The sequence below is a fragment of the Arabiibacter massiliensis genome (assembly GCF_902386925.1).
GTDB classification, from domain to species: domain Bacteria; phylum Actinomycetota; class Coriobacteriia; order Coriobacteriales; family Eggerthellaceae; genus Arabiibacter; species Arabiibacter massiliensis.
In genome coordinates this window covers 861,600-916,757 of record NZ_LR698996.1, presented here as the reverse complement: position 1 = coordinate 916,757, position 55,158 = coordinate 861,600, and the positions used below count along the sequence as shown (strand labels likewise).

Sequence of the window (55,158 nt, the reverse complement as noted above, 5' to 3'; positions counted from 1 at the left end):
CGCGGTCGGCGCGGGGGCGGGCGTCGTCGTGCTCATCGTGCTGCAGCTGCGCCAGTACGCGCGCTTGTTGAGGAGGTCGGACCGTGGGTGAGCCGAGGCGCTTCGCGGGGAAGGTGGACGGCTGGTTCTATGCGGCCATCGCGGGGACGAACCTGCTGTTCGCAGGGATGGTTGTGACGACGCTCGCGAAATCCGAGCCCGTCGGCGCCGCGATCGGCCTCATCTGCCTCGCGATCTGCGACCTCGTGCTCGTGCCCATGGCCGCACGCACCTTCGTCGAGTTCGACGGCGGGGGCAACCTCACCATCGTGTTCGGCTTGCAGAGGGCGTCGTTCCCCGTCGCCAAGGTCAACCGGGCGCGCGAGACGCGCAGCGTCCTGGCCTCGCTGGCCGCATCGGCCGACCGCATCGAGCTGACCGCCGGCTACGACCAGGTGATGATCGCGGTGAAGGACAAGGAGGGCTTCCTCGGGGAGCTCGCCCGGCGCAATCCCGGCACGCAGATCGAACGCAGGGCCGCGCGTCGCTGACATGAAGAAGGCCTCCCCGAAGGAAGGCCTTTTGAATTCATGGTGGTCGCTACAGGATTTGAACCTGTGACCCCCGCCGTGTGAATCAGATAAAAGGCCAGATGAATAGGCATATTTAGAGTGATTTACACTTGCTTTGGCTATAAGTAACGACAGGTAAAAATGCCTAGGATGATGCGCGTTGTGTCCTGATTGTGTCCTGCTTTCAGGCAAGAGCGCGAGTGATTTGCGGGTGGCCTCCAACCGAAGGAGGCAGATCGAAATGAGCAGGAACGGAGACGTGAGGGCAGACGTGCCCATGGAGATAGCGGACAGTATCGAAGATGTACAGTGCTCCGTGGCATGTCTTGCCGAAGTGCTGGAATGCGTGAGCGTGGCCGTCGCATCAGCGGAGGAAGATTGCACGGAGTACATAGAGGGAACCATGTCCGTCCTTCTCCAAGCCGCCCGAGCGGCAAGTGAGGAAGCTACGGCGCTCCTAGAGCTGACCAAGGCCGAGGACGAACAATAGGCCGAGACGTGCGGCGGGTTCGCAGGATGGCTTCGCCGCACATTCCCGATTCGGCGGGCGCTCGCTCTTTCGCAAGAGGTGAGCACCCGCCCTTTCTTTTTGGCGATGTTGAGCGCCGCCCCCGCAAAGGGATGGGATACGGGCGGGCTTGCCCGTTCCCTCTCCCAGCTTGCAAACGCCGCATCGGGCAGCGCCCGTCTGTGGTCAGGTGCGAGTGTTAGGCATCCCAAGCAAATGCCGTGCTCGCAGCTGTCCATAGATGGGCGCGGAGGGACGGGGGTGAGATTCAGCGGCGTATGCACTTGGCGAACGGGGTGCGCGGGAAGCGGGTTGAACGCCGATTGCAGCCGATACGAACCGATTGCAGGCGCTGTCTAGGGGTCGCAGCCGTCTCAGTCCATCTGACGCGGCCCCTGCCCTGGAAACGGCTGCAATCCGTTCCTCTCGGCATCGTCGGGGCCGCCGCTGTCGGTGAGCCAGCCGCGAGTGGGCGCGTCACCGCCCCCTTCACTGCACGGGTTTTCAGGTAGGCGGGCGGGCAGGAGCGAGGCGGCGGTGCGCGCGAAGGGACTTGCTGCGGGCGCTTGGGTAGCCTCGGGATGTTTGAAATCTTAGAACGCAACCGCGAGCCGCCGAACTGCGCATGAAGCGCTCCTCACTGGGGTTCGGAGGTTCGCCGCTGCGCGTCATCTTCCATCCTCCCCACCGTCGGCAGCACGCATCAACGCCTTCGCTGCCCTCATGTCTTATAGGGAGGGGGTATAGGTATATTAGATAAAATGGATAAATGGTTATCTGGAAGTTCCCCTGCGAAATTTTGGGGCGGTTTCAAGAATTTCAAAGCTCCGCGCGGCTGTTGCGGGCGCGTGTAAATGGCACCAAACAGGTAACTTATCGCCACGCGTAACCGCTCTTCTTTTGCGCGTCCGCTCTTCTGCGCCATGCAGCTTCCTTGTCTTCATCATGCTTACGGACTACTCGCGCACACATAGCTAACGCCAGCCGATCAGCGGGTTGTGTTGGCCCCGCCAACTTCCATGTGTTACTATTCGACCAGCCAGACAACCGAACATTTGCGCAACGTCTATGCAGGGGGGCATCTGCCCACCTTGTACGCGTTGCGTATCAATGGTTGTCTGGCGACACGGGTGGATGTCCTCCTGAGTAGGTCGCCGAAGACCTTTTCTGATGCATTCTCCTGATATTCCACGTGCAGAGCATGGGAGGAACAATGGCGAAGAAGACTTTCTGGAAAAGGTACAAGTCTTATATAATCGGACTCGCGATAGTTGTCCTGATTGCGTCTATCTTCATTCCTGCAAAAATAGAAATACCTGGTCGCACCTTGGACGACTACGATGAATTAAAAGGCCAGATTGCTAACATAACGCTTGTTGAAAAACTTGATTACGATACAGTCATCTACGAAGTTCAAGCATCGCCAAAGAATTTTTTTATAAAAGTACATATGCCTGAAGGGATTGGTGCCGAAGTCGGGGCGCGGGGATGCATCATTGATTCGTCCGAGCTTATATTTGATGGAAGCCATGAGCACCCGTATGGGTTTCTCTTTCCCCGAAACGGCTCGCTTTTCCAAAAAGCCCTTACTTTTTTGGGTATCTACAATTTCAACCCTTCTATCGAGGGGCACATTGAAAACAGGCTCGGCGCATCGGTTGATTCCGAAGTAACGGTAGGAGATCACCTTTACCTTGGTAAAGCAAAATTTCACCCTCGCTTCGGTGATGCTTTCTCTAAAGGTATAGAGTGGCGAGTCCTTGCCATCGAAGATGACAGAGCACTTCTAATTGCTAATGACATTATTGAGCTGCGAGGGTACCACAACACAGATGCCGACGTTACATGGGAGACGTGTGATGTGCGAAGCTGGTTGAATGGAGAGTTCTATAACGGTTTGCCGAATAGCGTAAAGTCAGTCGCAATCCCCGTTCAAGTGACAAATGGCGACAACCCTGTGTATGACACCGACGGGGGGAATGACACGGAAGATACGGTGTTTTTGCTCTCGCTTGATGAAGCTAATGCCTATTTTTCATCCGACGATGACAGGCGAGCGCAAATACTGGTGGAAGGGGAAACTCGCTCATATATCAGAAAAGCATATGGCGTTGATCCGGTGACGGATGCAGAGGAGCATGGTGGATATACGTGGTGGCTGCGCACCCCCGGCGACCTTTTCAAAGCGACGTTCGTCGGAGCAAATGGCAGTTTGGGAACTGGAGAGGGAATCTTCGATGACGGCATAACAGGCACTAGTGTGAGCATGGACGGAAACAGCATTGGAGGGGTCCGTCCTGCTTTATGGGTTCAGGTTGAATCGGAGCAAGGTGATTCTTCCGCTAATGCGCCGATCGAATCCGACCAACCTCAGGTTCCTGCTGGCGTTGTCGACGGAATGGAGACAGGACGAGATGTCGATAAAGCTGAAGAAGAGTACAACATAAGGGAGTATGGGCTCAAACCAAAAGAACAAACCATTGATTGGAGCGATGCGAGAAACTATATAGGCCAGACCGTAACGGTTGAGGGAACTGTTGTTGAAGTCGCCCGTTACCAGTTCAATGGCGGGATTGATAATGGTGGCTCGGAAATTTTCTATCTCAATCTGGGCAACGCTTTTCCCGACATCAATAGGTTCACCGCAATAATCTGGTACGAAGACATACTTACCGGAAGCGTTTATGAAGAACTGACTTACTCTTCCGCAGTTGTAGGTTACACAATTCAGATAACGGGCACGGTAATCGATTACGAGGGGGTTCCGGAAATCGAGATAAGGAGCAATAGTCAGGTGAAAGTCACTAGCGCAGCCCTCGGAGATTGGCTAAGCGAAATGTAATAATTCTGCGCTCCACCGCCATTCTTTACGAAGGTCGCTATATCTAGACGCGTTGTCGCAATTCTCAAAAGAAAGGAGATCGCCTGATGTGTCCGAATCGGTCTTCACTATCTAGCAGGAGAAGTGCGATAGTTTCTGACCTGGTTCGCAGGGCGGCTCATAGGTTCTGGCATTGGTTCGCGGTCGAGGATGACGGTATTAATGGATCACGTTTGTTCAGGACTATTTTGTTCATTTTGTTCTTCGGTTGGCCTTTCATTCTCATGGCGATACACGACGCGCAGCTATGACATAGTCTTTCACCCGGGCTGGGAGGATGCCTTAAACACCCTGAAAAGAGTACGCTGTCGCAAAGGCTTGCGGGATATTATGCTGTTGTTAAGGTGCGACTTCCTGCTGGCTGTATTGATCGACTCCTAGTTCTTCCTAGGGCCGTTTTTTTACGGTTCTGTGCCACCCTGTGCCACCTACCTTTCTTAGCTACTCAAAATGAAAAACCAGTAACGAGGTATCTAGATGACACAGGGTGGCACGGTGTTACGGGTGAAGAGAGTTGGGCTGTTTGATCTTGAAGCCCAGCACGCAGTTCACGGGGTTGGTAATGCTGGTCGGTCTACGGCGCATCACCTGGAAGCCCGCCCGTTCTAGCTCGCCTTTGAAGGAGTTGGCGTTGGACTGCTCTACTCCGTTGGATCGCGCCCACTCGTTGAAAGCTTTGAGCAGTTCGGAAGTGGCGACGGCGTTCCCAGCATCCTTTTCAAGCCGCTCTTCCGCGAAGCGCTTCACAACGTCGTTCTCCTCGGCGTACTTGCCGGTCGCCGACGCGACGGACGGGGGGAGGGCAAGCCCTTCGGCCCGCAAGCTAAGCCACCCTTCGAGCAGCCAGTTCAGTATGGCCGACATGGCCTCCTCGCTCCTGAACTTCCGTTTCAGCTCTGGGTCACGCTCGGCTTCGGTGAAGTGGCGCGTGAAGGGCACGACCACCACGCGGCCCGACTTGAAGAGCGTCGCGTCCGTGGCCGTGGGCAGATGGTTGGTGTTGACGAAGAGCTTGAACTGGGGCTTGTAGTCGAAGGAGTTCTCGTTAAGGAACCTCGCGTTCACACTGTCCGACCCCGTCCAGTGCTTCACGGTCGCGCTGTTGAGGCGCATGCCCCTCGGAAGCTCGGGGACGCTTGCAAATCGCACGCCATCGAGCCTCGCCAAGTCCTCGGTCGCCTTCATGCCGCCCGCCGTGCTCCGGGCCGTGCTGAGCATTTCTGGGTTGGTGACCGCCCCGTAGTCGCCGAGGACGTTGAGCACGGCTTCCACCAAGGTGCTCTTGCCGTTGCGGCTCGTGGGACCGTAGAGGAGGAACATCGCCTCGTGATGCGTCGAACCTGAGAGGGCGTACCCGAAGCAGCGCTGCAAGAACAGCGCCTCCTCCTCGTCACCGTCCGTTATCTCGCTGACGAACTGTCCCCATCTGGGGTACGCGGCGTCGGGTCTGTAGGAGACGGGGGCCAGCTTTGTGATCAGATCAGCGGGCGAATGCAGCTTCAGTTCGCCCGCTTCGAGGTCGAGCGTGCCGTTCTCCACGTTCAAGAGGTACGGGTTCGCATCGAACTCGGCCAAGGCCAAGGGATGCACGCCAGCTGCGTCTTTCAAGATCGTGTCGCGGACGCTGCGCTTCTGCCACTTGCTCCATTCGGCATCGAGCCGGTTCAGCTCCGCTTCGGAGGCGTTCAGGAAACACCGGTGCAGCGCTAGCGCGTTAGCTAGTTCCTTGACAAGTTCACCGGCTTCTAGCGCACCGGCGTCGTGCTTCCAGCGCGCTCCGTCGTAGACATACCAGCTTTTCCGCTCCGGGCAGTACCTCGCCTTGTCCTTGAACACGTCGGCGAAGAGGTACCCGCGGCCTTGGTCTGTGCTTCCGTAGCGCCCCCCGTCTTCCGGTCGCAGCTCTGCGAGTCTGTCAAGCAGCTCTTGGTCGGCTTGCACCCTTCCCTTCGGGGCCTGGTACTTGGAGATGGAGAGGGCAACGCCGACGGCCTCGGCCTCGTCCAAAGGGGGAACCAGCGTGCTGGCGTTGTAAGTAAGGGCTTCTTTGATCAGCTCTTCCAAGCCATATCCAAAGTGGCGCAAATGGCCTAGATGCGAGGCCAGGGCATCGTTTCGCCCGCCCTCGTGAACCTTGCCGTCTTCAGCGTCTCCCCCCTCGTCTTTGCCTTTGGGAGCGCGGTATTCGACAAGGGCGCGCACCACGTCATCAACCTCTGCTATCTGTGCTTCGAGCTGGCTGCGGCCCTCCTCCCATGCGTATGGGGTTCCGGACGGGTGGACGCTCGGGGGCGCGACGATATAGCCACCCTCGGCCTTGACGTCGATTCCCGGAAGGATTCCGGTTCTGGACTTGCAGGCCTCGTCGCTTCGGAAGTAGTAGTGCAGCCCGTCGCCTCCCGTCCTGGCGGTAACGGTTTCGGGCAGGGTCGCGCCCCTCTCTTCCAGCCACGAGCGCAAGGACTTTTTGCCGTCTTCATTGTGGGTGTCTACGTCGACCACGCAAAGGCCACCCGACGCTGCCCCGCATGCTATGCCGATGTTCGCGTTTGGCTCCGATTCCCAGATGCGGTTGATCTCCGCCGGGTCTTTAGTGGCGTTCTTGAAGCCGTTCGGGGCGAGATTGCCCAACGGCTCTTTGCCGCCAGGTACTAGAGGGAAGACCGCGAAGCCAAGCTCTGCGTAGGTCAGTGCCGCATCCATCATTTTGTTCTCGTAGGCGTTCACAGCACGCCTCCGCTCTTCGTGGTCTTCGTGATCCTGCCGTGTCGGCTGCGAAGCGCCGCCCCTCGTCCGGCGTGCACGAGCGTCGTGCTATCATATACGGGTAGGCTTTCCTTCTCTGGTTTGTCTACGACGGCACCCGTTAGCTGGCATGCGGCGGGTGCTGGTTTATCTAGCGACGACATGCGGGACATGTGCGCCACCTCCTTCCTTGATGTAGTCGAGGAAGCCCTGCTTCGACATGAACAGCTTGCGTCCTATATGGAAGCCGGGTAACCTCCCCTCATTGATCTCCTTGCGCACGGTCTGGGCGCTGAGGCCCGTCAGCTCGCAGACGTGGTTGACCGTGAGAAGGTCGGGATAACTCGCGAGCAGTTCGACCTGCCCCGCCATGTGCGCCATGAAGGGCAACGGCTCGCCACTAATGCACTTCATTTGCTTTCACCTCCTCGAACAGCTCCGACGCATCGCCTTCCCACCCTAGCTCGCGCGCCAGTCTCTGGGCCTGGCTCGGAAACAGTATCAGCCCCCTACTCTCGGCATTGCAGATGTACGATGCGCTGACCCCTGCGAGCCTTCCAAGCTCGCGCTGGGACAGCTTCTTGTCGCGTCGCAGAAACTCCAAACGCTTCACGATACCTCCTTCTTCGTATCCTTGACTTCTTGCTGACCCGTACTATAATGTTGACTAACAGAAGCAGTCAAGTCCAATATTAGCAATATAGACTAACAAAAGGAGAATTGCAATGGTGAAGAAGCTAGACACAGCGCTGTTTGACTGGGAGCTGTACGGCTTGCTCGTGCGCAAGGCGCGCATAGACATGGGCTACAAGAAGGCCGAGGACTTCGCCGAGAGCGTTTGGAGACGCACGCGCGTGAGAATGAGCCGCGACATTCTGTACAAGATCGAGCAGGGCCGTCAAATACCAGACGCGAGCCAGTTCATGGCCCTTAACCTTGCGGTCAGCGATTCTCTGTTCTACCCGGACGTTACGGATATGTGCACTTCGCGGTCGTGGAAGCAGATAGCTGGCGGCGACGGCATCCCGGACGAGTGGAAGAAGGAGAACTCCGAGGAGGCATGGGCGGAAAGGACTGGCATGCGGGATGCGCGCGATCTTGAGCACATGCCAGCAGCCGAGGAAGCCCGCGCGCTCCTGAGCGAGAAAGCGAACGACCTCGCCAACGACCGTCCGGAGCTGTTCGACAGCGGGGAGGCTGACAGCGACTGGCATAACGCGCTAGAGACCTACCTGGCGGAGACTTACGGGCCTGATGCGCAGGATTAGCCCGAGCCTCGCAAGGACTGACCAACCCCGCCCGATGACCGGGCGTGTTGGATATAGCCAAGCAAGTGCGAATTGCAGAAAGGAGGAAGCATCATGGCAAAAGGAGACGGGAGCATAACGGAAGTGCGGCGTGGTGTGTGGCGCGTGCGCGTGGACTTCGGCACCGACCCGGTGACCAAGAAGCGCAAGGTGGTCTCCCGCAACGTCTACGGCACCAAGGTCGAGGCCCGCAAGGTGCGCGACCAGATCAGGCAGGAGCATGAGAGCGGGCTGCGTGCGGATGCAGACAAGCTGACGCTCGCGGAGTTCGCCGACCAATACCACGAAGCACGCTGCGCAGCCGGTGAGATAGGGAAAACGCATCTTGACAGGGAGCGCAACGAGCTGAACACCATCAGCGCGTACCTCGGTTCAACCGTGTTGCGCGACATAACGCCCCAAATGGTGGAATCGCTGTACGCGGCCATAAGGCGCGACAAGACAGCAGAGCGAGGGAGCTATAGCGGAACCACGCTCAACCAGATACACGGCACGCTGAAGCGCGTTCTGCAAAAGGCAGTCGATTACGACCTGATCATGCGCAACCCATGCGATCGCGTCAAAGCGCCGAAGAAGGACGAGCCGGAACGCCGCTCCCTTTCCATCGAAGAAGGTGCGCGGCTGCTGTCTTGCATAAACGAGGAGGAGGCGACGGCCTATAGCGATATGTCTGAGAAGGAAGCCCGCCAGACCGAGCGCGGCAACCTGTTCGGACGCGACTACTTGCGAGGGCTGAACATCATCAGCAACATCCTCGCCGTGCGTATCGGCCTTGCCACCGGAGCGCGTCGCGGCGAGGTGTTCGGGCTGTGCTGGGGGTGCATCGACCTCGACCAGTCGTGCATCCATATTCGCCAGTCGCTTACGTCTTACGGCGAACTGAAACCGCCCAAGAGCAAGGCTGGTGTGCGCAGCTTGTTCGTGGATGCCGTCACAGCGGAGCATCTTAGGCAGTGGAAGGATCGCCAAGCGGTCGAGCTGCTGAAAATCGGCATCAGGCAGGACGATGGCACGCCGGTGTGCTGCTCGGAGAAAGGCGGCTTGATCGACCTCCACAACTTCGAGCGGTGGTGGCGTCAGTTCCGCGTGCGTAACGGGTTCGAAGACTTGAAGTTCCACGAGCTGCGCCACACGCAGGCGACACAGCTTCTTGCCAACGGAGTGGATGTGAAGACGGTGCAGACCCGGCTCGGCCACTCCAACGCATCGCTCACACTCAACTGGTACGCCCATGCGATTCCCGAGAACGACGAGCGAGCGGCGCAATTGGTGGGAACTTTATTCGCAACTAGGCCAGAAAGCACCCCGATTTTGAAGGTGAAGACGGCTTGATTCTTGTCCGTTGTGTCCTGATTGTGTCCTAGCGACATTCTCAGGATGGTGGCAAATAAAAAGGCCACCGGCAAAAACACCGATGACCTGCTGGTTTCATGGTGGTCGCTACAGGATTTGAACCTGTGACCCCCGCCGTGTGAAGGCGATGCTCTCCCGCTGAGCCAAGCGACCGTTTCAAACTGCGCCGTAACGCGAGAAAATATTCTACCGGCAATCCCCAATGAGCGCAAGCCCTAATTTTCGCCATTTTCGAGCGCGCCACTGGCAGTCTGCTAGGGAGCGAGCGCGAAAACGCGCTTTTCCTGTCATCCTGAGCGAGCGCAGCGAGTCGAAGGATCCCGTACGGCGCCAGCAGTGAGTCTCACGGTTGGCACCGCGCGGGATCCTTCGACTCGCTTCGTTCGCTCAGATGGGGGAGTCGGTCGCGTTTCTGCGAATTGGCCGAATCCGCAAGGTTCCCTTGGCAGCTCCGGCCGTTTTAGGCTAGAATAGCAAAGCGTTTTCGCGGGCCTATAGCTCAATGGCGGAGCAGGGGACTCATAATCCCTTGGTTGCAGGTTCGAGTCCTGCTGGGCCCACCATCTAAACCGCAGGTCATCGGGCTAAAATGCTCGGTGGCCTTTTCTTTTTTCAATGCTGATTCGCGGCTCTTCCCGCAAATCGCCCGCAAACCGCGCAAAATCAGGCTGTTTTGACCTCGATGATGCGCGGCTTCTCCGGCTCCGTCGAGAACAATTCGCCTACCAGATGCGCCGCCTTCTCGTCGTTTTCCGGCAACGCATGGGCGTACCACTTCAAAGTCAGCGAAGGGTCGGAATGTCCGAGCCTCGTCTGCACCGTCTTCACGTCCACGCCGTTGGCAAGCAGCTGGGTGGCCTGGGTGTGGCGCAGTTCGTGGTATTTCAGATCACTGAAGCCGTTTCGCTCCCTGAAATCGTTCCACCAATGCTCGAAGTTCCATACATTGCAGAAGGTGCCCCGAGCGGAGCACACGACCGGCGTTGCGTCGCTTTGCCGCACGCCTATCTTCAGAAGCTCGACGGCTTGCCGAGTTTTCCACATGCGCAGATGCTCAACTGTTTTCGAGTCCAGCGCGATTCGGCGCACGCCCGCTTTGGTCTTGGCTTTGACTATGAATATGCACGACTGATCCAAATCAACGTATTTCCATATGAGCAACAACGGTTCGCTAAGCCGCACGCCTGTAGCTAGTCCGATTCTCGCTGTCATCGCATACCCGATTACAGACAAGCCGCGCAGGTAGGTTCTTCCGAAAAGGTTCCCGCGCTCGGTCTGGCGGGCTTCCTTTTCGTCGAGCATCCGATACGCCGCAGCTTCCGCCTCGTCGATGCACCGGAGAAGTCGCGCGCCCTCATCGACGGCGAGCGAACGGCGCTCGGGGTCGTCGGCCTTCGGCGCTTCCACACGGTCGCATGGGTTGCGTAGTATCAAATCGTAATTCACGGCCTTTTTGAACACGCTTTTTATGAGGACGTGGTATGACCTCATGGTCGTGTTGCCGAAGCTGTAGCCCTGTTCGATCCTGCGCGCCTTGATAGCCGCATACAACGATTCGATGGCCTGCGCGTCTATAGCGTTCATCGGCACGTCTCCGATGAACGAGCAGACGAATTCGAGGCGTTGCGCGTCTTTCTCGATTGTCCGCTCATTGGCCGTGCCCGCCGTCCTCCGCGCCTCCGTCCACGTTGCGGCGAATTCACGGAATGTCACCTTGCCAGAATCGATGCGCAAGCCGTTGTCGTGATCCGCTTTCATCTTGTCGCGAACCTTCCGCGCCTCGGCCTTGGTGCCGTGGACGGTGCGCGTCGCCTTGCGGTACTTGCCCGTGATCGGGTCTTTGCCGAAGGACAGCTGAACTTCCCACACCCCGCGCCCGCGCGCGATGATGCTTCCGTCTCCATTTGCCATGGTCTTACCTCCTTTCGCTGATCTACGTGTGAACGGCTATATCCAACGCGCCCGGGTCAGCGGACGGGGTTGGCTTCGACCTTTCGCTTGATGCATAGTTCCGTCCTGCATGCTTGGCTACAGGTTTTTGCCCCCTTGCGTTCAGCAATGAAGGGGGTTTTGCAGTTTTCACATACGGCAACCCGCCCATGCAGGATTGCCGAAACCACCTCATTCGATATGCCTTCCCACCAGGGGACGGAGGAAGGGGGGTCGTGATAGAAGAAGCCTTCTTCCGGGGTGAAACCGTACCCGCCTCCCTCTTCACCGACATGGTCGGGCAATTGCATGGTTTCGAGATCGATTGACTGCCCCATACTGCCCATCACGCGCGAAGCGAAGTGGCCGCAAGCGATCTTTGTAGCGTCTTCGCGGGTTATCGCACGTTCATCGAAAATGAAGGTTTCGCCATCTAGGTACAATTCTCCGATGCTGCTTCCCAGGATGACAGGCGCGCTTCCTCCTAATACAAGTTCCTCGTCAATCAGGCCATGCCTCGTGCAACCCGCAGTTTCAGGATTAATACATCCTTCGATTCTCCCGTTGTCCAATTCTTCAAACGTGATTAGACGGCCATAATACGGACTCCCAAGCGCCACTGCGGCGAGTCTAGCTAAGCCGCGTAAGCTATCCCTTAGGTGAATCACCTCGCGAATGCTAACAACGTAGTAAGGCCAAGTTAATTCGTTTATATGATCGCAGTAGTCCGGCATGCCGTCCTTTGAAAGAACATCTTGAAGAGGTCTTCCCAAACCTGCGCTATCAAACTCCGGTGCTCTAGAAAAGACCTTGTCTGAGTCGCATCCATCATCAGGAAAGAACCACGCAACGTCTCTATTGGATGCATGCTTTTCGAGATATCGCACCAAGTCAGTCCAGGTTCTCACTTTCATAAGATCGACAGCCGCGTCTCTTGGAGAAAAAGCTTGATCGCACCAACCCACGCTAAAATATGCAAAGTTCTCGTCCATTGCAGCAAGTGATATGACCTTTTTTAACACTTGTCCTCAAATCTTCGTATTAACAGTTAATTTCTAATAAGTGTTTTCTTCTTGCTACAATATACCCGTAACGGCTTCAACGGTCAACAGGTAATGAGGTGATGAAGAATGAAACGAGTTGTTTTGGAGCGCCAGAAGCTGGGCATTTCCCAAGCGAAGCTGGCCCGCGCCGCAGACGTGAATCAAAGCTGTATGTCGCGAATCGAGAACGGGAAGGAGCCACCTTACCCCCACCGCAGCAAGCGCATAGCTGACGCGCTGGGATGGGAAGGCGACCCTGCCAAGCTGTTCGAGGAGGTGGGCGAAAATGAGTGCGCCACTGATTAAGCAGGAACAGCCGCGAGGTTGCCGCATGGTGTATCTCTCCGAGAAGCCGCCCGCCGACGTGCCGGAAATGCTCGCGGGAGAGCCGGAGCTGCTTAGCGTGCAGGATATGCACCGCCTCACCGGCGTGTCCGAGCAGACCATACGCGCGGAGATAGCCACGGGACGCCTCCCCGGGTGCCGCATAGGCCGCCGTCTGTTCGTGCCCAAGTGCCGGTTCATCGAATATGCGATGGGAGGAAGCCATGGAGCATAGCGCGGAAGCGCCCGGAGCAGCCGCACGCCCTAGGAAAGCAACGGCTGACCGGACGCCAGGAAACGGGCTTTCGCCCAGCAGACAGTCTACCACGAGAGCCGCGCACGACGCCCCCTTTCCGCACCCGACCGAGGAGAGGTGCAGGGCACGTGAGATCGCGGCGAGGGAGCGCAGGAGGCGCGAGCTGGAGGCTTGCGGGCGATACTTCGCGGCGCTGGAGCATGACCGGGAGCCTACCCCCGGCGAGCGATCCGCGAGGGATACGGCGATCTGGAGCAGGCACCGCCAGGGCCTGCCGATAACCCCGCTCGAAGCCATGCGCCTCCCCCGCCTCGTTCCGCAGCCCAAGCCATGGGTGAGAGAGCTGTGGGACGGGATCGGCCATGGCGGGGCGTGAGGCGGGGTGCTACCTCTCGCAGCGCGAGTTCGACGCCGTGTGCCCGCGCGTGACTAGTTCGCAGATGGCCGTGTACGTCGCGCTCGCCACCACGCGCAACCGCAAGACCATGAGGACGCCGCCGGTGGGCGCAGGGCTGCTCATGGAGAAGACCGGCAAGAGCCGCCCGCGCGTCTTCGCGGACGTTCGCGGGCTATGCGAGGCCGGGTTCCTCACGAAAGAGAAGGGGCGCGGTGGCAACGTCTATGGCTTCCCCATGGCGGTACCGGTGGCGGCTCGAAAACCCGGTATCCCGGACAGTTAACCACGGCGAACCAGTCTTGTTTTCATGACTGTTTAGCCTTGGCTAACAGTCTCATATTCGAGACTTTTCCGAAAAGTATCTGATATGAGACAAAACAAAAGGATAGGGCCGGGTCAGAGGTTTGCGACACCGCTCATTCGAAGGCTGGAAAAGTCTCGAATACGAGACACAGAACAAGAACAGTATAAGAGCAGCGACCAGCGCGGCCCTCAATGGCCGCGCGTCGGGAGCAGACAGGAGGGGGAAACATGCTTGAGGGATCGGCAAGGAGTGCCGTTTCAGGTCGTAGCGCCGCCGGGCCGCGCACGGAGGCGCGCCCGGCTCCAAGGGAGGATGAGCGATGATGGAGGGGTTTGCATGGAACGACGAGCGCCTGGACGCGATGATTGCGGCCATGTCGGGCATGAAGCCCGTGGGGGGCACCGGGATACCCTCGCTCGATGCAATCCTGGGCGGCGGCCTTTACCCGGAGGTGTACGTGCTCGCGGCGGAGCCGGGGGCGGGCAAGACCACCCTGGCCTTGCAGATCGCCGATTACGTGGCCTGCTACGGGAGCCGCAAGGCGGTCTTCCTCTCCATGGAGATGGGCGCGCCCCAAATACTGGGGAAGTCGCTCTCCCGCCTCACCTCGCAGCGGGACATGGGAGGGCTTCCCCTCACCGCCCGCGAGGTCATGCGCATGGGCGACGGCGACCAGGACAAATTATCGGCTATCGAGCGAGCCATTGAAGCCTACCGCCTAGAGATCGCCCCGAACGTCGCGACTATCGACGACAAGGCGAGTGTGGAAGAGGTGGCCGCCCTCTACGAGGCCGGGTTAGACCCATGCGAGCCGAAGCCGGTTCTGGTGGTGGACTACCTCCAGATCATGCCCGACGGCGCGAACCCGAGCGCCACGGACTACCAGCACCACACGGCCAACATGCGCGGGCTGTGCGCTATCTCCAAGCGTCACCGCGTGCCGATACTGGTCATCAGCTCCAAGAATCGCCAGAAGCGCGGCAGCAGGGCGCTTGACGCGCTCGCGGGTTCGTCGGATATCGAGTACGGTGCTTCAGTCGTGATGTTCCTCTCGGTAGACGGCGACACGGAGGACGAGGCCGAGAGCAACGCGAAGCTCGATGCGCGGCCCGTGACGCTCTCGGTGAGGAAGAACCGGTTCGGGAGCGTCGGAGACGTGCCGCTGGTGTTCAAGGCATCCGAGAGCCTGTTCATGGAAAGGGCGCTCTCGTGACCGCTACGAAGCGGGTAGGGGCGGGTCGAAAAGTCCCAGGCGTTCAGGAGTAACGGGCGCAGAGGTTGGCAGCGCGCAGAAAACGCCCTAAATCCCAAAAACTTTCTGCTTCATCACGCGGAGCCAGGGAGGAATCACCTGATAGGATTGGCGGCGGCGCGTCATCGTCCGCCCGGAGAAATGCACAATAGAGGGGGCCAAGGGGGTCTTTCAGCCGGCCCCCGGCAGCTCCCCGCAAGCACCAGAGCCGATTTCTCCCCGCCGGTTTTTCTTCTGTGCGCGAAGAAGGCCGAAGCTCTCACCCCGGCCCGACCCAGGCGAATGATACCACACGGAAAAGGAGATTCATGGCACCTACCGCAAGGGGCTTTCTGGAGGACGCCCGCAGGCTCCAGGAGCGCATCAGGCACGCCTCCGAGCAGGTGGAGCAGGCCGACGCGCTTCTGGGGCTTCACGGCCTCGACTCGGCCCGCGAACGCGTGGGAGGGTTGCGCCACGCCGATAGCCTGGCCGAGCGCGTGGGCGATCTGCAACGCTACCGCGACGATCTGGCGGGGCTGCTCGCGGACTACGTGGAGCTGCAACGCTTCGCCAGCGGCGTGATAGCGCGCCTGCCGGACGCGCGGCATCAGCAGGTGCTGAACATGCGCTATCTGGAGGGGCGGGAGTATTGCGACATAGCCGCTGCGATGGGTTACGGCGAGCGGCGCGCGTACAGCCTGCACCGAGACTCCCTGGCGGCCCTGGACGCCGTGCTGGCCGAAGGGCGGGGCGAGTGAGGGGGCCATCCCCTCCCCCTGCCCTAGAGGCGACCCCGGCGGCATAGCGCCCATCCCCCCGCCGAGAAATTTTCCTGGAAAGCGATCCGGTGCATGGCGTCATAGCTCCTGAAGGCGTACTTGCCACCTGGGCTGATCGCCGGGGTGGAGCGGGAGCCTTCTTCCGCATCCATCCCCCGAAGACGAAGCGCCCCGCCGCCTTGCGTGGCAGCAGGGCGCGCTCCGAGCAAACCGCCTTATCACCCCAGCAAGCCCATGGCAGCCGTTATATCGTCGTGGCACTTGAAGGCCAGCCGCGACGTGGCCGCCATCACCTCCCCGGCACCGCACTCCGCGCCGCTCTCGCCGTTGGCCGTCGCATCGAGGGCGAGCGCACGGACAAGCGCGACGCTGGCGGCCTGGGCCGCGAGCGTCGCGGCGTCCCGGATGGCCTCGCGCGTGCCCGCCTCCTGCCCGGCCATGCCTGCGGCGTCGTAAAGCCCCCTGTGCGCCGCGTTCAAGCTGACGCCCTCTCCGCCGCGTTCACGCCAGCGCCCCCTCCGCTGCATCGCGCAGCCTCGCCAGGCGCTCATAGGCGTCCTCCGCAGCCAGCAGCAGCACGTCCAGCGTGCCCTCTATGAAGTCGCCGGGGTCGCACCTCTCCGCGTCCACGGCCACGGTGGCGCACTCGATGGCCTGCGCGAGGCCGCCCACCGCATCCGCCGTGTCCACGAGGCCGTCCACCACCCACAGGGGCATGCCCTCGCGCTCCTCGCTCTTCTTACCGCTCATAGCGCGCCCCCTATCCTCGCGCGGGCCGACTGCTCGGCCATCGCCATGGACAGCTCTGAGGCGCAACGGTTGAGCATCGCCCGCGTATTCTCCGGCAGCGGCCCGGGGTACAAGCCTACCTCGTCAAGCTCCACGACGTTTCGCACCGCCCGCCACGCATTGAAAAGGTCGTCTGTGAGCCTTCTCGCGTCCTTGCTAACGTATTCCATTCCGCGCCTCCTTCTCTTTTGGAGGCCACCCGCAAATCACCCGCAAATGCTCATCGTTCTAGATGTTTTCAGGTATTGCTACCTGTAGCCGTTTCACACGTAGATATAGCTAAATAGTGCTACTGAACTGCGGTTATGACCAACTCATAATCCCTTGGTTGCAGGTTCGAGTCCTGCTGGGCCCACCACGACAGACAGAGGTCATCGGGCAAACTGGCTCGATGACCTTTATTTTAGGTTCTTCCGAACCGTCTGCTTCTGACGTTGCGTCCAATAAGACACCGGTTCCAACGTGCTGCGAATATAGCTCGTATTTGCATCCTTGTTTCGTTATTCTCGCTCGTCATTTTAACAACCGCGAGCGAATGGGACAGGGAGTGAGCAGTATCCATTCTTTCCGTCTGACGATGCTTGACGTTCTCACGTTCCACTTGCACTGAATAAGATAAAAATCGCAGCGCGATATCTGCGATCAGTACAAGTTAAGGTCCCTTTTGACGGCTAAGTAAGCAGAGGTCAGCATGTCGCTAAGTGCCCCCTACAGGGACTAGTTGGCTGGTTGCTGAGGGAGGTCGCAAGGTCAAACAGTGAAGTGTTATGAATATGATATTCGTGCAGAGAAAAGCACGGCGCAGTTTCTAAAAGTACGCTTTTTCGGTCTGTCTCTGAGTCAAGATTATAACCGCTCGAAGCGTCCATTTCCGCAGGAAAGCGATTCTGTCGGCGAAAATTTTGGCCGAAGCGCCCTCGAATCCTCCCTTATTCAAAAAGCGTACCTTTTTAAGGCGTTGTCTAGAACTGCTTTTCGGTGATGCAGGGGTGACTTTGAGAGAGCAGGAGATCCTATGATCATTGTGCCGAAAGCGATTCTCGCTGCCGATGTCGATGCTGCTGCGGCGAAGCGGCGCGAAATCGCCGAACGCCTTCGCAAGGGCGAAGACGTTCGCGTGACCAACTCCGGGCAAGTTGTCGAGCCGACTGATCCAGAGGCCCTCGCGGGCAAGACGCTGAAAGCGCCAGAAGGCAAACTTGCGTAGGGAGGCATATTGTGGCCGGATTTTATTGGTTTGAACGGAACCCACAGCTATTTGAAGCTGAAAAAATCGCCATGAAGGAAAACTTTCCTGATTTCAGGCTTGATAAGCTCGACGATGGCAGGCTTTGTTGGGTTGGTGATTTGAATCCTCGGGGTAAATCTGGCGGAGTATGGACACTCATGGTCGTTTACGATCACAACCATCCGCACAACAACACCTACGGCGGCTCGTTGCGCGTCTACTCAGTCAAGCCTGACCTTAACGAACTGTATCGAGCGGCAGGTAGTTTGCCTCATGTGCTGCGTGATGCAAACGGCGATCTCTATATGTGCACGGCGCGCCCTGAAGACGTTGACTCCGGCGCTGCTGCGACCTCTGCCGCTAAGGCGCTGGGTTGGGCTGCGAAATGGATATTCATCGTTGAGGAATGGTTGGAAGGGTCTATCGGCGATGAAGTCTTCAACCATACTTACTAGGATTGGGAAATATGGTAGGTCCGGCAAGGGCGACAAAATCGAGGTCGTCTTTTCCGCGCGTGCCTACGCTTCGCTGCTCTCGGAGGTTCTAAGCGAGATTCAAACAGAGACGGGCGGCGTGTTCCTGGGGTACTACGACAATGGGATTTGGCAAGTGGTTGAAAGCGTCGATCCTGGTCCTCTTTCGAGATTCGAAGTCGCCTATTTCGAGTACGATCAGAAATACGTCAATCACCTCATAAACAAAGTGTCGAGGATATATGGAAGACAGCTTGACCTCATAGGGCTTTGGCATCGCCATCCGGGCTCATTCGATCAGTTCTCTTCTACGGATGACGGCACCAATGCTAGCTATGCGCAGCTCAACGATGTTGGAGCTGTTTCTGCGCTTGTCAACATCGATCCCAGCTTCAGGCTGACGGTATACCATGTGACCCTCGATCCTCTACGGTACCGAAAGGTTCGATATGCCGTTCTCGAACGGGAGAACGACGAGGATCAGGCGGCTTATGCAGATGTCGACGAGAGGATCGGGCAAATCGAAGCGGCATCCGGCCGCCTTGCCAGGTCTTTTTCGGGGGAGCTCGCGAGCGTTCTTTCGTCCGGTGATGCTCAGGGTTCATTGCGTTCCTATCTTGCGCGTCGCAGCATGGCGAACATGGCCAATCGCGAATTCGGATCGGTCGACGATTGGGATGAGGATGACTTCGGTTTGGTGCTCGCGGCAATCGAGCCGGATGTGAGATTCCTCGAATCGCGCGGTCTCGAACTGGTTGCGCATGTCAATTCTGATCGTAGGCTGGAATTGCAGTTGACTGATGGCGATGCATCCAGGCATGGCTTTATCGAGGCGATCGAGCCGAAGGGGGATGGGCAGATCCTTTTTGCCTTCGACGGGCAATCGTATCGATACCGGCCGAACCTGTTGCGCGAAGCTCTTGAGGAAGGTGAATGACCGTGCTCTCGTCCGACGCAAGGCGGAACCTGTGCAAAGTGCTCGTTCCGAGCGATATGATCGAAGGCAGATACACCGGAGAAGCGATCGGGATGTTTCATCCTTCGTCGGGTATTTTGAACGTATATTCGAAGGCGATGGCAATCGAGGGGAATTGCCGTGGACTGATTGCCCGGGATGAGGTCGAGCTCGACGAAAACGGCTACGATTTTTTTGGATTTTGGAGGCAGGGCGAGCTTGTCATGTTCCATGGAGACGACAAGCTGGAGATCCAAGCATACGACCTCGTGCAGAACGTTTTTTCTCGCAACAGCGGATTACTCGAATCGGCTGCCATGCGTGAAAGGGGAGCAGTCATTTTCGGATGCGGATCGGTCGGCAGCTTGGTTGCATTGGAGCTCGCCCGCTCCGGTGTGGGCAACTTTGCGCTCGTTGACAACGATGTCATTGAATACCATAACGTCTGCCGTCATCAATGCGGGGTACGAGAAGTCGGAGAATACAAAGTCGATGCGGTCAAGCGGCGTATTCTTGACATCAATCCTCTTGCCCATGTGCAGACGTTTGCAACCCTTGCAGAACACGTTTCCAAAGAAGCGCTCGACGAGTGGCTTGGCGAGAGAAAAAGCATTGCCGTGGGCTGTGCTGACAACAGGGAGGCTGATGTGTATGTCAACTCCTTGTGCGTCTATTACAGAACTCCGTTTTTAAGCATCGGGTTTTGGGAACGTGCCTTTGCCGGGGAGGTGTTCTACTGGCTTCCTGAAAGCAATATGCCCTGCTACAAATGCGCTTTGGGTGAAGGATCCCTGTCCAGGCGAAACTCGACGAGCCGACGACTCTATACAACGCAAGAGGAATTGTCCGATGTGCGATTCGAACCGGGCATCGCCGTCGACGTCGACTTCGTCTCCATCGTTGGCGTGAAGCTGCTCCTCGATATCTTCAACATCGGGAACGAAGGGTACACGGCGAGGCTTTTTCCGACGCTTCGGCAATACACGCTGGTATGCAATACCGACAATCCGGCTATTGGGGGCGACATGGCAGAGATATTCAGCTATCCGCTCCAGGTTACAACATCGCTCGAAGTCAGCTTTCGGCCTGGGTGCTCATGCCATGACAACGGGGGGCAGGGCGATGAGCTCGATTAAACGTTGTAGGGACGACGTCTACATAGCCTTCAGGGAATTGTTCGCTGAGTGGCAGTCGCTCGAAGCCTCAAGCGCCGGCGATCCCAAGATCTCTGAGGTTGGGGAAAGGTTCGTCGTGCCGGCATGCCGCAGGAGCGCAGATCTTATCAATGCGCTCGAGGCTCTTGATCGCTCCCTGGAAGCTCTGGTCCAGTACGGGGTTGAGGTGCGATGATGGGTTTTCGTCTTGCCGACATACCGATGATCCTCGGCGGGCTCAACGACGATATCACGCGATGCCTTGATGGAATCGACGGCATATCAAGAGCGTATGACGAGATGCGTCGCGAGGTGGAAGCATCTTTTGACGAGAGCGTCGAACATGCTGCTGGCGAAGCCGATAGGCGGCGGAGCAGACGCGCGGCTGATCTTGCTGCGACATTGGGAAAGTGCCGGGATTGGGCTTCCTATATTAGAGGATTGCATGAAAAGGCGATTTCCAAATCAAGCGCGTACTCACGTGCTTACGTCAGGCACATGGGAAGTGCGATGCCCGTCCCTCCCTTTGAGGCGGAAACGCTCGATCAATGCCAAGGTAGACTCTATGCGCTCAGCGAAGATGCTAAAAGAATCTATCGGCAGATAACGGGCACGGGAGGGCTCGTAGGCATAGCCAACACGTTGAGCGGCGAGGCGAAACGCTTGCATACGGAGTTTTGCGAAGTCTTGGATTCGAGCGCGAGAATACTTGAGGGTGCGGAGCGAATCGCAAGCGGCCTGGAGATGTCTGGAGCCGTTGCTGACGAAGAGGCCGAGGCCGAGTTCGTGGACGCTGCGAGAGAGGAAACGGAAGCTCTTCTGATTCGAATTGACGAGCGCGAGCAGGAGGACATCTTGCGCGTTGCCGCCGATTTCGCGGAGAAGGTGGCGGCGCGCATTTCGCCCCGCATGGTTTCCGACATCTCCGACCTTGAGCGCTTGGTGCTCCCGGATCCGGAGGCTTGCCCTGAAACGATGTGCGAGTACGTTTCGCTGGGCAGCTATGAATGCGAGATAAAGAGCTGGCCCTTCGTCGGGAAGGTGGCGCCGGTTGATACCGCGCTTCGGGACGTGTTTGGCGTATGGTACTCGAATGGATTTGTCATTGCGCCTGCCCTGCTTGACCGGGCTGAGCGCTCAAGTGTGTTCTTTTGCGGAGACGCATCGGAAACGAAGGCGGCGATGGCTTCTATCGCAGTTGCCGAACTTGAGATTAGCACGGCCCCGATGCAAACCTTCGTGTTGATGAATCCGACAGGTGAGCGGGATGCATTCGAACCCTTTTTGGCTGCGGCAAAGAGTCTGCCGGAAGTGTTCGGCGAAGGGGTGTTGACAGAGAGAAGGGCAATAGCTGATGCTTTCGGCAACGCTGTTTCCGTTATAAACGACCGTTCTCAGCGCTTGCTCATCGGATATAAGGACATATTCGAATTCAATGCCGATGTCGAGACTGCCTCCTTGCCGCTTATGACAATCTGCGCAGTTATGCCTGTCCGTTTCATCACCGATCAAATGCGAGAGGACATCGAAAGCATTGTCCGCAACGGATCGGCTTGCGGCGTGAATATACTTCTCGCCCTAGACATCGATGATGGAGCGATCGACGAAGCGGCGAGCCTCCTAGGTTCATGCTCCAAAGCGATAGTCGAGTGGTCGGAAGACGGCGTCGGGATGGTTCTGGACGGCGGAATCAAAATGGTGCGCAATCCGGTTGACGCTCGGTACGTGGCGACGTTGATTCCGAGGCTTGAAGAGCAGGTAAGGCGACAAAGAATCCAAAGTGTCGGTCTTGAGTCGGTTCTTCCTCGTGCGTCCTGGTTCGAGGGCGATTCGGCGAACGGTTTGTCTATCCCAATGGGAAAGAGTCCTGAGGGACGGCGTGTCGCACTCGAATTCGGCCCGGAGATCGGTATAGGCATATCGCATTTTGGCTTGCTGATCGGCTCGACGGGATCGGGGAAGTCCTCTCTTCTCCATTCGATCATCATCAGCGCTCTTCTGAAATACGGGCCTGACGAATTGCAACTGTACCTGCTTGATTTCAAGAGCGGCATAGAGTTCGACGTCTATAGCTCGTTTCGCATCCCCCATCTTCGCCTCCTTGCATTGGACGCATTGCAAGCGTTCGGGCACAGCATCCTGCTTGAGCTTCGGGATCGCATGGAGGAGAGGAGCGGCTTGTTCAACGATGCGGGAGTTCAGAACCTCGAAGACTACCGCGCCGCGACGGGGAAGGCGATGCCGCGCATTTTGGTGATCATGGATGAGTTCCAAACTTTGTTCAATGAGGATCATGATCGCGTCACGGCTCGTGAATGCGCCGTGTTGCTTTCAGACTTCGTCTCGCTCGCCCGCGCGTACGGAATACATTTTCTCCTGTCGACTCAAACCCTGTCCCGATTGCGCTCGGGTTCGTTTAGCGTCTCCCAGTCGACGCTTGACGAAATACATGTGCGAATCGGCCTCCAATGCTCTCAAAGCGAATCGGAGCGGCTGTTCGGAAGCATATTCGGGAGAGAGGCCTATGAAAAAATGGGCAATCAGAAGGGAAGCGGCGTATTCACGGAAAACGACCTGAAAAACGCGCCGGAATCCTTCCGAGCGGTGTTTTGCGCACAAGAGGAGCGAATTGCCCTGCTTTCCGAAATCGAATCGCGGTATTCGGCTATTGAGCCGTCGTCGACCACTCATGTGTTCAGGAGCGACACGGTGCCGGACATCTTGAGCTGTCCAGGTTTCGACGCCCCCGATTCCAACGAGCCCTTCACCTCGGTTCCTGTGTTCTTGGGAGAGGCCGTTAAAATCGGCCCTCCGATCACTCTGCAGGTGAACCGTCTCAGGCGATCGACTTTGCTTGTTGCAGGCTCCGACCGTCGAATGCTCGATAGGATCGTGGCCTCGTACATCCTGTCTGCCCTCCGGGCGGTGCCGATGGTTTCCGATCCTGACGAACTCGCGGCCATGGCTGCGAATCCAAGCGTGTATGTATGCGACGGGCTTTCGCTTGTCGGCGAGTCGGGCGATGACGCGGTGACGAGGGTCGGTGCGAAATGGAACGGATCGATAAAGCAGGCTCGCAGCAATGCCGAGGTTCTCAAGCTCCTCGATGAGCTCTATGGCCTTCTGATTCGAAGGCGCGACGATGCCAATAGAGGAATCGCAAGGAGATGCCACACCGTTCATCTCGTGATAAACGAGTTCCAATGGATCGATGCGTTCAAAGCCGTGTTCGAGCGTCGCGACGAATCCTATCTCGACAAGACGCTTGACGGCCAGAAAAGCGCATGCTCCTCCATCCTCGACGACATCATCGCAAGCGTGGAACCTGTTGACGGCACCTCGTCAAGCAGGCTCAAGAAACTCGAGGAGCTCCTTATGAGCGGATACTCGTATGGGATCAACGTCGTCGTGTCATCCTCGGACTTTGCCGCCACAAAAGAGCGCATCTACGATTTGGTTCCCAAGCTTCAGGACAAAGTCGTGTTCGCGTTAAGCGGCGAGGATGCCGATCGGATCGTCCACGGAACCTTTTCGCAAATCGAGGCGATCCGCTCGAACATGGCCCTTTTCTCGGACGGCGTCAACCCTCCAAGCGTGTTCAAGCCTTACAGGATTTCATTGGCGTAAGCGACTAGAAAGGAATGAATCATGGCGCACTCATCACCAGAGGCGATGGCGAGGATGATCCAGAACATAACAAGGGGAGTGCAAGCTGAGCAGGCGATCATCGCCGCCCTCAAAAGCGACTATGCCGCAATAGGCCAAGAATGGAACGATGCGAATTACGAAAAACTCGGCGCTGTCATCGATGAGGCGATAAGGGAGTTAAGCGGCAATCAGGCGAAACTGAGCGAATGCATCACCTCCCTACAACTGCTCAAAATGAAGCTCGAAGACTATCTGAGCACCCGATTCTAGTGAAAAGCCATGACGGGAATCGTTGAAAATGCGAATGCGATCTGGAGTTTCCGGAATAGTACGGGACTTTACGAGCAGGCGCTGAATCAAAGCAAGAGGGAAATCTCAAGCATTATCGAAGAGGCCGATTATCAAATAGGGTTCATCATTGCGGAAGCGATCGAGCGAGTGGATTCAAATGCGTCGAGCGAGGAGGAGCGTGCTCGGGCAAAGCGGTTTTTAAGCGGCGTTAAACAGGCGCTTCTTGAATACCGGGCTGCAAAGGAGGGGGTTTTGCTCCTGATCGGAGACGTTTCAGCGGACGATGGCTCCCAAAGCGCCCAAGCCTATCTTTGCCGGCTGGGGAGGGCCTTGGAAGAGTATTACGGTCTTCCTGCTTTTGAAGGCGCGGATGCGGAGCCTTCCGTTTCGGCGGACAAAGTGCTTACGAAGCGATACTGACGACAAGGCAAGGGTGCTACATGGTGATACGCATTGGCGAAGATGGAACCATCATCTCGTCTGACGGGGAGACTCTCCAAGGTCAAAATTCCATAATCGGCGACGATGGCAGCATACGCCTCGACGTTCCAGCCTCAGTGCCAGAATATCCGGTTGCAAGCGTGGCGCGAACCCCGCCTTCCTCGCCACTGGAAAACATCGGGACGATTCCGGGGGCGGGACAGCATTCTGCGGCTGATTCAACGCAGTCCGAGGAGGCAGGCACGGTCTCTTCTTCGCAGGTATCTCGCTCGACGCCAAGAATTTCCTCTAGGCCGACGAGGACCAGGGCGTCAATCGAATACGAGCTGCAGGTGAAGAAGGCCGAGCTGCGAAAATGCATTCGCCCGATCCCCATCGTCGTTTGCGTGCTTTTCGCAGGCATAGCTCTGGCTCTTGGAAACGTCGTGCCTGCCGTCGTCTCGCTTGGATCCTTGATCCCGATCGTCAAGGACATCTTGCGCCGCAGAGAGGTTTCAGATGCGATAAGCAAGCTTGATGAAGAGCTGGGGAAAGCCGATGGAAGGGGTGCCTGACGTGGAGGCGTTCGATGAAATGTCGATTTCGGAGTTGATGGTCCGGGCCGAGGCGCTTTGCGATGAAGACTCCCCAAGCTATTCGCCCGATATCGCTGCGGACTGCTGGGAGAGGGCCGCGGCGCTCGGCAGCATGGATGCGCTTGCTAATTTGGCCGATTGCTATTTCCTTGGCAAAGGGAGGCCAGAAGACGAGACTCGGGCGCTTGGGATGTACCAGCGAGTGTTGGACGCCACTGACAATGCCTCTTGCGCATACCAAATCGGACGCATGTACCGAATGGGTTGGGGTGCTTCGTGCGATTTCGACAAAGCGATTGAGTCTTTCAAGCGGGCTTGGAAACTCGGAAACGTACAAGCGGCAAACGACATGGGGGCAATGTATCTCTCGAAGGCCGGGTCCACGCAAGATCCGGCCGATGTCGAAGAAGGGTTCAAATGGTTCCAACGTGCATCCAGCAAGGGCGACGATTACGGCACGTATCGCATGGCCCTGCTTTACGCTTTTGGCGATTACGGGATGTCGAAAGACGCGAAACGGGCTTACGATCTCCTGATGAGGGCTAAGAGGGACTCTCGAGCCCTCGGCTATCTTGTGTCGAGCAATGGGCTCAACATCGCCGGAAACGAGCAGTATCGAGATTTGCTTAGCGAGGCGGAGGCGAGAGCCGAAGAGGATCAGGATGCGGAGCTGTACGAAGCGTTGGGGCGCGCGTACGAGGGAAAGACGAGGCTCGATAGCGATCCGGCGAAAGCGGCGTTCTATTACGGTAGGTCCCTCGCGCTTGGCAACGGGTTCGCGGGGTATTTGCTCGGGTTAAATTGTTGGAAGGGATGGTCGGGTTTCGAGGTGAATCTTGAATCGGCCGAATGCAATCTATTGAAAGGCGCCGATCTGGGCTGCTCTCAGGCTATGAGCAGCTTGGGCGATCTTTACAAAGAGAAGGCGAGGGAGTCTTGGCCGCACGACCCCGAATGGCTGAAGAGGTCGTTCGAATGGTACGACCGGGCATACCGCGCCAACGGCGACGCATGGACGGCTCTCCATGCCGGCGAGGTTGCGGTCGAAGTCGGCGATATCGCTTTGTACGAGCGAGCAGCCGAGTGCCTTTTCGCGGCAAGCCAAGAGGACATCTATTGGGCCTATGTGAAATTGGCAAAACTGTCTATGGATGAAAGCTTGCCAACGTTCAACCCCGAGAGAGCCCGTCGCGCGCTTGAAAAGGCTCGCATTGAGGAGATCGTCGAGTACAAAACCGGAGAGGTCGATTATCTCACGGGGCGGATGTTTGAAAAGGGAATCGGCTATCCTGCGGCTGCAAATCAAGCCGTCGAGTTTTATTTGAAGGCTGCGGAGAAGGGTTGCGAGGATGCCAAGGAGTCGCTCAAGCGATTCAAAAAAGGCCTGTTCGGATGGAAGCGAATCAGTTAGGAGAAAGTGCAATGGGAATGGATGCCTACGAAAAGCTTGCCGATGAGGTCGTCGGGCTCATGGATGCCAAAGGGCCATATGCGGCGATCGAGATGCTCGAGCAAGCTCGCAAAGATGGAAGCATGGATGCGGTTGCGATCCTCGGAGAGTTGTACCTGGAGGGCATCGGCGTCATAGCCGACACCGAGATGGGGCTTGATCTTCTCGATGAGGCGGCAAAAGCGGGGAACGCCCACGCGGACGAAACACTTGGCAAGATGTATTTGAACGGAAATTTTGGCGTGGAGCAAGATGAGGAGAGGGGGCATGCCTTTATCGAGAGGGCGGCAGAGGCGGGTTTGCCTACCTCGATCGGATTATGCGCCGCAGATTATTTTTGGGGCGTTGGCGTCCCAATCGATCAGGCCAAGGGGGTCGAGTGGGCGACTCGCGGGGCTAAGATGGGCAATTGCACCTCGAACCACATATGCGCAATCGCGTACCAGGCGGGGGAAGGCGCTCCGCTGAATCTCGCTTTGGCGATCCAGCATTACCGAGAGGTGTTGCGAGAGTGGTCCGACAACGGCGACGCGATGTGTGAGATGGCGGTATGCCTCGCTGATCCGTTCGACGAGTACGGCATCTTCCCTGCGCCGACCGATTTATCCGAGGCATTCGCGCTTTTGAGCAAGGGGGTCGAGTTGGGCAGCGTTCGGGCCCACTATGTTCTGGGAGCCTGCTACGCGAATGGCAAGGGCGTTCAACAGGATTACGACCTGGCGCACCATTACGTCGAGCTTGCCGCCCAGAACGGCGATCCGGACGCTCAGGATGCGCTTGGCAGGTTCAGGAGGACCATGCGAGGTCAGTGGACCCTCTAGCAAGGCTAAACCCGCAAATGCGGTTAGCGATATCACAGTCGGTTTCGTTGAAAGGAATATCATGTTGAAGTTGAAAGACCTCGAGTCGATGGGAACCGTCACCTTTGGCGGTGCCGAGAATGTAAATCTCGACAATATCAAATCCGCTATTTCCGATTTGGCTAGTCAAAATCAGATTCCCATCGCCTTTTATAAGGATGAGGCCAAAGCGGGCGGTATGTTCAGCGATGCGGTCCCTGTTCTGGTCGCCTATCATCCCGAGCATCGAAATGACTACTTCAACATGGCGATCGTGCTTTCCAAGCAAGGAACGTTTGGCTCGGCTGCCGTGTATGCGGCCGGCAAATCCAAGCAGATGAATAAGTTCGTCCGCTCGGAGGCGAATAAGGAGGCGCGTCGCGGGCAGCCCCTTTCGGTTAAGCTGGGCAACGCGGCTGTCAGCGGTCTTATGAACATGGGAAAGAGCAAGCAAAAACTGCAAGAGGAGCAGATGTACTACGAGATCGTCCTGGGACTCATCGGCACTGCCTTGAATGAATAGAGGTTTTGCAGGAGGGTGGCCGACGTACGAGCCTCTAAACTCGGCCGCCCGAATCGTCGGCTTCCGACCGTCTGGGAAGGACTAGGATCCTGCTATGAAAGTCTCCCCCTATCGCTTGCAAGTGCCGCTTTCTCAATCAGAGTCAATCGTATACAGCACCTTATCCACCTCGATCATAGTGATGGACAACGAAGAGGCGCGTCGTATTTTCGACGAATGCGATTTCTCCGATGCTGCAACGTGTGCCGAGCTGCTTGAAATGGGCCTGCTATACGATGAGACGGAGCCGCAAAACGATATTCTCCGGGACTCGAGATCGAAAGTGGTGAATGGAGGCACGGGGATAACGGGAGTGACCATCGCGCCGACGATGGCCTGCAATGCCCGCTGCTTCTATTGCTTCGAGCATGGTGCCCGATGGGGATCCATGGATGACGCCACCGCAGATGCGGTTGCCGATTTTCTTGTCGCGCATTGCCCGGGCAAAGAGCTTTTTATCGCATGGTTCGGCGGTGAGCCGCTTATGGCGGCTGACACGATCGATCGAATCACCCAAAGGATCACACGCTCAGGCGTGGTCGTCGAGTCGACTTTGACCACCAATGGAATCCTTCTGGACGATTCCATGCGCAAGCGCCTTCCTTCGTGGGGAACTTATCGAGTTCAAGTGACCCTCGATGGCATAGGGGAAGAATACAATCGAATAAAGTCCTATGTCGGGATAGAAGAGGACCCTTTCGACAGGGTCATGGAGAACATAAAAGGGCTCTTCGACATGGGAGATCTGAGCGTGCATATACGTCTCAACTATAGAAGCACTGATCGCGATGCGATACAAAAAACGTTCGACTATATCAACAGGCGCTTTGGCGATCAGCCAAATCTGTATCTTTATGGAGCGCCGTTGGACCTGCCTGAAATCAAAGGGTATTCGGAGTTTGACGACGACGAGGGATGTCTGTTTCTCGACGTGCTGCATATGTCGCTCGATCATGGCTTTGAGAATGACGAATTGAATTTCCGTACCGGGGTGAACGTATCGGAGGATTACAATGCCGTGCTTGGGGAGCTCATGCTCTCGCCATTCCCCGCGCCATGCTTCATGGTGAACAAATGGCGATATGCGATAGATGATCAAGGCCTTCTCTACAAGTGTCAAAAACATTTGGGGAAAAGGGAGTATTCCTGTGGGAATGTCTTTTCCGGAATAGAGCGCAACGAAAGGTACCTGTATTACACGACGGAGGAATTGCATGACGAGGCATGCGCGGAGTGCTTCATGTTGCCGGTATGCCAGGGAGGCTGCAACGCAAATCGCCTTCTTTATGGAAGCGCATGCGCCTGCCCGCCTTCAAAGACCATTGCGTCGGATCTCGTCATGGCATACTACCGATATATAACCGGCGAGAATGTGTCGATGGGTGCAACCATGACGAAATATGGAAAGGAGGGAAGCGATGAAGGTAGTAAACAAAGTGCCGCAGAAAAAGGCAGTCAAGGAGCTTAATGTTCGGGCTGTAGCGTGCGAGCCGCATACCATGTGCCCCAAGTGCCTGCGCGGTAGAGGCTGATTGAAGACGCCGAAGGGAGCCCTCTCTTCGGCGTCTTTTCCGTCCAGTTGCCCCTCACCCCTCCATCGTGAACCGCCAGGCGCAGTTGCAGGTGTCGTCCTCCACGTCGGGGAAGCAGCTCAGGCACTCGCAGACGATGCGCTCGTCGATGCCGCGCGCGAATGCGCCGTACTCCTCGATCCCCACGCTTTTGCACGGGTGGAAGCCCATGCCCTTGCGCTCGCGCGCGTTCTGCACGCGGCAGTCGACGATGCGGTAGACGAGCGCGCCGTCCTCGAGCCGGACCTCGTCGACGTTGGCCGCCGACTGGCAGCGTAAAGGGAGCGCCCGCGCAAGCCCTTCGAGCCCCGGGCGTTCGTCCAGGTCGAGGAACTTCTTGATGCGGCGCGCCTCCGACAGGCTGAAGCGCCGCCATGCCTCCTCGTCGCGGCGCATGGCCTCGTCCATGCCGCGCGCGGCCTCGACGGACTGGAACCAGGTGCCGTCGAGCGCGACGAGGTTCTTCGCGTAGATCTCCGCAAGCTCGACGAGCTCGTCTTTGGACAGGTTTCGTACGGCGTCGTTCATGGGGTCTCCTCGGCTTCGGTTTCGCGTTTGCCTTCGATTATAGCGCGCCCGAATCGCCCCGCGACGCCTCCAAAACCGTTATACTGTTGCGTTGCCGATTGATTCCATCCCTTTATGAACGACGGAGAACGCACACCATGAGCATCGACAGCTACGAGGCCAGCCGCAAGCGCAGCGACGAGATCCGCGCCGATCTGGCCGTGAACCCCCAGAAGTACACCATGCTCACCGGCGACCGCCCCACCGGGCGGCTGCACCTGGGGCATTACTTCGGCACCATCCGCGAGCGCGTGGCGCTGCAGGACGCGGGCATCACCACCCGCATCATCATCGCCGATTACCAGGTGATCACCGACCGCGACACCACCGAGCACATCCAGGACAACGTGTTCAACATGGTGGTGGACTATCTGGCCTGCGGCATCGACCCGGAGCGGACCATCATCTTCACGCACTCGGCCGTGCCGGCGCTGAACCAGCTCATGCTGCCGTTCCTCTCGCTCGTGACCGAGTCCGAGCTTCTGCGCAACCCTACGGTGAAGGCCGAGCAGGACGCCTCGGGCCACGCGCTCACGGGCCTTCTGCTCACCTATCCCGTGCATCAGGCGTGCGATATCCTGTTCTGCAAGGGCAACATCGTGCCGGTGGGCAAGGACCAGATGCCCCACATCGAGCAGACGCGCCAGATCGCGCGCCGCTTCAACGAGCGCTACGCCCCCGTGTTCCCCGAGCCCGACGGCCTGCTGAACGACGCGCCGGCCATCCCGGGCCTCGACGGGCGCAAGATGTCGAAGAGCTACGGCAACGCCATCAGCCTGTCGCTCACCGCCGAGGAGACGGCCAAGCTCATCAAGAAGTCCCAGACCGACTCCGACCGGAACATCACGTTCGACCCCGAGGGACGCCCCGGCGTGTCGGCCCTGCTCACCACGGCGGCGCTCTGCACCGGGCGCGCCGAGGCCGACATCGCGGCCGAGATCGGCGACGGCGGCTCGGGCACGCTCAAGAAGTACGTCACCGAGAGCGTGAACGCCTACCTCGCGCCCATCCGCGAGCGCCGCGTCGCGCTGCTCGAGGACCGCGACTATATCCTGGACGTGCTGCACGAGGGCAACCGCCGCGCCAACGAGATCGCGGACGCCACGCTCGACGAGGTGCGCGAGGCGATGCGCATGGTGTACTAGGGCGGGCGGCGCCCCGGCCCCGGCTCCGGCAACTGGCGCGCCGTTCGTTGTGCACGTGGGCGAATTTCTGAAATTCGGTCTTGCACAACGTCGGCGATCCGGTATAATTCTCACTTGCGCACTCAAGCGCTGAGCATTCCTCGGTAGCTCAACGGCAGAGCATCCGGCTGTTAACCGGAGGGTTGTAGGTTCGAATCCTACCCGGGGAGCCATGAAACTCCAGATCAGCGGCCTGTTTTTGGTCGCTGTTTTTTTGTATTCACGCCGTTTTCGCCTTCGTGGTGGCAATGTGGTGGCAACGGGCTGAACAGCGTCTCCAAAAGGTCTGCCGCTTTGCGGTCGTTTTCGGGGTTTGGATGCGCGTACCAGTTGAGCGTAAGGGCTGCATTCGCGTGTCCCATGCGGGTTTGCACCGTCTTTACGTCAACGCCGTTGGCGAGCAATTGCGTAGCCTGCGTGTGCCGAAGCTCGTGGAACTTCAGGTCGGGGAAGCCTGCAAGCTCGCGCCATGATTTCCACCACTGCTCGAAGTTGCGCACATCGCACCAACCTCCGACGTTCGAGCAGAGAAGCGGCGCATCTTCGTGGGGCTTGCCTACATCAAGCGGGAGCATTCTCAGCGCATGCAGCACATCGACCTGTACGCTCGCATAGCGTTCCAGATGGGATACCGTCGTATAGTCCAGCGCTATGTCGCGGATACCGGCACGCGTCTTAGGGTCTTTCACATCGCCATACATAGTGAGCGACCGGCCCACGTGCAGAAGGCGCTTCTCAAAGTCCAAATCACCCCACGTTAGCCCCATGATCTCGCCGCGCCTCATGCCTGTAGCCAGCCCGATGCGAACCGCTTGGAGGTACGAGAGCTTGCTCACGCCGCGAAGCGATGTGCGATCCTCGCTAACGCCCCAATCCTTTTGGCGTTGCTCCTTGTTCTTGAACCGGAGGAATTCTTCATGCTCGCAATCGTCGAGGAACGAGAGCAAGGCGGCTGCTTCTTCTTGGGTGAGCGGTTTCCTTTTAGGGTCTTCGATGCGCGGCGATTTTACGCGAGCCACAGGGTTTCGCAGTATGAGATCGTAGTCCATCGCCTGCTGCATGATCTGCTTGAACGTTGCGTGCAGCCGATACATGGTGGTGCTCGAAACCGGGCATCCAAGTGCCTCTGACTTCTCGTTTCGCACTCTGGTGTACAGTTCGCTGACCATCTGAGGCGTAATGTCTGTTAGCTTGATCTTTGCAAGGTGCTTGTTCAGCGTTTTCACCTGAGCGCGATCATTTTGCAGGGTATGCTGCGACAGCTCGCCCGACGTGACGCGCGTTTCATACCAGCTATTCGCGAAGGCACCGAAAAGCAGCGACGTGCTTTCTGCCTTGATGCCCAGTTCGTGCTGTTGGCGCAATTCGTCCCTAAGCGCTCGGGCCTCTGCTTTAGTGCCCGCTATGCGGCGAACCACTCGCTCACGTTTACCCGTAATGGGATTAGTGCCAAAGCACACCTCTATGCGCCAGCGATTGCGGATAGGGTTGCCTTCCTTGTCTTTGCACGGAGAGATGCTTCCATCACCTTTTGCCATTGTTTTCACCTTCTTTCTTGGCAGGTCAGAGCATTGCATACCTTGTTGTTTCGCTGTTTCAATCCTTGTTGCTTTCGGCGTTTCGCCCTTTTCTCACGGCCTCCTTTTGTTCGTCCTTGGTCATTTGCAGGTATTCGGCACGGGAATACGTTCCCGGATGCGTCTTGCGCCATTGCTTGCAGGAATCATCGCAATAGCGTCTTTGCTTGCCGCGTTCATTACGCGCAATAAAGGGCTTTCCGCAGGCCCAACAGGTGCCAAGACGACCTTCGCGCAACGCATCCAAAGCGCTCCACCAAAGAGACGTGAGGAGCGAATCGATGCAGCGGGCTTCTTGGCAACCGTGCACGCTGATCGTTCTTATGCCGGAAAGATGAACATTGAACAACTTGTCCGCTACGGCTTCGAGCATATCGGCCAGACCACGCGCGCTGATTTCATAGAGACCCAGAGAGCATGTGATCGCGCAATAGTCGTAATCGTCTTCATCGCCCATAAGACAGCCGCCATCTTCGTCCACGATTTCTAATGCGGCATTCCAGTCGGAGGCATTGCCAAGGGTCTCCCTGAAATCGCAATACGCCTGGATTGCTTTGAAGAAATAGAGTGCATAAGCGCTGCGCGGCAGCTCGATGGCAACGAGGTAGCCAGTGAGGTCATCCGTGTATTCCAGCAGTCTCGTATCGCTCGGATCGGCTAAAAAGGGTTCAGGATTGTTCGTCGCACGTATGAACTCGATGTTGCTACGGTTGAGTTCGAGAATACGGGCACTCGGCTCCACCTCGGATAGCGTAATGAAATCGGGCGTTGCGACCCGGTAGGGCGATTCCTGAAATGCCTCGTACCCGAAAGCTTCCATTTCCTCTGGATGCTGCCGGATTTGGTTTGAAGCGTTCTTGCAAACGAGCGCAAACGACAGCACCTCCCTTGCATCGAGCATGGCGTCTATATAGCTCTGCTCGGGATGGGATGGGGTAATGCTATCGATGCTAGTTCCGTTTCGCCCGAACAGCTCTCCGCAAGATGTATAGAACTTGCGCATCTTCCCAGCCGTGTCTGCATTTAGGAAAGCCTCCGTGTCTAAGTAATCGCTCTCACGCATCGCATCGCTTTCATTGTCGAAAACTAGGGTTTTGCGCGGAGCAAAGACTTCCATCATTGGTTTCACCTCCTGTTACGAAAAATATTTGACATACCCGATAATATACGCCTTTAACAGGTAGTGTCAAGGTGCAATCATTGATTCGCGCGAGAGTTCAGCGCGAACGCATATATCGCGAGTTAAATTACAACTAATTGAGTAGAGGAGGCCATCGCATGGACTATAGAATTGGTGGGCTAATGGACGAAACGGCGGGGCAGGTGCTGTACCTGTGCCCGGCACCGCCGAACGCGGTTCAGCAAAGGGAGCTGTTCGACGAGTACCCCGACCTGCTGACCCCCGATCACATCGCCGAGATCACCGGCCAGAGTCCTGCGACGATACGCGCGATCTGCGCGCGGGGTGATTTGCCCGCTATCCGCATTGGAAAGCGCTGGTACGTACCTAAACCTGATTTACTCGATTATGTAAAAGCGGGAGGTACCCGTGGCTTATCGTAGTGTCGAGCCTTTGGTATCCGAGCTGGCGGAAGCCATGCGCAGCGATGCGCTTGGTCTCGCACTCGGGTACAACGTAATGGATGCGCGTGTTTATGTTTGCGGCCACCTTCCATGGGAAAACACGAATACCAATATGAATGCACGGCCATGGACTGATCTGGACGATAGCTTTTGCTTCGCCTATGCGCAGGAAAGGTTCGGGTGCAATGTCGAGCGCAATTACCGCCATGCCCTCTCCATGGCCGCTGCTTTTAACAGTTTTGACCCGGTGAGACAGATGATAGAAGCCCTGCCTGAATGGGATGGATGCCAACGAGTTGGCAGTATGTTCCACCAGTTCCTCGGGGCCGCTGACAATGAATACACTTCACAGGTTGAGTGCTTGTTGTTTAAAGCGGGTATCGCACGTGTTTACTTTCCAGGTGTGAAGTTCGACCACATGGTGGTTTTGAAGGGCGCTCAGGGCATCGGAAAATCAAGTTTTTGCCGATTGCTCGCATTGAATCCCGCGTTCTATACTGATAGCGTGACGGGGATTGGTCGAAAGGAAGCGGCCGAGCTTATTCAGGGTAAGTGGATAGTCGAGATCAGCGAGTTAGCCGCAATGCGCAATTCTCAGCTTGAAACCGTGAAGGCATTTATCACACGCCAGAGCGATGACTACCGCAGCCCCTATGCCCATCGCGCGGAGTCGAAACCACGACGGTGCATTCTCGTAGGTACGACCAATGCAGCTAGCTTTCTGACTGACGCAACTGGCAACCGCCGTTTCTTACCCGTCGAATGCGGCGTTGCTGAGGCCGAGTATGGCATTGGCGAAGAAACCTCCAATAAGATGTTTGAGCAGGCCTGGGCTGAAGCTTTTACATATGCCCGTGCTGAGGGTCTTGAGCTGCCTCCTAAGTTGACGCTTCCGTCGAGCGTCATGAATGAGGTGCGGAGTGCGCAGGAGAATTCGGTAATCGAGGATCCGCGTATCGGCTTGATAGGTGAATACCTCGACTATAAGCAGGTCGGCGAGTTGGCATGCTGCATTGAGGTGGTAGAACACGCACTAGGGATGCCTTGCGAGCAGCAAAAGCGCTGTGAGCAGATGCAGGTTTCCGAGATCATTCGTGCATGCTTTCCCGAATGGGAGCCATGCGGTGTTAAGAAGCTAGACGGCTATGGCAAGCAGCGTTGCTTTCGGAAGATCAAATAGCAGCAACACCCGGAACACCTTGCACGCAAAACTAAAGAGCGCTCATATCGGTGTCTGGTTTCCCATAGTGGGTGTTACCGGTGTTGCTTGGGTAGCTAGTAGAGGGGTTTCGGCAAGCGTTGGTGAGGTGGTCTGGCTTGCTCGCTGCGCTCGCGGCTCGGGGCTGCGCTCGACGGCTCCCAGAGGTCGCCGTCGCTTCGCTCCTCGCCCCGCTGCGCGGCCGGGGTGCGTGCCGGGAGGCTGCTCCCGACCCGACCCCAGCCGCTGCGCTCTCGGCAACGCGGAGAACCGCGCTGCCTCACCTGCGAGATTTGCGCAGCGTCATGACGACGCTGCGATCTCGCCCTCCCGGACTACCGCGCCGCATGCGCGGCGTGGCTTCCGGGAGGGGCCTCCGACGCTGCCCGGCTGCGGGCTGCGTCGGAGGCTGGAAACGTCCGGGGCGTCCGGCGCGCAAGCGCCCGCCGATTGCCCCGGCTTACGACGAACGGAGGCACCTATGGACTATAGAGGGGACGGGCTTGCGGCCGCGCAAGCCGAGGAAACAGGGACGCCCGAGGCGCGCACGGTCGTGCAGGTGCGGCTCACCGAGGCCGAGAAGTCGCGCCTTGCGCGCAACGCCGCCGAGGCGGGCTGCTCGATGTCGGGCTACGTCCGCGCCCGGGCAGTCTACGCCGACGAGGACGCCGCGCGCGCCGACGCCGCGCTTCTGCGGGAGGCGCTGTGGGAGGCGCGCCGCGAGGGCACGAACCTGAACGCCCTGCTGCGCCTCGCGCACATGCACGGCGTCGAGGGGCTGGACGCCGGTGCCGCCAACGAGGCCCTGGCGCGGCTCGCGCGGACGACTTCGCTGCTCCAGGAAGCGCTCGCCGCGTCCGAGAGGCCGAACAGGAGGAGAAGGTGACCATCGTCAAGACGGCGGGCGTGCGCACCTCGCGCCACGCCCGCAACCTGCGCGCCTACCTGGAGGACAAGGACGCGCTCGCGCGCGAGACCGTGAACATCATCGAGGAGGGCCGCGCCTTCGAGGAGATGGCCGAGACGCGCCGTCTCGCGGGCCACGACAGGCCGTCGCGCAAGGGAGCGGAGAACACGATCATGCTCCACTTCGTGCTGGCCTTCCTACCCGAGGAGGCCGACGTGAACGGAGGCCCCATGACGCCCGAGGCGTGCATGGCCTACGCCCGCGAGTTCATGGCGAGGAGGGGCTACGACGAGCACCAGGTCGTCCTCGCGCTGCATCGCGAGCATTGCGAGGCCGACGGCACCGACCGCTACGCGGTGCACATCGCGGTCAACCGCACGAACCTGCGCACCGGCAAGCGCCTCCACGAGGGGCGCAGCGCCCAGGCCAAGCGAGACCGCGCCGCGACCGTGCGCGAGCTGGACGCGGAGTGGGGACTGCATCAGGTGGCCGAGGGCGTCCCCAACTCGGCCATCCACGCGCTCCAGCCCGACCGGCAGGGCGCGGAGAGGCGCATCGTGGAGCGCGCTGCGGGGCGGGGCGTCGACGCGGAGGACGCGAGCTGCAAGCACGACCTCCGGGAGCTGTGCCGCCTGCTCAAGCAGCACGCGGCGAGCATGGAGGAGTACCGCGACCTGCTGGCTGGCTACGGCGTGGAAACAGAGGTCAAAGGCGGCAGAGTCTACGCGACCGACGCCGATAACCGCGAGTACGCGTTCAGCCTCGCCAGGCTCGACCGCGCGCTCGCGTCCAATGCCCTGGAGGCCGCCTTCGCGCGCAACGCGGGGGATCGGCGCATGGCGGCGCTGGAGGCCGAGCTGCGCGAGAAGCGACGCCAAATAGACGAGTACGCCGCGATCAAGCGCGACTACCTCTCGGTCGTGGAGGGGAGCTACCGCGACTACCGCGAGTTGGCGCGCTCCCTGGAGGGCACCCGCTTCGACGCCTTCCCCAGGATCAAGATGCCGAGGGTGCCGGAGGCGCTGGCGCGGGACGCGGAGGTGAAGCGCAAGGCGCTCTCATACGTCTACAAGGGCGACGAACTGCGCCTGAAGCTGGCATCGAACGTTCCGAGGGCGTCCAGGGGCAGGCCTTCCGGGACGGTCGGCTCACCCGGGCAGTCAGCGCCTAACGTCTCGCGCGAGGAGCCGCAGCGCGGGAACAGGGGCGGCAGGGGCGAGCGCTGAGCGTGAGTAGGACGCGGCCAGGTCGTGCGGGGCGTCGCCCCGCAGGGCGCGGCTGCCCCGCCGCGCCCGAAGCCCGTGCAATGAAGGGGTGGGGCGCTTCCTCACCCGCGCCACCGCCTCGCGAACCTCGGAAGCGGTTCGCGCCCTCGCGGGACGGCTCCAATCTCGGCTGGCCGGATGCGGCGATCCGGCCACCGCGCAGGGCTTTGGATGGTAGAATACCCTGCGGTGCTCCGTCATGTCCTGGGCAGCATCCGAAAGGAGTGCTCATGGACACACAGACAGTCATAGCCCTGTGCGAGTTGTTGCTTGTGGTCATCGGAATCGTCGGACTGGCGAGGAAGGATGAGTGACGGACGGCGTTGGAACAACAGAAAAGCCGGTCTCCCCGCTAGAGTAAACCGGCTCCACTAGTAACCGATGCTGCCCGGCTAGGCGGGGCACCGATTGGCTGCAATTGTACCATGCGCGCCCTGCGCGCGCAAACGCCACGGGTGATCCGGCGCGCCTTTGCCCGCAGGAGGGATCGCTGTTGAGAACGCAGGTGCGGAGCGCCTATCCGGGCTCCAATTGCCCGGGGACTACTCCGCAATCGCCATCATAGCACGAAAACCGCCCTTCGCACGGCTCAGGTTCGCCGACCCACACCACCTTGGAGCCGCCGAAGTCGCCGACCTCCACCGTCATCGCGTAGGGGCCGTCGGCGCACTTCGCGCCGTCCGCGTCGGTCACGTCCTCGAACTCCACGACCCAGAGGTAGACCCTCGCCTCCACGGTCTTGGGCCTCTCCATCTTCAACGAAGGAAGCCACTTCCACGTGCGCGTCGAGGCTCCCACCGGCTCCTGGCCGTCCAGCTCCCGCAGCACGTCGTGGCCGAGCACCCAGCAGCAGTCGCCCCACAGCGGGATATCGGTGCCCAGCTTAGCCATCGGCCCGTCCGCTCTCAGCCCGCGAGCCTTCTCCCGACCCCTCGCGGACGCCTTCGAAGCGGCGCGAGCCGAGGCGGGCCACGACGGCGCGCTCCCCGCCGTCTGCGCGCTCCAGCACGAGCAGGCGGCTCTCTCCTGCGGCCTCGTGTTTCCAGCGGACGCGCTCGGCCTGTTGGATCGCTTCGGCGTCGTCGCGCGCTGACAGGCCGCGCCTGTCGGTCTCGCGTCCGTCAGCGTCGAAGGACGTGAGGAGGTAGCGCCCTGCCTCGCCCCGCTTCGCTTCTCCCATGTCCGTCCTCCCATCCGATCTGCCGCCGCCATTCTAGGCCATGATCCGGGCCGAGGAAAGCGTGCATCCGGGGTTCGCCTTGGCTGACTGGAAGATAGAGGGGGCAATTCGCCCCCTCTATCTTCCAGCGTAGAACTATTTTGTTGCTCCACATGAACATTTATATCCTGTAGTAACAGTTTCGTCCCAAGCGTCGCTGATTACAACCTGTTCATCATAAGCTCCTTGTACAAGAACAGGCTCGTCCCATGCTTCTTGAGCCACAATTTTATCAACGTATGAACCAGAAGTACCACAAACAGTTCCATCTTTCATTCCTTGTTTATTATGTGTCGCTAAACTGCCAGCATCGCTGAATTGAGAGCCACATCCACTACATACAAAAACACTATTATATACCGCTTCATGGTGGATCGTGCTGTACACCGCGTCATGGTGAACCGTGTTGTACACGGCGTCATGATGCACGGTCTTGGTCACGGGCGTCCAGCTATGCTCGTGCGCAGGCGGGTTCGTCGGGTTGCTCGGCGTGGTGGAGCCGCTGTTCGACCCGCCGCCGGAGTTCGGGCTGTCCGAATCGTTCGAGCCAGAGCCGCCCGAACTTCCCCCGTTGTCCGGGGCGGGCGTCGGCACGGGATCGTGCTTGACGGCGCTGTCGCTGCCGGGGACGGACGGCGCGGCCTCGGACTTCGACTGCACGGCTTCGCTCGCCTCGGCATTGCCGTTCTCGGCGAGTATCTTGGCCGCAGTCTCCAACTGCTCCTTGGTCATGTCCTCGGCGGCGATCTTCTCCAGCTTGACATCCAGCTTCACGTCCGCGCCCTTGCCGTCCACCTTGAAGGCGACGGGCTTCTCGGGCAGCTTGTAGCTGGAGCCGTCGGCGCACACCGGCGCGGCGGTCACATGCAGCTCGTAGCCTCCCTTGGAGAGCCTGCCGATCTCGGACGCCTTGTTGGCCTCGACCTCGGTCTCGGGCACGACGGCCTTGCCGTCAGAGCCGGTGGCGACGACCTTGACCTTGGTGGCACCCGCGTCCGCGCCTTCGGCCAACACCGTGACCGTGACGGCGCTCTCCTCGGCCTTCTCCGCGCCCGTCTGCTGCACCTGCGGCTGCGATGCGGCGGGAGCGCCCGCCTCGATGGGAGCGGGCCGGTTCGCGGCGACCGCGATGCCGACGCCCACGGCGGCGACCAGCACGAGGGCGCATGCGGCCACGGCGATTTTCCTGCCGAGTGTCCAAAGCGACGGGTAGAGCATGCAGTAGCCGCTGTCCGGGTACTTCACAACGGCGCGTGCGGCATCCCAGTCGAGGGTTTCCCGCGTGGCTTCGTCGGCCAGCACGACGGTTCCCTCGCCGGTCTCCTCGCACTTCGCGACGACGCACTTCTTCGGCGCAGGCATGACCTTCACGGCCACGTGAGCCGGGAGGTTCTTGGCCGATTTCCAGCCTTTCATGCCGCTCTCGGCGAATTCCTTATCCGAATAGCCCCAGTCCACGATGACGCGCTCCCTGCCGTCATCGACAAGCCCGTTGGCGACGATGCACCACCCGCGAAAGGGAGCCTTTTCCGGCTGCGCCTCGGCGGCGTTCGTTTCCTCGGTAACGTTCTTCTCGGTTTCCATCGCGGCGTCACCGCCCTTCCGTTGCTGTGGCCCTCTTGACGCGCCTCAGCCTCACGAGGTTGTAGAGTAGGTAGGCAAGTCCCACGAAGCTGCCGCATGTGAGCACGATGCCGAGGTATGCGATCTGGATTACGAGCAGGACGAAAAGGCTCACGATCCAGCCCGACAGCATCCTGTCCTTCGCGCGCTTGATGGCCTCGCGCCCGAGGGGGAGGAAAAGCCCGAACGCGAAGAAGCAAAGGCATACGAGGGCAACGCCGACGACGAACGCGATCATGGCATCCGTCTCCGCGTGCCCGGCCTGTGCCGCCGACTGGAAGAAGCTGGCGTTGAGTTCGGGGCGGGCGGCGTTGTAGGCGAAGAAGCCCGCGAGGATCGCCCCGAGGACGGCACCGGCGGCGAGGTTGCCCGTGAGCATCCTCTTGATCTCCCGGTACTCCTGCATGGCCCTACCTCCCGTCCTCGTTGGCTTTGCACGACGGCTCGCCTCTCAGGCCGTCCAGAGCATCGTCGGCTTCGGCGATGATCCCTGCGCTTTGGTCGAGGCAGCGGCGCGCGACAAACGCGACCCCTGCCATCTCCGCGGATTCGGCTCCCTCGGCGTCTTGCAGGCGCTCGTAGAGCATATCGAGGATCGCGGACGCTCCCGCCACGATCTCGTACGCCTCGTTCAGAAGGCCGGTTGCCCTTTCGAGGGCGAATCCGGCTCGCGTGCCGGTCATTCCATCTTCCATTGCGAATCCCTTCGTTCGTGCGGACGCGTCGCGGCAGGCCCCCTGGGTTCGGGGTTCCGCCAATAGTTGTCTTGTCCGTTCGGGATTCGCCCGTCCCGCCGTCTGCGCGGCATTGGTTTCGTGGCGATTGCCTTACGCCTACTATAATAGGCGTTTTGTGCCATGGAACGCAATAGTCTGTTTTCCATGGATGCGTATGCTTACAAAAAGATTATCGGCGGGAAGGTGCGCGCGGCCCGTCGCGCCCATGGCATCAGCGTGGAGAAGCTGGCGCTCATGGTCGGTATAAACCGCAACTACCTGCGAAACATCGAGTTCGGCAGGGCGAACCCCACCATCGATATCATCATTAGGATCGCGGACGGTCTGAGTATACCTGTGTGGGAACTTATGAAACCCAACGAGGATGTACAAGATTGCTAGTCCTCAACGTTGAAAAGCTAGCTAAAAGTGGTGGCAATCTGGTGGCAACTGTCAATGTTGCCACCAGATTATCTGCGAAAAACAACAAGGTATGCAATGCTCTGACCTGCACAAACAATTTTTTTCAGCGTAGTCAGATATGCTCTAAAGCCCCTGTTAACCGGAGGGTTGTAGGTTCGAATCCTACCCGGGGAGCCATTTGAATTCGAAGCAGGTCAGAAGCGATTTCTGGCCTGCTTTTCCTTTAGTGCCGCCCGCGCCTTCCCGCGGGCGCCTCACCGCCCGGGCAGGGGCGCGTGGTGTAGTCCCGGTGCGGGTCCGCCCCTACACTGATGCCGTGCGGCATCGTGGACGAGGAGGGGGCGCCATGTTCGGAAAGACCGGTTCGGAGAGGGTTTCGTTCCCGCTCGACGCCGAGCGCGTGGAAGGGGATGCGGCCGAGGCCCTCTCCCGGCTCCTCGAGGGACGCGACGGCAAGGTGCGCGACCTCGTGCGCATCTCGCTCGAGAACATCCTGCTGCGGCTGGCGGACGACGGATGGCAGGGCCGCCCGTGCAGCGTGAAGAAGAGCAGGCGGCTGCGGCGCACGCTCCTCATCGTCGAATGCGAGGGGCCGCGCAGCGTCGGCTCCGCGCCGGACGAGGAAGGGGAGGGCCCCGACGAGTTCTCCGAGGAGTTCGCGAGCAACCTCGGCACGGAGTGGAACGTCGCGATCACGCCGACGGGGGCGCGGGCCGTGCGCGAGATCCCGCGGAAGAAGGCGGGCGACGCCGTCCGGAACATGGGCGCGCTCGTCCTCGGCCTGTCCTTCGGGCTGGTGCTCCGGTTCGCGGCGCCCGAGCTGTGCGACTTCCTGCTCGTGGCGTTCGTCACCCCGCTGTTCGACACGTTCCTCGGGCTGCTGGGCGCCGTCGTGGGGCCGCTGCTGTTCTTCGCCGTGCTCGTCGCCGTGTCGGGCCTGGACAGCATCGCCGCGCTCAAGGGCATGGGCAAGACGGTGCTCTCGCGCCAGCTGCTGTACAACTTCGTCACCGTCGGCCTGGCAATGGCCGTGATGGTGGCCATCTACGGCGTGTCGTTCGACGGCACGGTCACGGGCAGCAACGAGACGGCCGACATCGTCGACGTCGTGCTCGCCATCATCCCCAAGAACTTCGTCGACCCGTTCCTGACGGGCAACGCGCTGCAGATCGTGTTCTGGGCGTTCGTGTTCGGCGTGGGGCTCATCGTCGCGCGCCGGAGGGTGCCCGTGCTCGCGTCGCTCGCGATGGAGGCCGACGCGCTCGTGCAATGGGTCATGTCGGCCGTCCTCAGGTTCCTGCCGGCGTTCGTGTTTTTGGCCATGGCGCACCTGGCGGTGACCACCGACGGCGGCGTGCTTCTGCCCTTGCTCGTCTCCATCGGGTGCCTGCTGTTCGTCTCGGCGATCGTCGGTGCGTTCTCGCTGGTCACCACCGCCATCGCCGCGAAGGTGAGCCCGCTCTACCTGCTGAAGACCGCGCTTCCCGCGGGCCTCATCGGCTTCACGACGGCATCCTCCACGGCGGCCTACAGGGCGAACGAGGAGATCATGGAGAACCGGTTCTTCATCGACGCGGCCCTCACGCGGTTCATGCACCCGCTCGCGCTCACGTTCTACACGTGCTTCAGCTGCGCGGTGCTCGTGCTGTTCCTGTTCTACTCGGCCCAGTACGAAGGAGTGCAGATCGAGCTGTATATGCTGCTGGTGGCCTATATCACCTGCTTTCTGCTGGGCAGCTCCATCCCGCCCATTCCCGGCGGCATCATCCCTTTGTACGCCATCGTGCTGACCAGCATGGGCCTGGGCGGCGCCACGGTGGCCGTGTTCGCGGCCGTGGACTTCGTGTTCGACGCCATCACGTCGGGATGCAAGAGCCTGACCATCCCCATCCACTCGCTGCGCACGGCGCTGAAGATGGGGAAGTGCGACGTCGAGCGCCTCCGGGCGGCGGCTGCGGGCGCGCCGGCGGATGCCGCGCCTGCGGAGGACGCCGCGTCGGCTTCGGCTCCGGCAGACTAGGCGCGCCGAAGCCTCAGCGCATCTTCCGCTCTCCTTCGAGCATGATCTGCTCGTAGTTGTCTATCTTGTAGTTCAGGCGGTCGAGGCCCGCCTGCATCTCGGCGATGCGCGCCTGCACGAGGTCGCGCTGCTCCTCGAGCAGGGCCTTGCGGGCCTCGGTGGTCGCGTCGCCCTCCTCGAACAGCGCCATGTACTCGATGAGCGCCTCGATGGACACGCTCGCGCCGCGCATGCACTTCACGAACTCCACGCGGGCGCAGTCCTGCTCGCTGTAGTCGCGGATGCCGCTGGACGTGCGCGTCACGCCGGGCAAAAGGCCGATGCGCTCGTAATAGCGCAGCGTGTCGGCGGACAGGCCGTAGGTTTTGCTCACTTCGGCGATCTTCATCGAGGGGCTCCTTTCGCTCAAGGAGCATTGAAGCACATGGAGCGCACTCCAAGTCAAGGGGATTTCGCGAAAACTGAAGCGCCGCCGGCTACTCGTAGAAGCGCTTCATGATGAACGACACCATGAGGATGAAGCCGGCGGCGAAGAGCGACCCCAGCGTGAGGGCGTCCTTGCCCTTGTCGGCATCCTTCGCCTTCGCGGCGTGCAGGTCCTCGACGCGCGTGTTCGGGTTCCTGGTCATGGGGCGCCTCCCATCGTGCGGTCGTTGTAGTTGCTTTCTGGGATCGGCGAGGCCGTTTGGCCGCGCGCGGCCTCTTCCGCTATCATAGACAAGTTGCGTCCAACCGGGCAGCCTCGCATCGCCAGACGGGCGAGCGGAGGCGTCGCCGGCCTTGCAGGACGCCAGAGGACTCTGCGACAGAAAGCGCCGATGCACCATGATCATGCAGCTCGAGCATATATCCAAGTCGTTCGGAGGGCGCCGGCTCTTCCATGACGTGACGTTCCGCCTCGAGGAGTACGACCGCCTGGCGCTCGTCGGCCCCAACGGCGCGGGCAAGACCACCATGCTCAACATCATCTCGGGCGCCGAGGACGCCGACGAGGGCCGCGTGCTGTTCGCGAAGGGCGCGCGCGTGGGATACCTGGAGCAGGAGGCCATCGAGATGGCCGAGCAGCCCATCTTCGAGGAGGTCATGTCCTCGCAGGTGGAGGTGCTCGAGGCCGAGCGGCGCCTGTACAAGCTCGAGCACGAGCTGGGCGAGGATCCCACGGCGCAGCAGCTGGCCGCCGCCGGCCGGGCGCGCGACGCCTACGAGGTGCTGGGCGGCTACACCATCGAGGCGAAGGTGCGCAGCGTCATGTTCGGCCTGGGCTTCAAGGAGGAGGACCTGCGCCGCCTGACCACGGAGTTCTCCGGCGGCTGGCAGATGCGCATCGCGCTGGCGAAGCTGCTCATCCGCAACCCCGAGGTGCTCCTGCTCGACGAGCCCACCAACCACCTGGACCTCGAGAGCGTGAAGTGGCTCGAGGGATTCCTGCGCGGCTACGGCGGCACCGTGATCGTGGTCAGCCACGACCGCGCGTTCATGGACAACATGGTGGATCGCGTGGCCGAGGTGGACAACGGCCAGGTGAACCTGTACAAGGGCAACTACTCCGCCTACCTGCGCGCCCGCGAGGAGCACCTCGAGCGCCTGCGCGCCCAGGCCGCCAAGCAGGCCGAGGAGATCGCCCACATGGAGGCGTTCATCGAGAAGTTCCGCTACAAGGCCACCAAGGCCAAGCAGGTGCAGGACCGCGTGCGCAAGCTGGAGAAGATCGAGCGCATCGAGCTTCCCGAGGAGAAGAAGACCGTCAAGTTCAACTTCAAGCAGCCGCCGCGCACGGGCGACGAGGTGGTGCGGGCGCGCGGCCTGGTGAAGCGCTTCGGCGACAAGACGGTGTACGACGGCTTCGACTTCACCATGTACCGCGGCGACAAGATAGCGCTCGTGGGCCCCAACGGCGCGGGCAAGTCGACGCTGCTCAAGATGATCGCCGGCGCGATGGCACCCGACGCGGGAACCATCGACTACGGCGTGCACGTGACGAAGACCTACTACGCGCAGCACCAGTTGGAGGAACTGCATCCCGGCAACACCGTGTTCGAGGAGCTCGACCACGTGGCGCCGGGCTGGACCATCTCGCAGGTGCGCACGCTTCTGGGCGCGTTCCTGTTCACGGGAGATGCGGTGGACAAGCGCGTGAGCGTGCTCTCCGGCGGCGAGAAGAGCCGCCTCGCGCTGGCGAAGATGCTCGTGGCGCCCCGTCCGCTGCTGTGCCTCGACGAGCCCACGAACCACCTGGACATCGCGAGCGCCGACATCCTGGAGCAGGCGCTGCGCGCGTTCGAGGGCACGATCCTGTTCATCACGCACGATAGGCACCTCATCCGCGGCGTGGCGAACCGCATCGTGGAGGTGACGCCCGGCCGCGTGACGAACTACGACGGCGACTACGACTACTACCTGTTCAAGAGCGGCCAGCTGGACGGCCCCGCGCCCGAGGAGCGCTCGCTCGTGGACGAGGTGATGGGGGAGGCGCCGGCCAAGGGCAAGGCGAAGGCCGCCGCGCCTAAGGCCAAGGCCGCGCCCGCCGCGCCGGCCGCCGAGCTCACGGCTCCGCGCGAGAGCGCCCCCAAGACCAAGGAGCAGAAGCGCCGCGAGGCCGAGGCGCGCAACCGCGCCTACGCCGCGCTCAAGAACCACCGCAAGCGCATTGCCGAGCTCGACCGCCAGATGGAGCGCGACAACGCGCGCATGGCCGAGCTCCTCGAGCTCATGGCCGACCCGGACTTCTACATCAACGAGGACGCCTCCTCCGACGCCGTCGCCGAGCACGCCAAGCTCAAGCAGCGGCTCGCGTCGGCCGAGGAGGAATGGTTCCTGCTCACCGAAGAGCTGGAGGAAGAGATGGCGAAGCAGGCGGAGGCGATGTGAGCGGCCTTGGTTGTCATCCTGAGCGAGCGGGCGTCCCCCTTTGTCATCCTGAGCGAGCGGGCGTCCCCTCTTGTCATCCTGAGCGAGCGAAGCGAGCCGAAGGATCCCGTGCGGCGTCAGCCGTTAACGCTCCTGCTGACGCCGCAGGGGATCCTTCGACTCCGGCGCTGCGCGCCTCCGCTCAGGATGACAGCCGGTTGAACATAGTCCTCGTGGAGCCCGAGATCCCGCAGAACACGGGGAACATCGCGCGGACGTGCGCGTGCGTGGGCGCGCGGCTGCACCTGGTGGAGCCGATGGGGTTCCGGCTCACGGCCAAGCAGCTCGCGCGCGCCGGCTGCGACTACTGGGACGAGGTGGACCTCGTGCGCTGGCCCTGCGTCGAGGCGTTCTTCGAGGCGCATGGCGCGGGCGAGCTGCACCTGTTCACCGGGCAGTCGCACCGCTCCTTCGCCGAGGCATCCTACGGGCCGGGCGCGTTCCTCGTGTTCGGCCGCGAGAGCCGGGGGCTGCCGCTCGGCCTCATCGAGGCGCACGCGAACCGCTGCGTGCGCATCCCCATGCGCGAGGGCCTGCGGAGCCTCAACCTGAGCAACGCCGTGGCCGTCGCCGCCTACGAGGCCCTTCGCCAGCAGGGATGGCCGGGACTCGGGTAGGCGGGGCGCATTGTCGCCCGAAACGTACGGTTTCGGGCGGAAAACCGTACGTTTCGGGCGACAATGCGCCCCGCAGGCCCCTCCGACCGTCCATGCGCAGATTCGCCGCTTTAGCGGGATAAAGCGCGCCGCCCGCTGCTTTCGCGTGTATACTTGACCGCATTGTCTAGAAGCGTATCAAGGAGGTCATCCATGGCTCGAGTGTACAATTTCTCCGCCGGTCCCGCGGTGCTGCCCGAGGAGGTGCTCGCGCAAGCCGCGTCCGAGATGCTCGACTATCAGGGCTGCGGCATGTCGGTCATGGAGATGTCCCACCGCTCCGCCGCGTTCAAGGGCATCATCGAGACCGCCGAGCAGGACCTGCGCGACCTCATGGGCATCCCGGACAACTATCGCGTGCTGTTTTTGCAGGGCGGCGCGTCCACGCAGTTCGCGGCCATCCCCATGAACCTCATGCATAACAAGGTGGCCGACTACATCGTGAGCGGCTCCTGGTCGAAGAAGGCCTTCAAGGAGGCCAAGATGTACGGCGACGCGCGCTGCATCGCCAGCTCCGAGGACGAGAACTTCTCCTACGTGCCCGACGTGCACGCCCTCGAGCTCTCCGACGACGCCGACTACGTCTACATCTGCCAGAACGAGACCATCTACGGCACCGTCTACCACGAGCTGCCCGACACGAACGGCAAGCCGCTCGTGGCCGACGTGTCGTCGTGCTTCCTCTCCGAGCCCATCGACGTGGAGAAGTACGGCCTCATCTACGGCGGCGTGCAGAAGAACGTCGGCCCGGCGGGCGTGGCCATCGTCATCATCCGCGACGACCTGATCAGCGAAGACGTGTTCCCTGGCACGCCCACCATGCTGCGCTACAAGACCATGGCCGACAACGACAGCCTGTATAACACCCCGCCGTGCTACGGCATCTACATCTGCGGCCTCGTGTTCAAGTGGCTGAAGGAGCAGGGCGGCCTCGAGGGCATGCAGAAGCGCAACGTCGAGAAGGCGCAGCTGCTCTACGACTACCTTGACGCGAGCAAGCTCTTCAAGGGCACCGCGCGCGTGGAGGATCGCTCCATCATGAACGTGCCGTTCGTCACGGGAAGCGACGAGCTGGACGCGAAGTTCGTCGCCGAGGCGAAGAAGGCCGGCATCGAGAACATCAAGGGCCACCGCAGCGTGGGCGGTATGCGCGCGAGCATCTACAACGCCATGCCCCGCGAAGGCGTGGAGGCGCTGGTGGCCTTCATGAAGAAGTTCGAGGAGGAGAACGCGTAAGGGCGCGCGGAAAGCGCCCGCCGAAACCGGCGGGCGCTTTCAGTTTGTCATCCTGAGCGAAGCGGCGAAGCCGCGGAGTCGAAGGATCCCGTGCGGCGCCAGCTGAAAGTCTTCCAGTTGACACCGCGCGGGATCCTTCGACTCGCTACGCTCGCTCAGGATGACAAAGGGAAGCTGGCGCGCTCCGCTCAGGATGACAAAGGGAAGCTGGCGCGCTCCACTTCAGGATGGCAAAAGGAAGCTGGCGCGCTCCGCTCAGACAAAAGACGGAAGGGGCCTAGTACGCGCTCCCTTCGCGCGAAAGGCTGTGACGCGCCCCTCGGCGGCGGGGCCCGCCGCGCTCGTTTACTTGTGAAGTTTCGCCCCGTCAGCCTGTCGCGGGGCGCGGTTGCGCTAGACTTGTCGGCACTATGATATCGATACCCTATCTCATCTGCTCCATCTTGAGCTTCGTCCCCGCCATCGTGTGCCACGAGGCCTGCCACGGCTTCGCGGCCTACAGGTTAGGCGACCCCACGGCCAAGCGCGCGGGGCGGCTGTCGTTCAACCCGCTCAAGCACATCGACCCCTTCGGAACCGTCATCATGCCGCTTCTGCTCATGGCCATGAACATGCCCGTGTTCGGCTACGCGAAGCCGGTGCCGTACAACCCCGCGTACTTCAAGGACCCGCGCAAGGGCGACCTCATCGTGGGGCTCGCGGGCCCGGCCGCCAACCTGGCGCTCGCCATCCTCGGCGCGCTCGTGTACACGCTGCTCATGTTCGTGCTGCCGGTGGGCGCGCTCGTGCAGAACGAGGTGTTCTATTACTTCCTCACGCTGTTTTTGCCCATGTTCTCGCTGATCAACCTGTACCTGATGTTCTTCAACCTGCTGCCCATACCGCCGCTGGACGGCTCGTCCATCTTCGCGTTCTTCCTGCCGCCGAAGTACCTGCCGCAGTACTACAAGGTGCAGCGCTACGCGATGCCCGTGTTCCTCATCGTGGTGCTGCTCGTGCCCTACGTGCTGCATTTCAACCCCATCGGCATCTACCTGGACTTCACGGCCGGCAACGTGTTCGACCTGCTGTTCTCGTTCGGCGGATAGCGGGGCGCAGCCGTGTCGTACAAGGTTCGCATAGACAGTTTCGAGGGGCCGTTCGATCTTCTGCTGTACCTGGTCAGCCGCCAGAAGGTGGACATCGGAGCGATATCGATCACGCAGATCGCCGACCAGTACCTGGCCGAGGTCAGCCGCATGGACACGCTCGACCTCGACGTGGCGAGCGACTTCCTGCTGGTGGCCTCGACGCTGCTGGAGATCAAGGCCGAGAGCCTGCTGCCGCGCGAGCGCGACGCGGTGGACGACGACATCGCCGAGCTCGCCCCCAGCGAAGCGCGCGACATCCTGGTGGAGCGCCTGCTCGCGTACAAGCAGTACAAGAACGCGGCCAGCGCGCTGCACATGCGCTTCGTGTCCGAGGGCCGCATGCACCCGCGCCCCTTCGGCCCCGACGCGTGCTTCTTGAACCTCATGCCCGACTATCTGAAGGACGTCACGCTCGACGGCCTGGCGCTCCTGGCCGCCCGGGCCCTCGCGCGCCGCGACGTGTTCCTTTTGGAATCCGAGCACATCGCCGCGAAGCCTATCCCCGTGGAGGTGCACGTGCGCGCCATCCACCAGCGCATCCGCAACAAGAAGCGCCTGAGCTTTTCCGAGCTCGTGGACGTGCGCACGCCGACGCCCGTCGTGGTGGTGACGTTCCTCGCCATCCTCGAGCTGTACAAGCGCGGCATGGTGCGGATCGAGCAGGTCGAGCAGTTCGGCGACATCGACATACGCTACATCGAGGGCTCGGGCGAGCTTCTGCTCGACGGGGACGACGCCCTCACGTCCGTCGGGGAGGAAGGGTAGTCCCGCATGTTCCAAGGATTGCAGGAAAGCCAGCTCAAAGGGGCCGTGGAGGCCCTGCTGTTCGTAACCGACGAGCCGGTGGGCACCATCGCGCTCGCCGACATGCTGGAGGTGGAGCCCGCCGAGGCGGAGCGCGCGCTCGTGGAGCTGCGCGAGCAGCTGGCCGAGGAGGACCGCGGCATCCAGCTGCGCGAGGTGGCCGGCGGATGGCGGCTGTACACCCATCCCGCGTACCACGAGCTCATCGAGCGCTACGTGCTCTCGTGGGACACGCGCAAGCTCTCGCAGGCGGCCATGGAGACGCTCGCCATCGTGGCGTACCTGCAGCCGGTCACGCGCAGCGGCGTGGCCAGCGTGCGCGGCGTGAACTCCGACAGCTCCATCAACTCGCTCGTGGAGAAGGGGCTCGTGCGCGAGGCGGGCACGGCCGACTCGCCGGGCAATCCCGTGCTCTACGCCACGACGCGCGCGTTCTTGGAGAAGTTCGGCCTGCGCTCCACCGCCGACCTGCCGGATCTGGACCAGTTCGCGCCCGATGACGACACGCGCGCGTTCATCCGCGAGCGCCTCTCGGCCACGCGCGAGGACGTGCGCATCGCCGAGGGCGCGCGCCTGGACGGGGAGGGGGGCGACCCGCTCGACGGCGTGGAGTTCGATCTCGACGACGACGCGGCGGTCGTGAGCATGGAGAGCCCCCGCGAGGAGGCCGCCGCGGACGCCGCCCAGCGGATGCTCGCCGAGGCCATGGCGAGCGGGTTCGGCCTGGTGGAGAAGATCGACTTCGACAACCTGACGTTCGAGACCGATGACGAATAGCTCCCCTTGCGGCTGCGATGGGCCAAGGCGATGCCCAGTCGCTCAAACAGTCCTCGCTGCGCTGCGGAACTCGCTTGGTGGGCATCGCCTTGGCCCGTCGCAGCCGCCGCACTGCTTCCGTTGCGGTTTCGGAGGACATTTTGCGAAGATCGAAGGTGGGCGATGAGCGAGCTGGGGCAGAATCCCGGATCGGACGACCGCATCGTGCCTATGCGGTTGCAGAAGTTCCTCGCGCGGGCGGGGGCGGCGAGCCGGCGGGGGTCGGAGAACCTCATGACGGCGGGGCGCGTCACCGTGAACGGGCAGGTGGTGACCGAGCTCGGGAGCAAGGTGGACCCGCTCGTGGACGAGGTGGCGGTGGACGGGCGCGTGGTGCGGCTCGCGGACGGGCCGGTCACGCTCATGCTGCACAAGCCCGCCGGCTACGTGACCACGATGTCGGACCCGCAGGGCCGACCGACCGTGGCCGAGCTCGTGCCGACGGATGCCTACCCGGGGCTCTTCCCGGTGGGCCGGCTCGACGCCGACACGACGGGGCTTCTGCTGTTCTCCACCGACGGCGAGCTGGGAAACGGCCTGCTGCACCCGAAGCGCCATGTGGTGAAGCGCTACCTGGCCTGCGTGGAGGGCCGGCCGACGGAGCGCGAGCTCGAGCAGCTGCGAAGCGGCATCGAGCTCGACGACGGGCCCGCCCTGCCGGCCGACGCGCGCCTGCTCGAAGGAGGGCAGGCCGCGCGCGCGGGACGGGTGCTCGACGTGCCGCCCGCGGTGCCGCCGCGTTCCTCGCGCGAGTACGCCGACGTGTGCCGGGGCCGGGTCGACGCGCGCTCCTTCGTGCGCATCTGCCTGCACGAAGGAAGGAAGCGCCAGGTCAAGCGCATGCTGGGGGCCATCGGTCACCCGGTGGTGGCGCTGCACCGCGACTCGTTCGGGCCGCTCGAGCTGGGGGGCCTTGCACGCGGGGAGTGGCGCGAGCTTTCCGCAGACGAGGTGGCGGCGCTGCATGCGGCGGCCGAGGGCCGCGATTAATGCTAGAATGATGCCGGTTCTCTATTGAACCAAGATCGGTATCGAGGTTGTCTGAGCGGAGGCGGCGAAGCCGACGGAGTCGAAGGATCCCGCGCGGCCAGCTGAAAACGTTCCTGCTGGTGCCGCCGGGATCCTTCGACTCCGCGCTGCGCGCTCCGCTCAGGATGACAAAAGGTATGCGCTGCGCGCTCCGCTCAGGATGACAAAAGGTATGCGCTGCGCGCTCCGCCCAGGATGGCGGAACTCGAGATGGGAAGCACGTGAGAGAGGGAGAGGTGCCGCACGATATGGCGCACAAGCAGGTGCAGACAGGAGGGGCGGGCTTCGAGCGCATCGCCGTCGTGGGCTTTGGCCTGGTGGGCGCGTCGTTCGCCGCCGCCGTCCGCTCCGTCCATCCGGACACGGAGGTGCTCGCCGTCGATGTGGACGCGCGCACGCTCGAGGAGGCCGTCCGGCGCGGCTGGGCCGCCGAGGGCGTCCTGCCCGACGACCCCGCGTTCGAGCGCTTCGTGCGCGACGGCTGCGACCTCGTGGTGCTCGCCGCGCCCGTTGACGTGGTGGAGGGGCACTTCGAGCGCCTCGCTGCCTGGGACTACCGCGGCATCGTCACCGACACCGCTTCCACGAAAGCCCGCATCGCCGAGGCCGCGGCGCGCATCCTGCCGCATCCCGAGAACTTCGTGCCGGGCCATCCCATGGCGGGTTCCGAGAAGAACGGCATCGACGGCGCGCGGCCCGACCTGTTCAAGGGCGCGCACTGGATCCTCTGCCCGGACGCCGACACGCCGGCTGAGCACTTCCCGCGCCTCCACGAGCTGGTCACCTCGCTCGGCGCGCGCGTCATCGCGCTGCCGCGCGAGGACCACGACGCGGCGGTGGCCGTGGTGAGCCACGTGCCGCACCTCATGGCGTCCTCGCTCATGCAGCTGGCCAGCCGCCATGCCGACGATCAGCAGGCGCTCATGCGGCTGGCCGCCGGCGGCTTCAAGGACTCCACGCGCATCGCGGCCGGCTCGCCCGAGCTGTGGTGCGGCATCGCGTTCGACAACCGCGAGGCCTTGGGGGCGGGGCTCGCCGAGATCCAGGGCATCATCGCCTCGTTCGCCGACGCGCTTTCCGCAGGCGATAGGGCGCGTATGACCGCGCTTCTGGCCGAGGCCGCCGAAGCGCGCCGGGCGCTGCCCGCGGCGTGGGTGCCCTCCACGGAGCGCCTGCTGGAGGTGCGCATCCCCATGGAGGACCGTCCCGGCGTGGTGGCCGAGGTCACCACCGTCACCAGCTCGGTGGGCTGCAATATCCAGTCCATCGAGATCGATCACGTTACGGAGGACAGCGCCGTGCTCAGCCTCGTGCTCACCGACGAGGGCGACATCGGCCAGCTATCCGCCCAGCTCATCAATGCGGGCTTCTCGGTATCGTTCAGCCCGCTGACGGCAAAGGAGCACACCCATGTCGCATGAAGCAAGCCTCACCGTCGTGAACCCCCTGCCCGCGCCCCTGCGCGGATCGACCGCGGTGCCCGGCGACAAGTCCATCTCGCACCGCGCGGTGCTGTTCGCGGCCATGGCCGAGGGCACCTCGCGGCTCTCGGGCGTGCTCGACTCCGACGACGTGCGCTCGTCCATCAAGGCCGTGAGCCAGCTGGGTGCCGAGGTGTCGCTTGAGAAGCGGCCCGACGGCAGCCTGGCCGGCGGCATCACCGGTTGGGGCGCGCGCGGCCCGAAGCGGCCCGGCGAGGCGATCGACTGCGGCAACTCCGGCACCACCGCGCGCCTGCTCATGGGCGTGCTCGCGCCGTGGGACGTGCAGGTGGAGCTCACGGGCGACGAGTCGCTCAAGCGCCGGCCCATGCGCCGCATCACCGCGCCGCTCATGAAGATGGGCGCGCGCTTCTTGCCCGAGGGGCGCGAGACGCTGCCGCTCACGGTGTGCGGCTCGTCGCGGCTGCGCGCCATCACCTACGACGCGCCTATGGCATCGGCCCAGCTCAAGACCGCCGTGCTGCTGGCTGGCGTCTATGCCGACGGCACTACCACCTTGAACGAGCCCGCTCCTTCGCGCAACCACACCGAGCTCATGCTGCCCGAGTTCGGCGTGACCACCACGGCCGCCGACCGCACGGCCAGCGTGACGGGTCCCGCTGCGCTCGCTGCCTGCGAGGTGCGCGTGCCGGGCGATCCGTCGTCAGCCGCCTTCCTCGTGTGCGCCGCCGTGCTCAAGCCCGGCAGCTCCATCCAGGTGGAGAACGTGAGCCTGAACACCGCGCGCATCGGCTTCACGCGCACGCTCGAGCGCATGGGCGCCGAGGTGAGCGTGCGCCACGCGGGCGCGGCGGGCAAGGAGCCCTTCGGCATCATCTCGGCGTGCCACACCCCGGCGCTGCACGGCTGCGAGGTGCCGGCCGAGAAGATAGCCACCATCGTCGACGAGGTGCCCGTGCTCGCGCTCGTCGCGGCCCACGCGCGCGGCGTGACGGTGTTTCGCGAGGTGAGCGAGCTGCGCGTCAAGGAAACCGACCGCCTGGCCGCCATCGTGGAGGGCCTCGAGGCGCTCGGCGTGGAGGCGTGGATCGACGGCAACGACCTGTACGTGGAGGGCCAGCCCGGCCTGCGCACGCCCGCCGGGGCCGTGTTCGACTCGAAGATGGACCACCGCCTGGCCATGACCTGGGCGCTCGCTGGCCTCTGCGGCACCGCGCCCGTGCAGGTGGCCAACTTCGACTCCGTCAAGATCAGCTATCCCCAATTCC

General features: G+C 60.9%; 58 protein-coding genes and 3 tRNA genes (2 of these 61 running past the window's edge). 41 read left to right on the top strand and 20 right to left on the bottom strand.

The features are described 5' to 3' along the window. The 3 genes from FX134_RS03990 to FX134_RS03980 all read left to right on the top strand — a co-directional run. A protein-coding gene (locus FX134_RS03990; RefSeq protein WP_080797919.1) for a hypothetical protein crosses the window boundary here: on the top strand, positions 1-91 show its final stretch. Its footprint begins 263 nt before the window's first position; the window shows 91 of its 354 coding nt (coding positions 264-354); its start codon lies off the left edge, out of view; it ends in the stop codon at positions 89-91. Then, on the top strand, positions 84-530 hold the full coding sequence (locus FX134_RS03985) for a PH domain-containing protein (RefSeq protein WP_080797916.1): 447 nt from the start codon (positions 84-86) through the stop codon (positions 528-530). The genes FX134_RS03990 and FX134_RS03985 overlap by 8 nt, the downstream gene beginning before the upstream one ends. 262 nt (positions 531-792) lie before the next feature. Continuing rightward, positions 793-1,041, top strand: coding sequence for a hypothetical protein (locus tag FX134_RS03980; RefSeq protein ID WP_080797913.1), 249 nt, complete (start codon positions 793-795; stop codon positions 1,039-1,041). Between the two features lie 739 nt (positions 1,042-1,780). Here the strand turns inward: FX134_RS03980 and FX134_RS03975 are convergent. Beyond that, the gene (locus FX134_RS03975) at positions 1,781-1,984 is read right to left on the bottom strand and encodes a hypothetical protein (protein ID WP_143412130.1); all 204 of its coding nucleotides are present in this window, start codon (positions 1,982-1,984) and stop codon (positions 1,781-1,783) included. A gap of 288 nt (positions 1,985-2,272) precedes the next feature. Between FX134_RS03975 and FX134_RS03970 the strand changes: the two genes are divergently transcribed. Further along, on the top strand, positions 2,273-3,901 hold the full coding sequence (locus FX134_RS03970; RefSeq protein WP_143412129.1) for a DUF6273 domain-containing protein: 1,629 nt from the start codon (positions 2,273-2,275) through the stop codon (positions 3,899-3,901). 537 nt (positions 3,902-4,438) lie between these two features. Here FX134_RS03970 and FX134_RS03965 read toward each other — a convergent pair. The 3 genes from FX134_RS03965 to FX134_RS03955 all read right to left on the bottom strand — a co-directional run bounded on the left by FX134_RS03965 (position 4,439) and on the right by FX134_RS03955 (position 7,298). Then, positions 4,439-6,667: a phage/plasmid primase, P4 family gene (locus tag FX134_RS03965; protein ID WP_080797910.1), complete on the bottom strand. Its 2,229-nt coding sequence runs from the start codon at positions 6,665-6,667 to the stop codon at positions 4,439-4,441. A gap of 165 nt (positions 6,668-6,832) precedes the next feature. After that, positions 6,833-7,099 carry a helix-turn-helix domain-containing protein gene (locus FX134_RS03960; RefSeq protein WP_080797908.1) on the bottom strand — a complete coding sequence of 89 codons (267 nt, stop codon included), beginning with the start codon at positions 7,097-7,099 and terminating at the stop codon, positions 6,833-6,835. Then, entirely contained in the window at positions 7,086-7,298 is a 213-nt protein-coding gene (locus FX134_RS03955) for a helix-turn-helix domain-containing protein (protein ID WP_172623372.1), read from the bottom strand. Before FX134_RS03955 ends, FX134_RS03960 begins: the two co-directional genes overlap by 14 nt. Before the next feature lie 112 nt (positions 7,299-7,410). Here FX134_RS03955 and FX134_RS03950 point away from each other — a divergent pair, with 112 nt between their 5' ends. Continuing rightward, positions 7,411-7,953, top strand: coding sequence for a hypothetical protein (locus FX134_RS03950; protein ID WP_080797902.1), 543 nt, complete (start codon positions 7,411-7,413; stop codon positions 7,951-7,953). Positions 7,954-8,046: 93 nt separating this feature from the next. After that, positions 8,047-9,324 (top strand): tyrosine-type recombinase/integrase, encoded by a 1,278-nt coding sequence (locus FX134_RS03945; protein WP_080797899.1) that lies wholly within the window; start codon positions 8,047-8,049, stop codon positions 9,322-9,324. A gap of 99 nt (positions 9,325-9,423) precedes the next feature. Here the strand turns inward: FX134_RS03945 and FX134_RS03940 are convergent. Then, positions 9,424-9,498 (bottom strand) — tRNA-Val (locus FX134_RS03940). A 335-nt stretch (positions 9,499-9,833) separates the two neighbouring features. On the opposite strand from FX134_RS03940, the gene FX134_RS03935 reads away from it, so the two are divergent. Continuing rightward, a tRNA-Ile gene (locus tag FX134_RS03935) sits at positions 9,834-9,908 on the top strand. 100 nt (positions 9,909-10,008) lie between these two features. Here FX134_RS03935 and FX134_RS03930 read toward each other — a convergent pair. Together FX134_RS03930 and FX134_RS03925 are read right to left on the bottom strand one after the other, a co-directional pair. Then, positions 10,009-11,256 (bottom strand): tyrosine-type recombinase/integrase, encoded by a 1,248-nt coding sequence (locus FX134_RS03930; protein WP_080797895.1) that lies wholly within the window; start codon positions 11,254-11,256, stop codon positions 10,009-10,011. 56 nt (positions 11,257-11,312) lie between these two features. After that, positions 11,313-12,296, bottom strand: coding sequence for a hypothetical protein (locus FX134_RS03925; RefSeq protein ID WP_143412128.1), 984 nt, complete (start codon positions 12,294-12,296; stop codon positions 11,313-11,315). A 123-nt stretch (positions 12,297-12,419) separates the two neighbouring features. On the opposite strand from FX134_RS03925, the gene FX134_RS03920 reads away from it, so the two are divergent. The 5 genes from FX134_RS03920 to FX134_RS03900 all read left to right on the top strand — a co-directional run bounded on the left by FX134_RS03920 (position 12,420) and on the right by FX134_RS03900 (position 15,590). After that, entirely contained in the window at positions 12,420-12,623 is a 204-nt protein-coding gene (locus tag FX134_RS03920) for a helix-turn-helix domain-containing protein (RefSeq protein ID WP_232050832.1), read from the top strand. 25 nt (positions 12,624-12,648) lie between these two features. After that, positions 12,649-12,876 carry a helix-turn-helix domain-containing protein gene (locus FX134_RS03915; RefSeq protein WP_172623371.1) on the top strand — a complete coding sequence of 76 codons (228 nt, stop codon included), beginning with the start codon at positions 12,649-12,651 and terminating at the stop codon, positions 12,874-12,876. Between the two features lie 383 nt (positions 12,877-13,259). Continuing rightward, entirely contained in the window at positions 13,260-13,577 is a 318-nt protein-coding gene (locus tag FX134_RS03910; protein ID WP_080797880.1) for a hypothetical protein, read from the top strand. Between the two features lie 340 nt (positions 13,578-13,917). Next, positions 13,918-14,811 (top strand): DnaB-like helicase C-terminal domain-containing protein, encoded by an 894-nt coding sequence (locus FX134_RS03905; protein WP_080797877.1) that lies wholly within the window; start codon positions 13,918-13,920, stop codon positions 14,809-14,811. Positions 14,812-15,158: 347 nt separating this feature from the next. Beyond that, positions 15,159-15,590: a sigma factor-like helix-turn-helix DNA-binding protein gene (locus FX134_RS03900; protein WP_080797874.1), complete on the top strand. Its 432-nt coding sequence runs from the start codon at positions 15,159-15,161 to the stop codon at positions 15,588-15,590. A 239-nt stretch (positions 15,591-15,829) separates the two neighbouring features. Here the strand turns inward: FX134_RS03900 and FX134_RS03895 are convergent, their stop codons facing one another. The 3 genes from FX134_RS03895 to FX134_RS03885 are packed head-to-tail and all read right to left on the bottom strand — an operon-like array spanning position 15,830 to position 16,570. Beyond that, positions 15,830-16,090, bottom strand: coding sequence for a hypothetical protein (locus FX134_RS03895; protein ID WP_143412127.1), 261 nt, complete (start codon positions 16,088-16,090; stop codon positions 15,830-15,832). 22 nt (positions 16,091-16,112) lie between these two features. After that, the gene (locus tag FX134_RS03890) at positions 16,113-16,361 is read right to left on the bottom strand and encodes a hypothetical protein (protein WP_080797865.1); all 249 of its coding nucleotides are present in this window, start codon (positions 16,359-16,361) and stop codon (positions 16,113-16,115) included. Next, the gene (locus tag FX134_RS03885; RefSeq protein WP_080797859.1) at positions 16,358-16,570 is read right to left on the bottom strand and encodes a hypothetical protein; all 213 of its coding nucleotides are present in this window, start codon (positions 16,568-16,570) and stop codon (positions 16,358-16,360) included. The genes FX134_RS03890 and FX134_RS03885 overlap by 4 nt, the downstream gene beginning before the upstream one ends. A gap of 845 nt (positions 16,571-17,415) precedes the next feature. On the opposite strand from FX134_RS03885, the gene FX134_RS03880 reads away from it, so the two are divergent. The 12 genes from FX134_RS03880 to FX134_RS03825 all read left to right on the top strand — a co-directional run bounded on the left by FX134_RS03880 (position 17,416) and on the right by FX134_RS03825 (position 29,484). Then, on the top strand, positions 17,416-17,607 hold the full coding sequence (locus tag FX134_RS03880; RefSeq protein ID WP_080797856.1) for a hypothetical protein: 192 nt from the start codon (positions 17,416-17,418) through the stop codon (positions 17,605-17,607). Positions 17,608-17,618: 11 nt separating this feature from the next. Continuing rightward, positions 17,619-18,083, top strand: a complete 465-nt coding sequence (locus tag FX134_RS03875) for a hypothetical protein (protein ID WP_143412126.1) — start codon at positions 17,619-17,621, stop codon at positions 18,081-18,083. Further along, positions 18,058-19,038, top strand: a complete 981-nt coding sequence (locus FX134_RS03870; protein ID WP_080797853.1) for a Mov34/MPN/PAD-1 family protein — start codon at positions 18,058-18,060, stop codon at positions 19,036-19,038. The genes FX134_RS03875 and FX134_RS03870 overlap by 26 nt, the downstream gene beginning before the upstream one ends. Continuing rightward, a complete protein-coding gene (locus FX134_RS03865) occupies positions 19,035-20,192 on the top strand; it encodes a ThiF family adenylyltransferase (protein WP_080797849.1) in 1,158 nt (385 codons plus the stop codon). The genes FX134_RS03870 and FX134_RS03865 overlap by 4 nt, the downstream gene beginning before the upstream one ends. 213 nt (positions 20,193-20,405) lie before the next feature. Continuing rightward, the gene (locus tag FX134_RS03860) at positions 20,406-23,837 is read left to right on the top strand and encodes an FtsK/SpoIIIE domain-containing protein (protein WP_172623370.1); all 3,432 of its coding nucleotides are present in this window, start codon (positions 20,406-20,408) and stop codon (positions 23,835-23,837) included. 21 nt (positions 23,838-23,858) lie between these two features. Then, a complete protein-coding gene (locus FX134_RS03855) occupies positions 23,859-24,128 on the top strand; it encodes a hypothetical protein (protein WP_080797841.1) in 270 nt (89 codons plus the stop codon). Positions 24,129-24,137: 9 nt separating this feature from the next. Beyond that, entirely contained in the window at positions 24,138-24,569 is a 432-nt protein-coding gene (locus FX134_RS03850) for a hypothetical protein (RefSeq protein WP_080797838.1), read from the top strand. A gap of 20 nt (positions 24,570-24,589) precedes the next feature. After that, complete coding sequence (locus tag FX134_RS03845) at positions 24,590-25,144, top strand: hypothetical protein (RefSeq protein WP_143412125.1); 555 nt, start codon at positions 24,590-24,592, stop codon at positions 25,142-25,144. A 1-nt stretch (position 25,145) separates the two neighbouring features. Continuing rightward, positions 25,146-26,576, top strand: a complete 1,431-nt coding sequence (locus tag FX134_RS03840; protein ID WP_172623369.1) for a tetratricopeptide repeat protein — start codon at positions 25,146-25,148, stop codon at positions 26,574-26,576. Further along, positions 26,558-27,436 carry a tetratricopeptide repeat protein gene (locus tag FX134_RS03835; RefSeq protein ID WP_080797832.1) on the top strand — a complete coding sequence of 293 codons (879 nt, stop codon included), beginning with the start codon at positions 26,558-26,560 and terminating at the stop codon, positions 27,434-27,436. The genes FX134_RS03840 and FX134_RS03835 overlap by 19 nt, the downstream gene beginning before the upstream one ends. Positions 27,437-27,497: 61 nt before the next feature. Continuing rightward, positions 27,498-27,977 (top strand): hypothetical protein, encoded by a 480-nt coding sequence (locus FX134_RS03830; RefSeq protein ID WP_080797828.1) that lies wholly within the window; start codon positions 27,498-27,500, stop codon positions 27,975-27,977. Positions 27,978-28,071: 94 nt separating this feature from the next. Then, positions 28,072-29,484 carry a radical SAM/SPASM domain-containing protein gene (locus tag FX134_RS03825; RefSeq protein ID WP_080797824.1) on the top strand — a complete coding sequence of 471 codons (1,413 nt, stop codon included), beginning with the start codon at positions 28,072-28,074 and terminating at the stop codon, positions 29,482-29,484. Positions 29,485-29,602: 118 nt separating this feature from the next. Here the strand turns inward: FX134_RS03825 and FX134_RS03820 are convergent, their stop codons facing one another. Then, the gene (locus FX134_RS03820) at positions 29,603-30,115 is read right to left on the bottom strand and encodes a DUF6125 family protein (protein WP_080797822.1); all 513 of its coding nucleotides are present in this window, start codon (positions 30,113-30,115) and stop codon (positions 29,603-29,605) included. A gap of 137 nt (positions 30,116-30,252) precedes the next feature. On the opposite strand from FX134_RS03820, the gene trpS reads away from it, so the two are divergent. Together trpS and FX134_RS03810 are read left to right on the top strand one after the other, a co-directional pair. Next, on the top strand, positions 30,253-31,299 hold the full coding sequence (gene trpS / locus FX134_RS03815; RefSeq protein WP_080797819.1) for a tryptophan--tRNA ligase: 1,047 nt from the start codon (positions 30,253-30,255) through the stop codon (positions 31,297-31,299). Positions 31,300-31,436: 137 nt separating this feature from the next. Beyond that, a tRNA-Asn gene (locus FX134_RS03810) sits at positions 31,437-31,511 on the top strand. Between the two features lie 12 nt (positions 31,512-31,523). On the opposite strand, the gene FX134_RS03805 is transcribed toward FX134_RS03810, so the two are convergent. Both FX134_RS03805 and FX134_RS03800 read right to left on the bottom strand, forming a co-directional pair. Continuing rightward, entirely contained in the window at positions 31,524-32,876 is a 1,353-nt protein-coding gene (locus FX134_RS03805; RefSeq protein WP_172623368.1) for a tyrosine-type recombinase/integrase, read from the bottom strand. 58 nt (positions 32,877-32,934) lie between these two features. Next, positions 32,935-34,035 (bottom strand): hypothetical protein, encoded by a 1,101-nt coding sequence (locus tag FX134_RS03800; protein WP_080797814.1) that lies wholly within the window; start codon positions 34,033-34,035, stop codon positions 32,935-32,937. A 158-nt stretch (positions 34,036-34,193) separates the two neighbouring features. Between FX134_RS03800 and FX134_RS03795 the strand changes: the two genes are divergently transcribed. From FX134_RS03795 to FX134_RS03785, 4 genes are all read left to right on the top strand, one after another. After that, positions 34,194-34,478, top strand: a complete 285-nt coding sequence (locus FX134_RS03795; RefSeq protein ID WP_232050831.1) for a helix-turn-helix domain-containing protein — start codon at positions 34,194-34,196, stop codon at positions 34,476-34,478. Then, positions 34,465-35,679 carry a virulence-associated E family protein gene (locus FX134_RS03790; protein WP_080797811.1) on the top strand — a complete coding sequence of 405 codons (1,215 nt, stop codon included), beginning with the start codon at positions 34,465-34,467 and terminating at the stop codon, positions 35,677-35,679. The genes FX134_RS03795 and FX134_RS03790 overlap by 14 nt, the downstream gene beginning before the upstream one ends. A gap of 499 nt (positions 35,680-36,178) precedes the next feature. After that, complete coding sequence (locus tag FX134_RS14535; RefSeq protein ID WP_172623367.1) at positions 36,179-36,583, top strand: plasmid mobilization protein; 405 nt, start codon at positions 36,179-36,181, stop codon at positions 36,581-36,583. Then, entirely contained in the window at positions 36,580-37,830 is a 1,251-nt protein-coding gene (locus tag FX134_RS03785; protein WP_172623366.1) for a relaxase/mobilization nuclease domain-containing protein, read from the top strand. The genes FX134_RS14535 and FX134_RS03785 overlap by 4 nt, the downstream gene beginning before the upstream one ends. 555 nt (positions 37,831-38,385) lie before the next feature. Here the strand turns inward: FX134_RS03785 and FX134_RS03780 are convergent. The 5 genes from FX134_RS03780 to FX134_RS03760 form a co-directional block, all read right to left on the bottom strand. After that, the gene (locus FX134_RS03780) at positions 38,386-38,760 is read right to left on the bottom strand and encodes a hypothetical protein (RefSeq protein ID WP_080797804.1); all 375 of its coding nucleotides are present in this window, start codon (positions 38,758-38,760) and stop codon (positions 38,386-38,388) included. Continuing rightward, entirely contained in the window at positions 38,753-39,049 is a 297-nt protein-coding gene (locus FX134_RS03775; RefSeq protein ID WP_080797802.1) for a hypothetical protein, read from the bottom strand. Before FX134_RS03775 ends, FX134_RS03780 begins: the two co-directional genes overlap by 8 nt. A 135-nt stretch (positions 39,050-39,184) precedes the next feature. Continuing rightward, entirely contained in the window at positions 39,185-40,672 is a 1,488-nt protein-coding gene (locus tag FX134_RS03770; protein WP_080797799.1) for a hypothetical protein, read from the bottom strand. A 7-nt stretch (positions 40,673-40,679) separates the two neighbouring features. Then, positions 40,680-41,117, bottom strand: coding sequence for a hypothetical protein (locus tag FX134_RS03765; protein WP_080797796.1), 438 nt, complete (start codon positions 41,115-41,117; stop codon positions 40,680-40,682). Positions 41,118-41,121: 4 nt separating this feature from the next. After that, complete coding sequence (locus tag FX134_RS03760; RefSeq protein ID WP_143412124.1) at positions 41,122-41,406, bottom strand: hypothetical protein; 285 nt, start codon at positions 41,404-41,406, stop codon at positions 41,122-41,124. A 162-nt stretch (positions 41,407-41,568) separates the two neighbouring features. Here FX134_RS03760 and FX134_RS03755 point away from each other — a divergent pair, with 162 nt between their 5' ends. Further along, positions 41,569-41,829 carry a helix-turn-helix domain-containing protein gene (locus FX134_RS03755; protein WP_080797792.1) on the top strand — a complete coding sequence of 87 codons (261 nt, stop codon included), beginning with the start codon at positions 41,569-41,571 and terminating at the stop codon, positions 41,827-41,829. 367 nt (positions 41,830-42,196) lie between these two features. Next, on the top strand, positions 42,197-43,870 hold the full coding sequence (locus tag FX134_RS03750) for a dicarboxylate/amino acid:cation symporter (RefSeq protein ID WP_080797789.1): 1,674 nt from the start codon (positions 42,197-42,199) through the stop codon (positions 43,868-43,870). Between the two features lie 13 nt (positions 43,871-43,883). Here FX134_RS03750 and FX134_RS03745 read toward each other — a convergent pair whose 3' ends face one another. Beyond that, a complete protein-coding gene (locus FX134_RS03745; protein ID WP_080797786.1) occupies positions 43,884-44,258 on the bottom strand; it encodes a MerR family transcriptional regulator in 375 nt (124 codons plus the stop codon). A gap of 88 nt (positions 44,259-44,346) precedes the next feature. Continuing rightward, positions 44,347-44,499: a hypothetical protein gene (locus FX134_RS14530; RefSeq protein WP_172623365.1), complete on the bottom strand. Its 153-nt coding sequence runs from the start codon at positions 44,497-44,499 to the stop codon at positions 44,347-44,349. A gap of 196 nt (positions 44,500-44,695) precedes the next feature. Here FX134_RS14530 and abc-f point away from each other — a divergent pair, with 196 nt between their 5' ends. The 9 genes from abc-f to aroA form a co-directional block, all read left to right on the top strand. Continuing rightward, entirely contained in the window at positions 44,696-46,738 is a 2,043-nt protein-coding gene (gene abc-f / locus FX134_RS03740) for a ribosomal protection-like ABC-F family protein (RefSeq protein WP_080797783.1), read from the top strand. A gap of 197 nt (positions 46,739-46,935) precedes the next feature. After that, the gene (locus FX134_RS03735) at positions 46,936-47,394 is read left to right on the top strand and encodes a tRNA (cytidine(34)-2'-O)-methyltransferase (RefSeq protein ID WP_080797778.1); all 459 of its coding nucleotides are present in this window, start codon (positions 46,936-46,938) and stop codon (positions 47,392-47,394) included. 192 nt (positions 47,395-47,586) lie between these two features. Beyond that, the gene (gene serC / locus FX134_RS03730) at positions 47,587-48,669 is read left to right on the top strand and encodes a 3-phosphoserine/phosphohydroxythreonine transaminase (RefSeq protein ID WP_080797776.1); all 1,083 of its coding nucleotides are present in this window, start codon (positions 47,587-47,589) and stop codon (positions 48,667-48,669) included. Positions 48,670-49,079: 410 nt separating this feature from the next. Then, positions 49,080-49,757: a site-2 protease family protein gene (locus tag FX134_RS03725; RefSeq protein ID WP_080797773.1), complete on the top strand. Its 678-nt coding sequence runs from the start codon at positions 49,080-49,082 to the stop codon at positions 49,755-49,757. A gap of 12 nt (positions 49,758-49,769) precedes the next feature. Further along, a complete protein-coding gene (locus FX134_RS03720) occupies positions 49,770-50,564 on the top strand; it encodes a segregation and condensation protein A (RefSeq protein WP_080797771.1) in 795 nt (264 codons plus the stop codon). A gap of 6 nt (positions 50,565-50,570) precedes the next feature. Next, entirely contained in the window at positions 50,571-51,380 is an 810-nt protein-coding gene (scpB, locus tag FX134_RS03715) for an SMC-Scp complex subunit ScpB (protein ID WP_080797768.1), read from the top strand. A 162-nt stretch (positions 51,381-51,542) separates the two neighbouring features. Then, positions 51,543-52,409, top strand: a complete 867-nt coding sequence (locus FX134_RS03710; protein ID WP_080797765.1) for a pseudouridine synthase — start codon at positions 51,543-51,545, stop codon at positions 52,407-52,409. 260 nt (positions 52,410-52,669) lie between these two features. Continuing rightward, entirely contained in the window at positions 52,670-53,869 is a 1,200-nt protein-coding gene (locus FX134_RS03705) for a prephenate dehydrogenase/arogenate dehydrogenase family protein (protein WP_232050830.1), read from the top strand. Continuing rightward, positions 53,859-55,158, top strand: partial view of a 3-phosphoshikimate 1-carboxyvinyltransferase gene (gene aroA, locus FX134_RS03700; RefSeq protein ID WP_080797759.1) — the 5' portion only. The gene runs 29 nt beyond the window's last position; the window shows 1,300 of its 1,329 coding nt (coding positions 1-1,300); the start codon lies at positions 53,859-53,861; its stop codon lies off the right edge, out of view. The genes FX134_RS03705 and aroA overlap by 11 nt, the downstream gene beginning before the upstream one ends.

Bases quoted from the DNA above. Each gene is read 5' to 3' on its own strand.
- FX134_RS03915 (WP_172623371.1), top strand. From the start codon at position 12,649: ATGGTGTATCTCTCCGAGAAGCCGCCCGCCGACGTGCCGGAAATGCTC.
- FX134_RS03960 (WP_080797908.1), bottom strand. From the start codon at position 7,099: ATGAAGTGCATTAGTGGCGAGCCGTTGCCCTTCATGGCGCACATGGCG.
- FX134_RS03755 (WP_080797792.1), top strand. From the start codon at position 41,569: ATGGAACGCAATAGTCTGTTTTCCATGGATGCGTATGCTTACAAAAAG.
- FX134_RS03975 (WP_143412130.1), bottom strand. From the start codon at position 1,984: ATGGCGCAGAAGAGCGGACGCGCAAAAGAAGAGCGGTTACGCGTGGCG.
- FX134_RS03725 (WP_080797773.1), top strand. From the start codon at position 49,080: ATGATATCGATACCCTATCTCATCTGCTCCATCTTGAGCTTCGTCCCC.
- FX134_RS03845 (WP_143412125.1), top strand. From the start codon at position 24,590: ATGGTGATACGCATTGGCGAAGATGGAACCATCATCTCGTCTGACGGG.
- FX134_RS03795 (WP_232050831.1), top strand. From the start codon at position 34,194: ATGGACTATAGAATTGGTGGGCTAATGGACGAAACGGCGGGGCAGGTG.
- FX134_RS03825 (WP_080797824.1), top strand. From the start codon at position 28,072: ATGAAAGTCTCCCCCTATCGCTTGCAAGTGCCGCTTTCTCAATCAGAG.
- FX134_RS03950 (WP_080797902.1), top strand. From the start codon at position 7,411: ATGGTGAAGAAGCTAGACACAGCGCTGTTTGACTGGGAGCTGTACGGC.
- FX134_RS03865 (WP_080797849.1), top strand. From the start codon at position 19,035: ATGACCGTGCTCTCGTCCGACGCAAGGCGGAACCTGTGCAAAGTGCTC.
- FX134_RS03980 (WP_080797913.1), top strand. From the start codon at position 793: ATGAGCAGGAACGGAGACGTGAGGGCAGACGTGCCCATGGAGATAGCG.
- FX134_RS03830 (WP_080797828.1), top strand. From the start codon at position 27,498: ATGTTGAAGTTGAAAGACCTCGAGTCGATGGGAACCGTCACCTTTGGC.
- FX134_RS03880 (WP_080797856.1), top strand. From the start codon at position 17,416: ATGATCATTGTGCCGAAAGCGATTCTCGCTGCCGATGTCGATGCTGCT.
- FX134_RS14535 (WP_172623367.1), top strand. From the start codon at position 36,179: ATGGACTATAGAGGGGACGGGCTTGCGGCCGCGCAAGCCGAGGAAACA.
- FX134_RS03970 (WP_143412129.1), top strand. From the start codon at position 2,273: ATGGCGAAGAAGACTTTCTGGAAAAGGTACAAGTCTTATATAATCGGA.
- FX134_RS03850 (WP_080797838.1), top strand. From the start codon at position 24,138: ATGACGGGAATCGTTGAAAATGCGAATGCGATCTGGAGTTTCCGGAAT.
- FX134_RS03805 (WP_172623368.1), bottom strand. From the start codon at position 32,876: ATGGCAAAAGGTGATGGAAGCATCTCTCCGTGCAAAGACAAGGAAGGC.
- FX134_RS03930 (WP_080797895.1), bottom strand. From the start codon at position 11,256: ATGGCAAATGGAGACGGAAGCATCATCGCGCGCGGGCGCGGGGTGTGG.
- scpB (WP_080797768.1), top strand. From the start codon at position 50,571: ATGTTCCAAGGATTGCAGGAAAGCCAGCTCAAAGGGGCCGTGGAGGCC.
- serC (WP_080797776.1), top strand. From the start codon at position 47,587: ATGGCTCGAGTGTACAATTTCTCCGCCGGTCCCGCGGTGCTGCCCGAG.
- abc-f (WP_080797783.1), top strand. From the start codon at position 44,696: ATGATCATGCAGCTCGAGCATATATCCAAGTCGTTCGGAGGGCGCCGG.
- FX134_RS03765 (WP_080797796.1), bottom strand. From the start codon at position 41,117: ATGCAGGAGTACCGGGAGATCAAGAGGATGCTCACGGGCAACCTCGCC.
- FX134_RS03750 (WP_080797789.1), top strand. From the start codon at position 42,197: ATGTTCGGAAAGACCGGTTCGGAGAGGGTTTCGTTCCCGCTCGACGCC.
- FX134_RS03800 (WP_080797814.1), bottom strand. From the start codon at position 34,035: ATGATGGAAGTCTTTGCTCCGCGCAAAACCCTAGTTTTCGACAATGAA.
- FX134_RS03945 (WP_080797899.1), top strand. From the start codon at position 8,047: ATGGCAAAAGGAGACGGGAGCATAACGGAAGTGCGGCGTGGTGTGTGG.
- FX134_RS03910 (WP_080797880.1), top strand. From the start codon at position 13,260: ATGGCGGGGCGTGAGGCGGGGTGCTACCTCTCGCAGCGCGAGTTCGAC.
- FX134_RS03745 (WP_080797786.1), bottom strand. From the start codon at position 44,258: ATGAAGATCGCCGAAGTGAGCAAAACCTACGGCCTGTCCGCCGACACG.
- FX134_RS03890 (WP_080797865.1), bottom strand. From the start codon at position 16,361: ATGAGCGGTAAGAAGAGCGAGGAGCGCGAGGGCATGCCCCTGTGGGTG.
- FX134_RS03870 (WP_080797853.1), top strand. From the start codon at position 18,058: ATGAAGTCTTCAACCATACTTACTAGGATTGGGAAATATGGTAGGTCC.
- FX134_RS03855 (WP_080797841.1), top strand. From the start codon at position 23,859: ATGGCGCACTCATCACCAGAGGCGATGGCGAGGATGATCCAGAACATA.
- FX134_RS03770 (WP_080797799.1), bottom strand. From the start codon at position 40,672: ATGGAAACCGAGAAGAACGTTACCGAGGAAACGAACGCCGCCGAGGCG.
- FX134_RS03780 (WP_080797804.1), bottom strand. From the start codon at position 38,760: ATGGCTAAGCTGGGCACCGATATCCCGCTGTGGGGCGACTGCTGCTGG.
- FX134_RS03860 (WP_172623370.1), top strand. From the start codon at position 20,406: ATGGGTTTTCGTCTTGCCGACATACCGATGATCCTCGGCGGGCTCAAC.
- FX134_RS03760 (WP_143412124.1), bottom strand. From the start codon at position 41,406: ATGGAAGATGGAATGACCGGCACGCGAGCCGGATTCGCCCTCGAAAGG.
- FX134_RS03710 (WP_080797765.1), top strand. From the start codon at position 51,543: ATGAGCGAGCTGGGGCAGAATCCCGGATCGGACGACCGCATCGTGCCT.
- FX134_RS03900 (WP_080797874.1), top strand. From the start codon at position 15,159: ATGGCACCTACCGCAAGGGGCTTTCTGGAGGACGCCCGCAGGCTCCAG.
- FX134_RS03885 (WP_080797859.1), bottom strand. From the start codon at position 16,570: ATGGAATACGTTAGCAAGGACGCGAGAAGGCTCACAGACGACCTTTTC.
- FX134_RS03835 (WP_080797832.1), top strand. From the start codon at position 26,558: ATGGAAGCGAATCAGTTAGGAGAAAGTGCAATGGGAATGGATGCCTAC.
- trpS (WP_080797819.1), top strand. From the start codon at position 30,253: ATGAGCATCGACAGCTACGAGGCCAGCCGCAAGCGCAGCGACGAGATC.
- FX134_RS03905 (WP_080797877.1), top strand. From the start codon at position 13,918: ATGATGGAGGGGTTTGCATGGAACGACGAGCGCCTGGACGCGATGATT.
- FX134_RS03775 (WP_080797802.1), bottom strand. From the start codon at position 39,049: ATGGGAGAAGCGAAGCGGGGCGAGGCAGGGCGCTACCTCCTCACGTCC.
- FX134_RS14530 (WP_172623365.1), bottom strand. From the start codon at position 44,499: ATGACCAGGAACCCGAACACGCGCGTCGAGGACCTGCACGCCGCGAAG.
- FX134_RS03820 (WP_080797822.1), bottom strand. From the start codon at position 30,115: ATGAACGACGCCGTACGAAACCTGTCCAAAGACGAGCTCGTCGAGCTT.